Genomic DNA, 57,671 nt, shown 5'->3' on the forward strand with positions numbered 1-57,671 from the left:
CGCGGCGACCGCCCCACCGGGCAGCGCCGCCGTCAGTGCGAGCGCCGCCGCGCCGGTCATCACGTCGCGGCGGCGGGGGGTGAAGCGCGCGCCGCTCATGGCTTGGCCACCGGTGCGCTCATCGAGAAGGGCGCAGCACTGCTCGCCGCCCCCCATTTCAGGTTCGGCGTCGCTCCCATCACGAAGCGCAGCGTACCGCCCTTCTGCAGCGCCTCGCGCGTCAGCCACGGCTTGTCGTGCGGCGTCCCGTTGAAGCTCGCCGACTGGATATAGACATTGCCCGGCCCGTTGTTCGCCGCCTCGATCGTCAGCCTCTTGCCCCCCGGCATCGTCAGTCTGACGGTGCGGAACAGCGGGCTGCCGATCGCATATTGGCCGACCGCGGGCGTGACCGGATAGAAACCAAGCGCGGAGAACACATACCAAGCAGAGGTCTGGCCATTATCCTCATCGCCCGGATAGCCGTCAGGCGTGGGCGCGTAGAGCTTCTTCATCACGTCGCGGACATGATATTGCGTCTTCCACGGCGCCCCCGCCCAGTCATAGAGATAGGGCATGTGCTGGATCGGCTGGTTGCCATGCGCATATTGGCCCATGTCGACGATCTGCATCTCGCGGATCTCGTGGATCGTTTGCCCGTAATAGCTGTCGTCGAAGATCGGCGGTGTGGTGAAGACCGAATCGAGCCGCTTCACGAACGCGTCCTTGCCCCCCATCAGGTCGGCGAGCCCCTGCACGTCCTGCATCACCGACCAGCTGTAATGGAGCGCATTGCCCTCGGTGAACGCGTCGCCCCATTTATACGGGTTGAAGGGGGTCGACCAGCTGCCGTCCTGGTTGCGACCGCGCATCCACCCGCTCTGCGCGTCGTAGAGCTTGCGGTAATTCTGCGCCCGCGCGGCATAGAGCTTGGCATCCTCGGTCTTGCCGAGCGCACTCGCCAGCCGCGAGATCGAGAAGTCGGCGGTCGCATATTCGAGGCTGCGCGCGGCATTCTCGTTGATGCCGACGTCATAGGGCACATAACCCAGCCGGTTGTAATATTCGACGCCCTCACGCCCGACCGCGCCGACCACATTGCCCTTCTTGTCGACCGGGCGCCCCTGCGACGTGGTCGCGTTCTTGACCATCGCCTCGTACAGCGTCTCGACGTCGAACCCGCGCACGCCGTTCAGATACGCGTCGGCGATCAGGTTCGTCGAGTTCGACCCGATCATCACGTCGCGGTGGCCGGGACTTGCCCATTCGGGCAGCCAGCCGGACTCCTTGTAGGTGTTGACCAGCCCCTGTATGATCTCGCTGTCGCGCTCGGGATACATCAGCGCGAAGAACGGGAAGACCGCGCGCCACGTGTCCCAGAAGCCGTTGTCGGTATAGAGAAAGCCCGGATGCACCTTGCCGTCATAGGGGCTGTAATGGACCGTTTGGCCCTTGGCATCGACCTCGTGGAACATGCGCGGGAACTGCAGCATGCGGTACAGCGCGGAATAGAAGGTGCGCCGGTTGTCGATGTCGGGATCGCTCACCTCGATCCGGTCGAACTCGCGTTGCCAGACCGCCTTCGCCTTGGCCTTGGTCTGCTCGAAGCCATCGCCGCCGATCTCGCCGCGCAAATTGCGCTCGGCCTGGTCGAGGCTGATGAACGACGACGCGACCTTGACGCCGACCTGCTCGCCCTTGCGCGTCTTGAAGCTGACGACCGCGCCGACATGATCGCCCTCGCGCACCGGCGTCGCGGCGATCTGGCCGTTATCGTCCCAGGTTCGGCTGACGGTGAAGGCGTGGTCGAATTCGGCGACGAAGTAATTGTGGAAATTGCCCGGCACGCCGCCGTGATTGTTACGGACATAGCCCGTGATCCGGCGCTTGACCGGGTCGATCGACACCATCGATCCGCCCGCATAGCCGTCGAGGATGATGTGCGCGTCGTCGCTTTCGGGGAAGGTGAAGCGGAACTGCGCGGCGCGGTTGGTCGGCGCGACCTCCGCGGTCACGTCGTAATCGGCGAGATAGACCTTGTAGCTATAGGGCCGGCTCTCCTCCGCCTTGTGGCTGTACCACGAGGCGCGTTCGTCCGCCTTGACCTTCAGCGCGCCGGTCGTCGCCATCAGCGCGAACGCGGCATAATCGTTCATCCACGGGCTGGGCTGGTGCGTCTGCTTGATGCCGTTGATCTTGTTGCCGTCATAGGTGTAGCCCCAGCCGCTGCCGGGCTTGCCCGTCACCGGCGTCCAGAAGTTCATCCCCCACGGTACCGCGACCGCGGGATAGGTGTTGCCGTAGGACAGCGTATAGTCGGAATCGGTGCCCATCAGCGGGTTGACGAGGTCGACCGACGGCTGCGCCTCGGCGCTGGCCGCAGCCTGTGCCGACAGCGGCACCGGTGCGACGAGCGCGATCGACGCGACCGCCGCCACCGTGCCGCGCAATGCGGCGATTACCCTGTGTCTCACATCGCTCTCCCAGATGAATGTTGGTCGCGCCCTGAAGCGGTTGGCCCGGCGGTTGACCCGGCACGGATCGGCCGCGGCGCGACGCCGGTATCGGTCATGACGACGGGCTCGATCGTACCGTCGGCGGCAAAGACCATGCGGTCGACCGCGATCTGCCGGTGTTCGCCGCGATCGGTGTCGAGCGGCCGCCGGTGATAGGCGATGTACCAGTCGTCGGTGCCGGGCACGTTGACGACCGAATGATGCCCCGCGCCGCGCGCGATGCGCAGGTCCTGCGACAGGATCTTGCCCTTCGGCGTGAACGGCCCGGTCGGGCTCGGCGCAGTCGCATAGGCGACGCTATAGTCCGGCCCGGTCCACCCGCCCTCCGACCACATCAGATAATAGACGCCGCGACGCTCGATCATGAACGACCCCTCGACATAGCCGGGCGGCGTGATCTCCTTGAACATCGTCCCGTCGGGAAACGGCAGGACGCGCTTCAGGTCCGGGCTCAGCCGGACGACGTTGCAATGCTTCCACCCGCCATAGAAGAGATAGACCTGCCCGTCGCGATCGCGGAACGCGAACGGGTCTATCGGCTGCGCGCCGTTATGGAACGCGCCGACCAGCGGCTTGCCCAGCGCATCCCTGAACGGACCGCCCGGCGTTGTGCTGACCGCGAGCCCGATCCCGCCGAGCTCGGCATCGCTCTGGATGTCGTTCGCGCTGAAGAACATGTAATAGCGCCCGTTCGCCTGGAGCACCGACGGCGCCCAGATCGCATAGGCGGCCCAGCCCGCGTCCTGCACGTCGAACACGCGGCGATGCTTTGTCCAGTGCACCAGGTCCGGTGACGAAAACGCGTCGAAAAAGGTCTGCATGCCATAGGACGGGCGGACCGTCTTGCGCAGTCGGGCCGCCTTTTGCGCGGGCGTGAAGCGGCTCGGCGCGACCGGCTTTCCGGCATGGTCGGAATAGGTCGGGTAGATCCAGTATTGCCCCGCGAATACGCGGATCTCGGGATCGGCATACCAGCCCGGCACGATCGGGTTGGACGCGGTCGCCGCTCCGCACGCGAGCAGGCCCGCCAGCGTCAGCGCCCGGCGCAGGACGCGGGGATATCTATCAAAAAAGCGGTGGCTCCGCGAAGGAGCCACCAGGGGAGAGGAAGGTTTTGGCCCCGCCATCAGAAGTTGAACGACACGCCGACATAGGCGCGGCGCCCGAAGTAATTCCGATAGACGAAGCGATCCTTGGTATCGTTGCCGAGATGCTGGCTCTCTTCCGACTTGGTCAGGTTGATGATCGAGGCGGTGATGTTGAGCCGGTCGGTCAGCGCATAGGCGGCGTTGAGATCGACCTGTTCATACGGGCTGGTATAGACGTTCAGCCCCGACTGAAGCCCGCCGACGACCTCGCCGCGGCGGTTGTACGATGCGCGGACCAGCACCTTGCCATGTTCGTAGAAGACCGAGGCGTTCATCTGCGTCTTCGCGCTCCCGACCAGCGCGGACGAGCCGACCGACTGGCCGTCGAGCGTCACGTCGGCGACCGACGTGTCGTTATAGGTGAAGTTGACCTGCGCACCCAGCCCGAAGGACAAAGTGTGCTGCGCATAGAGCTCGACACCCTGCGACCGCGCGTTCGATCCGTTCGCGACCGTCGAATAGGGCTGGATCAGCACCTGCTCGCCCGCCACCTCGCGCGTGACGTTCAGCACCAGCGGCACGACGAAATCGGACACGTCCTTGCGGAACAGCGTCGCGCCCAGCACCGAGCCGCGATGGAAATACCATTCGATGCCGGCGTCATACTGCCATGCCGAGAACGGGTTGAGTTCCGAATTGCCGCCGCTGCCCGACCAGCCCTCGAATTCGCCGAACTGACCGCGGTCGAACGCATATTGCGGCGAGCGATAGGTCAGCGACCGTTCGGACCCGAGATTGGCGAAGGACGGCCGTGAAATCACCTTGGCGACCGCACCGCGGACGAGCAGGTCCGGGGTGATCTCGTACGAGATGTTGAAGCTCGGCAGCCAGTCCGTGTAGGTCTTGGTCTGGTCGGCCCGCGTGTTGACGATCGTCTCGCGGACACTCAGCGGCAGGACCTGGCAATTGCCGTCCGCGCCCAGCGGGCGGTTCGGATCGAACGACCCGTTCGGCCCGTTGACGCAATAGTCGTTCAGATACTGGAGCCGGTCGGACGTGTTGCCCGATTGACGCGTATTGGCCATGCGCACACCGATATTGCCGCGCAGACCGCCGGTGCCAAAGTTCGCCTGCGCATACCCCGCGAACACGCGCTCACCCAAATCATAGACGAAGTCGCGCTCGTTGACGCGGACCGCGTCGCCATAGGTCGCGTTCAGATAGCTGAGATACTTGTCGAAATTGATCCCCGGCACGACGTTGGCGTTGAACCCGCCGTTGATGTTGCCGATCGGATTTTCATAGAAGAATTCGGGCCGCGCGACCGCGCCGGCCGCGGTATCCTGATAGCGGATCTCGTTGGCCGCATCGGCATACCATTCATTGCGTCCGGTCTCGCGGTGGATGCTCAGGTCACGCCATTTGCCGCCGATCTGCACCGACTTCAGGAACCCGTCGAACCGGCGCGTCAGGTCGAGCTGGAGATACCGCTGCGCCAGATCGCTGTTCGTGAAGCTCGAATTGGTCGATCCGACGTCGATCTGCGCGATGCCGTTGCGGATGTTCTGCTGCAATTCGGGCGAGAAGGTGAAATCGGCGATGCCGTTCGAAATGTCCCAGTTGCTGACCAGATTGCCGTTCTGCTCCTGGCCGGGGATCGTCAGCCGCGGCTTCGAAGCGACGCTGAACCGCGCCGACGGGCCGCCGCTCGACTTGGTCTTCCCGAGTTTCAGCACCGCGTCGAACCGGTCCTGGCTGTACTTCACTTCGGTTTCGAACGTGTTCGAGACCTGCTTTTCGCGGCTGTACGTGCCGCCGATCTGCGGCGTCTCCATCGTGCACGGGGTCGCTCGCGCGAGACAGCCCGTCCCCGCTGCCGGGACCGCGAAATTGGCCGACTGGAAGATCGTCCCGCTCTTGTCGAGCGTCGCGCCGGTGAAGAAGTCGTTATAGCCCCATTCGGGGATCTTCAAATTATTGGCAGTATAGTCGCTGCTATAGCCGAAGCGGAAATAGTTCGAGGTGACCGTGACGTTCTCGAACGGACGGAACTGCGCGGTCGCCTGGATGCCATAGCGTTCGCGTTCCTGGTCGAACACCTGCGCATTGACCGACTGCGGCGCCCAATAGCCCGAATAATGCGTGCCGTCGCGCGCGGTCGTGCCCTGCCCCGGCCAATAGGAGATCGCGTCGTCATTGGCGAAGGGCTTGCCGTTGACGTCGGTCGCGGGCGTCAGGACATTGCCCTGCGCGTCTCGGTCGCTCCACCACAGCCAGCTTTCCGAGCTGCTGCGCAGTTCGCGGTTGGTCCGCTTCTGCCACACGCCGCCGACGAGCAGGCCGAACGTCTCGTCCTCGTTCTTCCACGACAGCTGGCCGCCGAGCTGCGGCTCGAACTTCTCGGTGGTGTCCGAATAGGTGCCCTCGGTCGAGACGAAGCCCGACCAGGCCGGGACGTCGAACGGCTTGCGCGTGTTGAGGATGATCGTGCCGCCGACACCGCCTTCTTCCAGCCGTGCCTCGGGCGACTTGTAGACCTCGGTGCTGGCGATGAAGCTCGATGGCAGCAGGACATAGTTGAACGACCGCTGTGGATCGCCGCTGTCCGCGCCGGCCAGGAAGTTGCCGTTGAGCAGCGTCAGCGTCAGGTCGGACTGGAGCCCGCGGATGCTGACCCGCGCGCCTTCGCCGCCGTCGCGCGTGATGACCACGCCCGGCACGCGCTGCAGCGCGTCGGCGACGTTCTTGTCGGGGAACTTGCCGATATCCTCGGCGGTGATGACGTCGACGAACGCGTTGGCTTCGCGCTTCTGGTTCAGGCTCTTCTCGATCGAGCGGCGATAGCCGGTGACGACGATATCCTGCTCACCCGCAACGGCCGACGCGGTGTCCGCCGTCTGGCCCGAGGGCGCGGTCGCCGTCGATGCGGGCGTTGCCGCGTCGGGCGTTCCGGTCGTGTCGCCGGTCTGCGGTGTCGTGGCGGCTGCGGGCAATGGCGGCGCCGCCTCCTGCGCACGCGCCGTCCCGGCCAGTGCCGCGCTCAGGCTTGCGCCCGCGAGCAGAAACCGCAGCGCGCGGCGGCGATGCGACGGAACGGCATATATTGTCTTGGTTGCGCTCATCAGACTTCCCCTTTTCGGCGTGCGGGACGTCCTTGCCCCCTCACGTCTCCCTGCCGATCGCGTGCCTGCCCCCGTATTCGGGTGGGACGTCCGGTTCATCGGATCGTCACGGTACGTCGTCTTTGCTTGCCTATTTGCCAATTATAAAAGTAAATTGTCAAGTGGATTATGCGGAGCAGATTTATGCCGTTTCGGTCTCAACATTCGCAACATTCGCCGCGGCTCGGAACTTGGCCGAACCGGCACTAATCCTGCCGGGCGGTTCGTCGGCGGCGCGCCGTCTTGCCAAATCGCGCCGCAAACTGAATGCTGTCGTCTTCAACTCGGCCGGTATCAGCACCCGGCCTTGCCGCTCCGGCCCCAGACTCCGGAGCCCCTTCCCCTCCCAGACCGGGTGACCGCCATGCCAATGCTCAAGCGTCTCTGCCTCGCCGGATCGGCGCTCGCCCTGCTCGCCGTGTGCCCCGCCCCCGCCCTCGCCCAGACCGCGCCGCGACCGAGCGACTCGGTCGATCCGCTGATCGGCACCGGTGGCGAGGGGCATACCTTCCCCGGCGCCGTCGCGCCGTTCGGCATGGTGCAGCTCTCGCCGGACACCGACACCTCCTGCGTCCTCCGCGACTGCTATCCGCACGCCGCGGGCTATCGCTACGACGACCCGACGATCGTCGGCTTCAGCCACACCCATTTCTCCGGCGCCGGCCATTCGGATCTCGGCGACGTGCTGGTGATGCCGGTCGCCGGCGACGACGTGCCGATGGACCCGGGAACCCCCGCCGCCCCCGGCTATCGCTCGCGCTTCTCGCACGCCACCGAAACCGCGAAGCCCGGCTATTACGCCGTCACGCTCGCCGATCGCGGCATCCGCGCCGAAATGACGGCCGGCACCAGGGTCGGCGTGCACCGCTACAGCTTTCCCGCGGGCAAGGCCGCGCATCTCGTTCTCGACCTCCGATCGTCACTCTACAATTATCCCGGCAAGATCCTGTGGTCGGGGCTGCACCTGCGCGACGACGGCGTCCTGACCGGCTTTCGCGAAACCCGCGGATGGGCACCCGGGCGCAAACTCTTTTTCGCGATGCGCTTCTCCGCCCCCCTGACGGGCCACGCACTCGTCAACCGCGAGACCGCCATTCCCTATAAGGGTTTCCAGGGGCCGGGCCGCGACAGCGATGCGCTCGCGGAAAAGCTCGGCCAGGCGCTCGAGGCGCGTCTCGATTTCGGCGTCCTGACGAAACCGCTCGAGGTGAAGGTCGGGATCTCAGGCGTCGACGAAGCCGGCGCGCTCGCCAATCTCGACGGTGAAGCGGGCGGCTTCGACGATATCCGTGCGCAGACGCAGGCTGCCTGGGACACCGCGCTCGGCGCCGTCACGTTCGAGGCCGAGGCACCGATGCGCCGCATCTTCGCCACCGCCCTCTACCACAGCCTGCTCGCGCCCAGCATCTGGAGCGACCGCGACGGCCGCTATCGCGGGCCCGACGACCAGATCCACCAGGCGACCGATTTCACGGTCCGATCGACCTTCTCGCTCTGGGACACGTTCCGCGCGGAACACCCGCTGCTCACGCTGATCCAGCCGGAGAGGACGAACACCGACATCGTCCGCTCGCTGCTCGCCAGCCAGTCGCACAGCCCCGACGGCATCCTCCCGGTCTGGCAGTTCGCCGGGCGCGAGACGTGGACGATGATCGGCTATCACGCCGTTCCCGTCATCGCCGATGCCTATATGAAGGGCATTGGCGGCTTCGATGCCAATGCGGCGCTGGACGCGATGGTCGCGAGCGCCGACCATGCCAGCTACGGGGGGCTCGGCGAGTATATCGCGCGGGGCTATGTGCCGATCGACAAGGAACCCGAAGCCGCCTCCAAGACCGTCGAATATGCCTATGACGACTGGACCATCGCGCGGATGGCGCGGAAACTCGGCCGGTCGGACATCGCCGCGCGCTTCGAAAAGCGGGCAGGCAACTGGCGCAACAGCTTCGACGCGTCGTCGGGCTGGCTCCGCGCGCGCAAGACCGACGGCCAGTTCCGCACCCCCTTCGACCCGACCGCGATCAACTACGGCTCCGACTATACGGAGGGCAATGCGTGGCAATATAGCTGGTTCGTACCGCAGGATCAGGCGGGGCTCTTCCGGCTACTGGGCGGTGACGCCAGGACGATCCGGAAGCTCGACGCGATGTTCGATTTCGACCTGTCGAAGATCGACTACAGCCACGCCGAGGATATTGCCGGGCTGATCGGCCAGTATATCCACGGCAACGAGCCGAGCCATCACGTCGCCTATCTCTACAGCTATGCCGGGGCGCCCTGGCGGACGCAGGAGCGGCTGGGGCAGATCGTCGCCAGCCAATATGCCGACACGCCGGCGGGATTGAGCGGCAACGACGATCTCGGACAGATGTCCGCCTGGCTCGTGTTCACCGCGCTAGGCTTCTACCCGGTCGCACCGGGCGCGAACGAGTATGTCATCGGCCGCCCCTTCCTGCCCAAGGCGACACTGATGTTGCCCGGCGGCAAGCAGTTCGTGATCAGCACGGACAACCTCTCGACCGCCAATCGCTACGTCCAGTCCGTCACCCTGAACGGCCGGCCCCTCACCCGCACTTATCTTCGCGACGACGAGATCCGGCAGGGCGGCGACTTGCGGTTCGTGATGAGCGCCCGGCCGAACCGGCAATGGGGGAAGAGCGCATCGTCACGCCCGTTCTCGACCTCGACCGCGGCTTCGAGCCCCCCGACGCGGCGCTAGCGGGGGCGCCGTCGGGACGTGCGTGCGGTGGCGGCGGTCTCGCCCGCTTCCAGCGCACGCCAGCGCGCAAAGCGTTCGGGCGTCAAAATGCCTGCGTCGATCGCCGCGCGCACCGCACAGCCCGGCTCTCCGCCATGCGCGCAGTTCGAAAACCGGCAATCCTGCGCGGCGAGGGTAAAGTCGTCGAACACTTCAGCGATGCCCGCGGCCGCGTCGGACAATTGTAATTCGCGCATGCCCGGCAAATCGAGCAGCCAGCCGCCCTGGTCGAGCCGGTGCATCTGGCGCACCGTGGTCGTATGCCGCCCCGTCCCGTCATGTTCGCGGATCGCCTGGGTGGCGATACTGGCGGATCCGCGCAACGTATTGACGAGCGTGGACTTGCCGACGCCCGACGACCCCAGAAAGGCGACGGTCTTGCCGATACCGCACCAGGCGGCGAGCCGCGCCACAGCGTCAGGTTCGCGGCCGTCGACGGTCTCGACGATCAGCCCGGGCTCGATCGCGCGAACCGCGTCCACATAGGTCTCCGGCGTGTCCGTCAGGTCGATCTTGGTGAGGATCACGACCGCATCGACCCCGACCTCGCGTGCCAGCACCAGATAGCGCTCCAGCCGCGCGACGCTGAAATCCTGGTTGCACGACGCGACGAGGAAGACCGTGTCGACATTCGCGGCGATCATCTGCTCACCGCGCGGATCACCCGGCGCACGGCGCTTGAACAGGTTCTTTCGACCGAGCACACGCAGCGCCTGCGCCCTGTCCGCGCTGGTCAGCAGCCAGTCGCCCACGGTCGGGTGATCGTCCGACGGCGTGGCACCGGCGATATAGGGCGACAGGTCGCCGGCCCAGCCCGCCCCTGTCACGGCGATCTGGCCGCGGTGGACGGCCATGACCCTGGCGGGATGACAATAGGCGGCTTCGGCGGCCGAGATCTGGCTCTCGAAATGTGCGTCCCAGCCAAGCTGTTCCAGGGTCTGATCAGCAGAATCCATAAGGGTGCAGCAGCATCTTTCCTTGCGGGCCGATCGCCGGCCCTTCCGTCTACGATCCGGTCGTATACGCCGATAGGAGGCGGTTACCAGTCGCACCCACGATCAAAAACGCCGCTATTGGCGCCCTTTCGTCGAAGCCGCCGCGCGCACTTTCACGCGAGCCGCGGAAATCCGCACCCGGATTGGGGCCAGGTATCAAACCGCGCGACCCACGAGATGCCCGATCGCGGCCGTCGCGGCCATCGCCGCCGCACCCCAGAACAGGACGCGAAGCGCCGGGCGCCACGGGCTTGCGCCGCCTGTTCGCGCCCCGACGATGCCCAGCAGCGCGAGGAAGACCAGAGTCGCTGCCGTCACCGCTAGCAGCCGGTGTGGCGCAGGCGTCAGGATGGCCACCAGCAGCGGCGGTATCGCGCCGACGACGAAGCTGACAGCGGACGCGAATGCCGCCTGGAGCGGGCGGGCCATGACGATTTCGGAGATGCCAAGTTCGTCACGGGCATGCGCGCCGAGCGCATCATGCGCCATCAATTGCCGCGCGACCTCGCTCGCGATCGTCGCATCGAGACCGCGCGCCACGTCGATCTGCGCGAGCTCGTAATGCTCATGCGCCCAGTCGCTGGCGAGTTCGCCATGCTCGCGCGCCAGATCGGCAGCCTCGCTGTCAGCCTGCGAACTGACCGACACATATTCGCCCGCGGCCATCGACATCGCCCCCGCGACCATCGCCGCCGCGCCGGCTACGAACACGGCGCCGGTCGTTGCGCCCGATGCGGCAACGCCCGCGATTAGGCTCGCGGTCGACACCATCCCGTCATTTGCGCCGAGCACCGCGGCACGAAGCCAGCCGCTCCGCGATACAAGATGACGTTCGCTATGCGCGCTCATGGCAGTATCCTGATGGTTTCGCCGAGTGTCGCCACCGTCATGCCGAGCTTGCGGACGATCAGCCGATTCTGCGCGACCCGGGCATCGGGCGACAGCGTCAGCCACTGATCGACCATCATGCCCCCGCGCATACGAAAGGCCAGATGCAGGCGATTGCCGACCGCCTCGCCCGTCACCGGTCCGGACGCGTCAGTCAGCGTGCCCGTGTAGCGCCCGTGCCCGAGCGGAACGATCCGCCATTGCCGATCGCGCGGCGGCTTGCCCTGCTGCTCGATATGCTGATCCAGGATCAAGGTGCCGTCGGGAGCGACGCGACCGACGCTCGCGACATGCGTCCGGACCGGCGCCCGAAATGCGATCTTGAGCACGCCCGTGCCGTCCAGCCGCCCGGCGAAGAACCGTTCGGCGACAAAGGCCGGTTGCGCGGCGATCGACGCGGTGCTCGGCCCACCCGCGCAGGCGCACGGCAGCAACGCAAGCGGCACTGCAACGAAAGTCGTCAGACGGGGAACCGGGATCATCCTCTGCTTCATCGCCATCCTCGTCGTCGCATGCGCCGCAGGGCTCTCAGTCCGCGTTCGAGCTCTCGCGCCAGGACGTTGCGTTCGGCCGTTCTCGCCGAGCTGGCAATATGTATCTACCCACCCCGCCCGCGGTACGCGCTCCTGATCGTGGATTTGCCTGACGAACCCCACCGACCAAAGCGCTCGTTTAAACTGTGCACATTGCGCGCCTGCCCGTCTATCTAGCATGATGAAGCATAGGCCTCCGGCCGGCGCGATGCCGGGACGCGATCTTTCGGCGGTCATGGAACGCATGCGGCCGGCGCTCATGGCGTTCTTCGTCCGTCGTCTCAGTGATCCCGTGCAGGCGGAAGATCTGATCCAGGATCTTTTCATCCGCATGGCGACGATGAGGGGGCCGGCCACCGACAATCCCGAAGGCTATATTTTCCAAGCAGCCGCCAACCTGTTGCGCGATCAATATCGACGTGATGCGACCAGGTACCGATATCAGCAATCACGAGCGACCGATGCTGACCTTGGCGTCGATCCGATCGACGCCGAGCGGTTGCTGTCCGCGCGGCAGAGCGTCGGGTGCGTCGCGCGCACGCTGGGCGGCCTGCCTGACCGGACTCGCCAAATTTTCATTCTCTACCGGTTGGAGGGCATGCAGCGTAAGGCGCTCGCCGATGCGTTCGGCATTTCCGTGAGCGCGGTCGAGAAGCATATCGCCAATGCAATGCGTGCGCTGCTTGCCGCCATGGGAGACTCGTAATGACCGCGCCGCAATCCGATGCGGACACCGTCATCGACTGGTGCCTGCGGTTGTCCGACGGGCCCTTGTCCCCGAAGGAGCGCACCGACCTGCACGCGTGGTTGGCCGATGACCCCCGCCGAGGCGAGCATCTGGGCGCAGCGCTTGCCGCCTGGGACGCGGTTGAGGAAAATGCCGACGCTCCCGAGATGCTCGCGCTACGCCGCGAAGCGCTCGGTGCCGTACATCGCGCGGGGCAGCGTCGCTGGCTCCGGACGCCGATGGTGTCCCGACCTGTGGCTTGGGCGATCGCGGCTGTGCTGCTGCTTGCGCTGTCGCTGGGCTCGCTGGCGTGGCGCCACGGCGGCCGCGACGAATATCGCACCGCGATTGGCGAACGGCGCGTCATCGCGCTGGCCGATGGCTCGCGTCTGTCGCTCGACGCCGACAGCATGGTCACGGTCGCTTTCAGCCCGCAACGCCGCGACATCGTCCTTGAGAAGGGCCGCGCGCGCTTCAAGGTCGCAAAGGATCCGCTGCGCCCGTTCGCCGTACGCAGCGGGCGAAACGTGGTGATCGCGACCGGGACCGAGTTTTCGGTTGAAAGGCTCAGCCGCGAAGTCCGGGTCGCGCTGTTCGAGGGTCGGGTCGCGGTGTTGCGTGATACCCCCCAAGGGCAGATGAACGAGGTCGTCCGGCTGGGTGGGCACCGGCTGACCGCAGAGCGCGCGCTGACCCCGGGGCATGAGATCGGCCTGCCGGTATCGGGGTTCGTCGGATCCGTGAGCTCATCGATCGGAAACGACGGCTGGGGCGCGGAGCAGGTGAGTTTTACGTCGGAGACACTCGTCGCCGCCGCCGAACGCATGAACCGCTATGCCCAGCGCCGCCGGATCATCGTTGATCCGGGTGCCGCGGACATTCGCGTCAGCGGGGTCTTCAACAATGGCGACGTCGATGCCTTTGCCGAGGCAATTGCCACAACCTTCCCGGTTGATGCCGCTGTTAACGGCGAGACGATCCGCTTGAGCCGCAGTCGCTGAAACCAAGATAAAACGAAATTATAAGATAATTTTCGTAATGAAGTGAGTGTTCGACACCCTCGCACGTCACAAAAGTATAACAGAGGAAGAGGGGCGATCGATGATGTTAAGGGACCGACGAATTCTCGGCGTAAGCTGCGTGGCAATCGCGACGGTCATGGCGGTCTCTCCGGCACAGGCGCAGCGGGTGGTTCGCGTCGACATCAAGGCCCAGCCACTCGGCCCGGCGCTGCGGTTGCTCGGCCGCCAGATGCACGTGCAGATGGTGTTCGACGAAACCCTCCTCGCCGACCGCGTATCCCCGACGATCAGCGGATCGATGACGCCGGACGTGGCGATCGACCGGCTCTTGCAAGGCAGTGGTCTCGTCACGTCGCGAACGGGACAGGGCGTCTATGTGATCGCACGCCCCGCCGCGCTGACGCGCGTGGCGATGACGGGGTCTCAGTCACAGGTTTTGCCGCAACGCCCGGCGAACCAGCCCGACACGGAACAGGACGACACGACGGGTCCGACGCCGCCTGGTGGCGACATCGTCGTGACGGGCTCGCGCATCCGGTCGAAAAACCTCGTCGAAACCGCACCGGTGACCAGCGTCAGCCAGGCGGACATCAAGCTGCAGGCAGCCTTCAGTGTCCAGGAGGTGCTGAACCGCGTTCCGGCAATCAAGAACAACGACACCAATTTATCGAACGGCAACGGGCGCCAGCAGTTCGATTTCCACGGGCTCGGGACCAACCGGACGCTAACCCTGATCGACGGTCAGCGGATCGGTGTCACCGAGGGCATCGATGCGTCCGTCGTACCGGTCGGATTGATCGAGCGCGTCGATCTGCTGACCGGCGGCGCCTCTGCCGTCTATGGCTCGGACGCTATCGGCGGCGTGGTGAACTTCATCCTCCGCAAGGATTTCGAGGGCGTCAACGCGAACGTCAATTACGGCTTCTACAACGCCGACAACCGCGACAACATCGCGGCGCAGGCCGCGCGTGACGCAGGCTTCGCCGTGCCCAGCGGCATGGCTAATGATGGCGGCCGGTTCGACGCCAATATCAGCATGGGCAAAAATTTCGCCGGCGGTCGCGGCAACATCTCGCTGTTCGGGGCCTATAGCCAGGTCGAGCCTGTCCTTGCGTCGTCGCGGTCGTTTTCCGTCTGCCCGATCACCTTGTCGGGGCAGTCGGTCGTCTGCGCCTCACCATCCTCGGCAACGCCGGCTGGCTATTTCCAGGCGCTGTCCGGGCCGGCGCAGAATGGCTCCGTCCTCACGAACGCGGCGGGTGGCGATCGCGAGTTCGTCCCGTTCACGGGGGCCAACGGCTACAACTACAACGACAGCTTCTATTTCCAGCGCGAGAACAAGCGATACAACGGCGCCGTCTTCCTCAACTACGAGGTTTCCCCCGCGCTGCAGCTCTACGCAAACGGGCTCTATCTAAGGTCCGAGTCGCGGAGCCAGTCGGATCCGGCCACGATCCAGCCCGGCTCGATCCCCTATGACATCAACTGCGACAACCCGCTTCTATCGCAGCAGCAGGCAGGCGCGTTGTGCGGTACTGCCGCGGGGACGGCGACGAACGTCCGCACCGATGTCCGCTACCGTTTTACTGACGCGCAGTCGACGCTGTCTTCCAACGAGATCTATCGCGCGGTGGCGGGGTTTCGCGGCGATCTGGGCAGCGCATGGCATTACGACGTAGGCGGCGTCTATTCGACCACGCTCTACCGCCAGCAACAACTCGGCCGCATCGACCCCGCCAAGGTCGCCACCGCACTGCAGGTGGTCGACGTCAACGGCACGCCGACCTGCGCCGCAGTGGTCAGCGGATCCGACCCGAGCTGCGTCCCGCTCGACATTTTCTCGACCAACGGGCCCAGCGCCGCGGCCGTCGACTATCTGTCGTTCGCGCAGGGCGGCGGCGTGTTCCGCGAGCGGTATGAACAATGGGTGGGAAATGCCAACGTCACCGGCGACCTCGGCGAATATGGCATCAGAAGCCCGTTTTCGACCAAAGGCATCAACATCGCGGTTGGCGGGGAATATCGGTCGAGCGGCTATCGTTCCCGCCCCGACGCCGCCTATCAGGCTGCGTTCGGGTCGACGCCCTCGACATTGTCCAACAACGCGGTCGACCTCTACGGTGAGGTCAACGTGCCGCTGGTCAGCGATCGCCCCCTGATCCGCGACCTGAGTATCGGCGCCGCGATCCGTGGATCGAAATATTCCGGGGTCGAACGGGTGCGGTCGACGTACAAGATCGACGGCAGCTGGCGGCCGATCGAGGATCTGCTCTTCCGGGCGAGCTACAACAAGGCAACCCGCGCACCGAGCATCTACGAACTCTCGTCGAACGCCAACGCCAGTTACGGCGTGCTCGACACGAACACGCTGGGCGATCCGTGCGCAGGGACGAGCCCCGTTGCGAGCCGCGAGGTCTGCGCGAGCACCGGCGTGACCGCCGCCCAATATGGCGCGATCCAGCAATGTCCGGACTTCCTGTGCACTGTCCGCAACGGTTCCGAAGGTCTGGTGACGCCCGAAGTCGCCCACACCTACACCTACGGCCTCGTCCTGACGCCCCGCATGTTGCGCGGTTTTTCCGCGACCGCCGATTATTACAGCATCGAGATCCAGAACGGCATCGGCTATTACCGCGCGATCGACTTCCTGCAGACCTGCGCGAACACCGGCTATGATTTCTTCTGCGGACAGCTCAAGCGCAACGCTGACGGGACGCTGTTCAGCAACGCCGGAGCAGCAACGGGCTATATCAACCAGGGATACAGCAACCTTGGCCGAACGAATGCCCGCGGGTTCAACTTCTCTGCCAATTACGACACGCGGATGGGCAACTGGGCGCGGTTCTCCACCAGCTATGTCGCGACGCTGCAGACCGCCAAGGGCGGTGATCTCGGCCTCCCCGACACCGACTTCAACGTGGTCGGGCTGTTCGGGCCCTATGCCGGGCAGGGCTATCGCCGGTATCAGCACAATTTCCGGTTTACGCTCAGCTCGCCCGAAGCTGCGCAGACTCAGGCGCTGGTCTCGGTCAACTGGAGGCATAATTCGGGGCTGAAGAACTCGCGCCTTGATGGAAATCCGATCTTCGGCGAGGACGATCCGAGCGTGCCGGACGCATATAAGTATCTGCCCGCCTATGACGTGTTCGACCTGAGCGGGAGCGTCACCGTATCGCGGGCGTTGACGCTGCGACTGGTCGTCAACAACGTGCTCAACAGGGCGGCGCCGGTTCGTCCCAGCCCCCCGCTCGAGGCGGCGGAGCGCGTCAACACCTCGCCTTCGGTCTATGATGCGCTCGGCCGGTCTATCAACATCGGGGCGACCCTGGATTTCTAGGGCCGTAGCCAGGCATGACGGCGCCACCGGACGCGCCGCCATGCGGGAAGGGAAAGCATGACGGGTCAACCACCGGGCGTCGCCGACGCATTCGCCAGCGTATCACGTCGCCGCGTCATGGCAGCAGGGACCGGATCCATGTTCGCCGGGCTCTTCACAGGGCTGGGCGCCGCCGAAGCCAGCGCCCCCGGCGCGGACGAGCGCCACCGGATCACGGCGACCGAGCCCGCGAGCGAGTGGCTGCTCGGGCATCCCGTCGGTAACGGCCGGCTCGCCGCGATGATGGGCGGCGGGGTCGTACGCGACATGCTATCGCTCAATCACGATTCATTGTGGAGCGGCCAGCCCGACGTCAGCCCCGGGCATGCGGTCGGCGATCGAGACCATGCCGATCCTCGCAACCGGGATGCGCTCGCTGCGGTGCGCCGCGCCGTGTTCGCCGATGATCCGATCAGTGCCGATCAACTGAGCCATGCGCTCCAGGGGCCGTTCAGTGCGAGCTATGCACCGATGGCGGATCTCCACCTCGAGATGGACCATCGCGAAGCCCCGCAGGACTATCGCCGGACGCTCGACCTCGATCGCGCGGTTGCATCTGTCACGTATCGCTCTGGCGGGACAGGCTTCGGCCGCGACCTGTTCGCCTCGCACCCCGATGGCGTGATCCTGCTGCGCCTCACCGCGGATCGACGCGGCATGATCGATTGCCGCCTGATGCTGACGAGCAAGCTGCGCGCGACGGCGACGTCCACCGCGCAACCGGGCAGCAACCAGATCACCCTGCTCGGCAAGGCGCCGACGCAGAGCGAGCCCGATTACCGCGATGTCCCCGACCCCATTCGGTATTCGGATAGCCCCGGTCGGGGCATGGCGTTCGCGACGATCCTGTCGGTCGAAACCGATGGCGGCGCAATCACCGCGTCGGAGGGCGCGCTGCACATCCGCGGCGCCACAACCGCGATCGTCCGGATCGCAGCCGCCACAGGGTTTCGCCGCTTCGACCTGGCGCCCGACACACCCATCGCCGCGGTCCGCGCTTCGGCCGAACGCGACCTCGCGGCTGCCAGACATCATGACTATACGACACTAGTAAAGCGTCACGTCAGCGATCATCAGGCGCTCTACCGCCGCGCCTCGCTCGAACTCAACGGCACGATCGGGGACGGGGATACACCGCGTGCCGAACGCCTGTTCCAGCTCGGCCGCTATCTCCTCATCGCCAGTTCCCGTGCCGATACGATGCCCGCCAATCTCCAGGGTGTATGGAATGCCGCGGTGCGCCCGCCTTGGAGCTCGAACTACACCACCAACATCAATCTCCAGATGAACTATTGGGCCGCCGAGACCTGCAATCTCGCAGACTGCCATTTTCCGCTGATCGATCACATCGAGCGGCTCGCGGTCACCGGCGCGCGCACCGCGCGGCAATTCTACGGAATGCCGGGCTGGTGTGTGCATCATAACAGCGATTTGTGGGCGATGAGCAACCCCGTCGGCGCGGGCGTCGGCGATCCGAATTGGGCGAACTGGCCAATGGCGGGCCCATGGCTAGTACAGCACGTCTGGGATCATTACCGCTTCAGCGGCGATCGCGACTTCCTCAAGACGCGCGGCTTTGCATTGATGCGGGGCTGCGCCGAATTCTGTGCAGCCTGGCTGGTTCGCGATCCGCGAAGCGGCCATCTCACGACCGCCCCGTCGATCTCGCCGGAGAACCTGTTTCTGACCGCGGCCGGCAAGTCCGCCGCGATCTCGGCAGGCTGCACGATGGACCTCGCGCTGATCCGCGAACTGTTCACGAACTGCATCGCAGCCATGGCGGTAATCGGCGATGTCGACGGGCTCACGGTGCGCCTCGCCGGGCTGCTAAAGCAACTCGAGCCCTATCGCACCGGCCGATATGGCCAACTTCAGGAATGGGCGACCGACTTCGCCGAGCAGGACCCGGGCCACCGACACATCTCGCATCTCTATCCGCTCTATCCCGGCGATGCGATCGACCCCGTCCGGACGCCCGCGCTCGCCCGGGCTGCGCGCGCGTCGATCGCGCGCCGCGAGGCGCATGGCGGTGCCAGCACGGGCTGGAGCCGTGCCTGGGCGACCGCGGTCTGGGCCCGGCTGGGTGACGGCGCGCAGGCCGGGCGATCGCTTTCCGCGTTCATCGCCAACAGCGTCGCAGCGAACCTGCTCGACACGCATCCGGCAAAGCCACGGCCCGTATTCCAGATCGATGGCAATCTGGGCATCACCGCGGCGATCGCGGAGATGCTGCTACAGAGCCGCGAAACCGAGATCGCGCTGCTGCCTGCGGTCCCCTCGCAATGGACCAACGGTCGCGTCGTCGGGCTCCGCGCGCGGGGCGGTCACGAGGTTGCGATCGCGTGGAGCGATGGCCATGTCGACGCGACGGTAATTGCCGGCGACACGCGCCTTTCGGTCCGATTGCCGTCAGGGTTCGAACCGCTCAAGATTGTTCAGCGGGGGACGATCGTCCGGTTCGAGCAGGATGCACAGTCTATCACGTTCGAGACTGTGAAGGGCCGACGCTACGACGTCGCGCTACGCAGAACCGCTCCGGGCGCCGCCAGCAGCACGCCACGCGAGAGCGATGCCACATGACCCGAAACGTTCCAGGAGTCCCCATGTCGATCATCACCCGCCGCGCTATGCTTGCCTCGGGGCTCGCCTCCGGCCTGGCATCGACAGCGTCGTCTAGCGGCTGGGCGCGCAAGCCATCGCCCGGAACTTCACCCGCGCCCTGGGGAGCAACCCCCTCCCCGCGCCAGCTGGCCTGGCACGCACGCGAGCAATACGCCTTCGTCCATTTTTCGATCAACACCTTCACCGATCGCGAATGGGGCTATGGCGATGAAGACCCCAGATTGTTCGCCCCAACCGACTTCTCGGCGGATCAGATCGTCGGAGCGGCCAAGGCCGGCGGTCTGCGCGGGATCGTCCTGACCGCCAAGCATCATGACGGATTCTGTCTGTGGCCGACGATGCTGACCGAGCATTGCGTCAGGAACAGCCCGTTTCGTGACGGCAAGGGCGATGTGGTCCGCGAATTCGAGCAAGCGGCCAGGCGTGCCGGCCTCGACTTTGGCCTTTATCTGTCGCCCTGGGACCGCAATCACGCCGAATATGGCCGCCCTGGCTATCTCGACTATTATCGCAAACAGATCGTCGAACTCTGTACGCGCTACGGCCAGCTGTTTGAATTCTGGTTCGACGGCGCCAACGGCGGCGACGGCTATTATGGCGGCGCCCGCGAGACACGGAAGATCGACTCCGAGACCTATTATGACTGGCCGTCAATCTTCGCCTTGGTGCATCAGCATCAGCCCATGGCCTGCACCTTCGAACCGCTGGGGTCCGACGTGCGGTGGGTCGGCAATGAGGATGGTGTCGCCGGCGATCCGTGCTGGCCGACCATGGCTAACCGCAAACCGAGCCAGGCGGACGGCAACGCCGGTCTTCGCAACGGCGCCTTATGGTGGCCCGCCGAAACCAACACCTCGATCCGCCCGGGCTGGTTCTACCACGCCGACGAGGATGCGAAGGTCAAGGATCCCAAGCGGATGCTGCAATTGTTCGACGAATCGATCGCACGCGGCACCAATCTGATCCTGAATCTGCCACCCGACCGGCGCGGCCGTCTCGCCGATCCCGACGTCGCCATTCTGCAGTCATTCGGTACCGCGCAGCGTGCGACGTTCGCGGACAATCGTGCGACTGGCGCGATCGCGTCGGCCGATCACATTCGCGGGCCGGGCTTTGCGGCGGCCAATGTGCTCGATCAGAATCCTGAAAGCTATTGGTCGACCCCCGACGCCGTGCATACGCCGAGCCTTGTCCTCGACCTTCCGCCCGGCCGCAGCTTCGATCTCGTCCGGATCCGAGAGTTCCTGCCGCTTGGCGTCCGCGTCGACCGCTTTGCGATCGACGTCGATCGCGGCAAGGGGTGGTCGGAGATCGCATCGGGCACGTGCATCGCCGCCCAGCGCGTCGTCCGCCTGCCCGCGCCCGTCGTCGCACGACGGCTGCGACTGCGGATCGTCGCCGCACAGGCGTGTCCGGCGATCAGCGAGATCGCGCTGTTCCGCCAGATCGCGCCGATCGCGGTCGCGCTGCCCGCCGCGCGTAGCCGCGATGTGCTGCAGCCCTCCGAGATATCGATCGTCTCGGCATCGGGACAGACTGCCGGCGCCGTGCTCGACAATGATTCGAACACAGTCTGGCAGGTTCCCGTTGCGTCGACGGCGGATCGGCCGACCGTCACATTCAAATTGACCACGCCTCAGCACTTGGCTGGCTTCATCCTGACGCCCTCGCGCGCGGTGATGACGGATACCGCGCCACCGAAACGGTTCCTTGTCGAGACAAGCCTCGACGGGAAGACATGGGTCAAGGCGGCTGCCGACGAGTTCTCGAACATCGCCAACGCGCTCTCGCCGCAGCGCATCGTGTTCGATACGAAGGTTAACGCTGTCTACGTCCGCATGACCTTCATCGGTCTTGCATCCCCCAGGAGGCATATGGCCATCGCCGGCATCGACCTTTTTAGGTAGAGGGCGGCAGGCGCGATACGTATCCCGCCTGCCGCCGACGGTTATCTGCGGATGAACGCGAGGATGTCGGCGTTGATGACGTCGGCGTGTCATGCGGATAGCCTGGATAGGTCTTGAGCCTGCCTCCCATCGGGTACCAGTTCCGGCAAGGGGTGCGACCTGATCATCTTAGCCCTGATTACCGGCACAGGCTGGTCGGCGATGCGCGCGACCGGGCGTTGCGAGACTATTGGAAGAGCGAATCCAACTTTGTCGATGTCGATTCGACCGCCAGCAGCTTCGATCCGAAGACGGGCGAGCGACGCCTTTCGATGACGGGTAAGGCGCGCATGGACTGAACTTCAGGCTGGATCCAACCGACGGGATGACGATCGGCTATTGTGCTGATTTGACCCGCGACGCCGCGCCCGACGGTGCCGCGCCGTACGCCGTCCCCTAGCCACAGCATACGCGCACGGTGGAAACGATCCTGTTGCCGCAAGAACGATATCGCCAGGACAGTCGCGGGCACCGAATATCGCCGCCGTGTCACGTTAAAGGGCAGCGTGTTCACCGCGAAGCGCACCCGTCGACGAGTTCGCAGCCTATGGCGTATCGCCCTGAGATGGGTCGCATCGCCGTTGCTTATGATCGCCCACCCACGCGTAGATCACAGTATCAGGACCGGTAGGACGCTCGACGCTGGAAGTGGCGGTCTTGTTCAGGACAGCAAATCTGTGTCCCCTGCCCTCAACAAGAGGCACAATTCCCGAGCTGGTCGGGGCAGTTTCAGTGCTCGTTGGAACGCCGGTCTTCGGCAGGCGTATAATAGCGCGCGATATCCGCTTCGGTGAGGGCATGACCGCTCGACTCTTCAACAAGCGCGGCGATTTCGCCATTGGTCTTCCCGGCGTTGCGCAGCTGCTCGATCTCGTCGCTTACCATGTTGATGAAGGCGGGGACCGGGAACCGTTCCTCACCCAGGCCCAGCGCATCACGCATGTGTTTTTGCGCACGCAAGGCTTCGGGAAGCGTGAACGCGATATCATCAGCCATCGAACGTGCCTTTCATGAACTAGATTTGGTCGGGGGGCATTGGGCCCCCCGACACCGAAACGCTTATGCGGTGACCGCTTCCGCTTTGACGTTCACGCTCGACGTTGCCATCGCGGTCAACTTGTCGTCGGTCGCATATTCCTCATCGAGCGTTTCTTTCAGGATCGCAGCGATATCGGCGCGGCCGAGCTGGTTCGCCCAAGCGATCAGCGTGCCATAGCGCGTGATCTCGTAATGCTCGACGGCCTGTGCCGACGCGATCAGCGCGGCATCCAGAACGGCTTTGTCCTCGATCTCGCCGGCGACTTCGTTGGCTTCCTTGATGATGCCGTCGATCGCCGGGCAGGTCACGGCTTTCGCCTTCTCGCCAAGCAGGTCGAAGATCCGCTCGAGGCGCGTGATCTGCCCTTCCGTCTCACGCAGATGGGTTTCGAAACCCTGCTTAAGGGCTGGCGCCGTTGCCTTGGCCACCATCTTTGGCAGCGCCTTGGTGATCTGGTTTTCCGCGTAATACACATCCTGCAATTGGTGCAGGAACAGGTCGTCGAACGTCACGATGTCTTTGGAAAACAGGCCCATGATAGTATCCTCGCTAAGCAAATGGCTGCGAAGCAGACTGCTCCGGCACCGCCGCAACGCGCCGGCTCCGGGGTAAGTTTCGTTCGGGTCAGCGCAGCCTCCACGCCAGTCCGATCGGTGGCGGCCTGTTGATCCTCGACGCCGATCCGGTTGTCGCTCGGCTGATCATGCCGGCAGTCAAGTCGGGCATAGGAACGATCGGAAGAGCCCCCATCTAGCGTCTTATGACCAATAGCATTCTTCATCTCGGGCTCATGGAGGACGGGGAGATCGAGCTCGATCTGGCCGCCCTTGAACTCGCCGCCCTCGATCATCCCGGTATCGATCTAGACGACTATATCGACGAGCTCACTGGCATAGAATTGGCCCTGCGCGCTGCTGACGACAACGCAGCAGGCAGCGTCGCTCAGGCCCAGACGCTGCGCAGCGTCATGGTCGAGGATTTCGGATTCTCCGGCGACCGCACGCACTACGACGATCCTCAGAACGCGGACCTGATCGCTGTCATCGATCGACGGCTCGGTCTGCCGGTCAGTCTGTCGATCCTCTATGTGGCAATGGCCCGACGGCTTGGATGGTCGGCGATGCCGCTCAATACCCCCGGCCACGTCCTGGTCCGCCTTGGCGACGCACCGGAGGCGCTGATCATCGATCCCTTCAATGACGGTCGCATCGTCGCCCCCGAACAGGTGGAAGCCTTGTTGGAGCAGATGACGGGCCAGACACGGTTTTCCGACGGGATGCTGCCCCTGTCGAACCGATCGGCGCTTGTTCGACTGCTGCTCAACCAGGCGGCCCGTGCCGAGCAGGCAGGCAATCCCGCGCGCGCGCTAGTCCTGTACGACCGCATGACGATCGTGGCGCCCACGCACGCCCATGGTTGGTGGGAGCGAGCCAGACTTCAGCTGGTCGCAGAAGATGTTGCCGGCGCCCGCAACAGTCTTAGCGCGATGCTCGAGATTTCCCGGGACGACGATTTGCGCCTGCAGGTATCGGCAGCGCTCGATGCCCTTCCCCGGCCGACGCCCTCGTGAACGTCGCGGTGGACCGGCTCTACCCCAAGCGCTCCTTGGGAAGGCCTCTGCCCGCGAGAAGATCGTCGAGCTCTGGGATACTATTAGCTCGCCGGCTTCGTGATCCCTGGTAGCTTCGCCGCGCGGAGCTTGCTCAGCAGATCGCGTGATTCCACGGGGGCCGCCTGTTTGAACAGGCTGAACAGCGCGCCATCGTCCAAACCGCTGATGTCAAACCCGATCGACAAGGCAATAGGCTGACGAAGACGAGCACCGGGCTGCGCCTCGAGGACAAGCACGAACCACTGCATGCCAACGGGGGGGTGTCCGATATTTTCGGCGAACTCCCCTGCAACCGCTTGGCGTATCCGGATGCGTCGATCTGGATTATTGTTGAACCAGGCCGCGTCCCCGTGCGTGGCCACCTCTGCGATGCGGTCGTCAATCGAGCGGGGTGTACTGATCATCATGAGGTCCTGACATACGCCATTGCGGGGCGGCCTGTAGCGGGCCCGGTCGCATTGGCAAATGGCGCGATGCGCACACAGGTTCGGCTCAGGCGCCGCGATACTTGCCTTCGATGCTACCCAATGCCGAGACGGGGCGCCCCCTTAGGAACGCCCCGTCTCTTCGAGCCAGCAAATCAGAGAGGATTACGCCGACGCGACCTTGGCACGCGTCGATGTGTGACCGCCGGAGCGATACAGCACATCGGCTGCGTCCTCGGGAGCGACCCCTGCCCCGGCGGTATCGACCGACACGAACACGCCACCTTCGTTGATGCGCCCCTCATAATAGCTGGCATCGACCCGGCTGACGCCATGGTCCGTCATGACTTTTTCCAGCCCCCCGACGGCGCCACCGAGCGCCGCACCGACGACGGCTGCACCGGGGATCGCTGCCGACGCGATCGCGCCCGCTGCAACGAGAGGGCCGACGCCGGGTATTGCGAGCGCCGCGATACCGAGCAGGGTCCCGATACCAGCGCCGGCTGCGACCTTGCCGACAAACTCCTGCGTGTCGCCGTTGCCGTCTGTGGTCGTGTTCTTGCCATTGTGCTGCGCCACGACCGAAATCGCGCTGTCGCTAATGCCCGCAGCGCGCAGCTCTGAAACGGCGCGCTCTGCATCGGCGTGATTGTCGAAAACGGCTGATACGAGGGTCGTGCTCATGATGATTCCTGTCGACAGTTCGGTTGCTCACGGATCTAGAAGCCGTGTCGAAGGATGATCGTTCCGGATATTGAGGGTTAGCGAAGCGGTAACCATGAATAGCAGCGTCGCGACACAGGACGCTGTGAGCGGGATAGACCATGCCCGTAGGCAGCTGCGACTTAAGTGTCGCTTTTTCCCTTTCGCCATTGTCGCATCGCGGCGTCATATCGTTGACGCTCGGCTTCGACTGCAGCCTCTGCCGCGCCGACGTCTGCGCGGTGTTGCTCTTCAAGCTCACGTCGATCGCGGGCCAGCTTTGCCTCCCGGTCCGCCAACCCCTTCATCCTGCCGTCGTAGTCGGCCGTCACCGTTTCAAGCGCAGCTTCCGCCGCCTCGAGCTTCGCGCTGCTCGGCTTCGGTTTCGGTGCAGACTTCGGTTTTTGCGGCTGTTTGGACGTTTCGGGGCGCGCCGAAACATCTCCCCGCGCTGTCCGCAGTTCGAGGGCCGGCATGGCCTTGATCTGCTCCGCAGTCGTGCCGCGAGAATGCTTCACGACCAGGCCTGGCGAGGCCAAAGGCTCAGCGGTCAGCGCGGGGTCTGTGACGAGCTCTGCTATGCCTCGCGCGAACAGGTCGCGCTCGCTGCCCCAGGCCTCGAGGGCAGCCTTCTGGCTCGTTGCGGCGACATAGGCATCATTGAAGCCAGCGGCCGTCCTGTAAACCTTCAGCTTTTGCGCACGAGCCATGCGATTTGATACCGCGCTATGTGCTGAAATAGAAGTTGGCGCCGGTCGCCCTTCCGGTACCGACGCCAAAGCCCACCTCCGGGCTTACCGGACATTGAATCTCGCTCGGCTGTTTGTGGCATCGTCGGTCCGATCACGACCTGCCTAGATATATTAACGAGAAGCGCCGCCATGGCTACGCATTCCATCGATGCTGAAGTTAGCAGGTAACTGTGTCGGCTTGCGTCGAGAAGCGGCTGGAACTGCGATAAAGACCATTTTTTTTGGCTCAAGCTGTAGGCGACGCTTGCGATCATCGAGCGTTCTATTGTTGAGACGCAAATCGCACTCCCTGCGATGGACGCGAGATGTTCGCCGATCGGCTGAGGATAGAATCGGGGCGATAAATCACGATGTCGATCACGCGAGACCGCTAGCAATTCAGCCGACCCGCTGTACCCGCCCTTGACCTAACGGTGCCCGGCGACCGACAACCGGCGAATGATCAAGCCTCTCGTCGCAACCGTCGCGCTGTTCGCGCTCGCTACCGGAACCGCAGCGCAGACCGTGCCGACGCAGCAGGTCGGCAGCGCCACGCTCTCTGGCGTGCCCAATATCCCCGTCGAGGTGCGCGAGGCGGTGCAGCGCTATCATAATAGTCGGGCGGCGCAGTTCGAGGATTGGCTGCCGGACGGCTCGATGCTGATCGCCACGCGCTTTGGCGCGACGCAGCAATTGCATCACGTCGCAACCCCCGGTGGCGCACGCACACAGATCACGTTCGGCGCCGAGCCGATTGCCGCCGCGACGACGATCCCCCGCAGCGATCGTTTCGTGATGACGCGCGACACGGGCGGTGACGAGTGGTTTCAACTCTATACGCGCGGCCTCACCGGTGTAGCCACGCCGGTGACCGAAGCCGGCACCCGCAACCAGTCGCCGGTTTTCAGCAAGGATGGCGCGCTGATGGCATGGGCGCGGGCGACCAAGGGAAGCGCCGCTTATGCAATCCTGGGGGTCGACCCAAAGGCGGGCGGCAACCCGCGCTCGCTTTACCAGTCCGACGGCGCGGTGGCGCCCGCCGATATCGCGCCCGACGCTGCGCGGCTGATATTTGTGCGCAGCCTTTCCAACCGTGAGGACCAGCTGTTCGAGCTGGATCTTAAGACCGGCAAGGCGGACCGCATCGCGCCGAAGGCTGACGCTGCCGTCTATGCCGACCCCCGCTATCTGCCGGGCGGACGGAAGCTGATCGCCATCTCCGATTCCGGCAGCGACACGCGCCGACTGGTCGAGATCGATATCGCCACCGGCGCGCAGACGGTCCTGACGCCGGACCTTAAATGGGATGTCGAGAGCTTCGATCTGACGGATGACGGGCGCGTGCTCGCCTATTCCGTGAACGAGGACGGCTTCTCGCGCGTGGTGGTGCAGGATCGGGTCACCCGCCGCGCGCTACCACAACCGGTGCTGCCGCGCGGCGTCCTGACCGCGCTCAGATTTTCGCCCGACGGCAGGAATCTGGCGATTGGCCTGACCTCGGCCACTTCCGCCGGTGACGTCTGGAGCTGGGGCGTGACCGGAGGCGGCCTGACACGCTGGACCAAGTCGGAGCTGGGCGAACTCGATCCCGCCACGCTTGCCGAGCCCGAGCTCGTACGCTTCAAGTCCTTCGACGGCCTGTCTGTCCCGGCGTTCGTCTATCGACCCAAGGGCTTGCCGGCAGGCACGCGGACGCCGGTGATCATCGACATCCATGGGGGGCCGGAAGCGCAGACGCGCCCGATCTTAAACTATGGCGCGCAATATTTTGCCGATGCGTTGAAGGCGACGGTGATCCTTCCCAACGTCCGCGGCAGCGACGGCTATGGCAAGCGCTACCTCAACCTCGACAATGGCGTGAAGCGCGAGGACTCAGTAAAGGATATCGGCGCCCTGCTCGACTGGATCAGCACACAGCCGGGCCTCGATGCAGGCCGTGTCGCGGTCTATGGTCAGTCCTATGGCGGCTATATGAGCCTTGCCGTCATGACGCATTATTCGGACCGGCTGGTCGGCGGGGTCGAGCGCTACGGCATCAGCAACTGGAACACGTTCCTCCAGAACACCGAGGCCTATCGTCGCGACAATCGCCGCGCAGAATATGGCGACGAGCGCGATCCGGCGATGCGCGCGGTACTAACGCGGGTGTCGCCGTTCACGAATGTTGCGCGGATCACCAAGCCAATGTTGGTGATGCAGGGTGCCAACGACCCCCGTGTACCCCAATCGGAATCGGACCAGATCGTGGCGCGCCTGCGCGCAAACGGCAACGAAACTTGGTATGTGGTGTTCGCCGACGAAGGGCACGGCTTTTTGAAAAAGCCGAACAACGATCTGCGGCGCGAGGTGGAAACCGTGTTCTTGAGGCGTCTGTTTGAGCGGTAGCGTTGGGGGGATAGGCCTGGGCGTAATTTGCCGCGCGCCTTTGCGATGTTGACGCACAGGCAGACTTTGATGCCGCTGCTTCAGCTGCTTGCGCTCAGACATCGGTTTAGGTTGGCGCGCCGTGCCCCTCCGTCGCTTGCGGTACGAACACCGAGAACGCCAGCGTGCCGCCTGCGATCATAAGGATGCCCCGGAACGTCAGGGGCCGGCCGTGCGCTCGCCCTGCCCGGCTCATCACTGCGCTTGCCGCCGCCCCCTGGCCCACGAGCATCTGCTGAATCTGTTGCAGCGTCTCAGCGTGTCCGCGGGCGAGGCTGGCATTGGGCACGGTGCCCAACACCGCCGCCCCAAGCGTGCTGCCAGATTTCGGGGAAACAAGTTGGAGTCCGTCGTGGCCCCACGCTCTGCGAAACCCACGCTGCCCTGGATCAGCTTGAGGCGCTGAAGATCCGCGGCGGCCGGTTTCTCCGCCGCAATCTTTACATAACGCCGCGTTGGCATCCCCAAGGGCGGGTGCGCAAATCAGACGGCCTGCTCTGTTTCGCATGGTGCCGGCCAAGTCTCGCTATTGGCGATGGGGCTCAACACCAGAAGTTTGGAGCGGGCTTCACAACCGATTGAAAATACACCAGTCCTTATGATCTGTTAACCGTCGCCTCCTACATTTTGCGCATGAACCGAATAGCCCACCGTGTAACCGAGCTCACACGTTTTGCAGCGCTACCGATCGCCACAGGCGTTGGTTACTATCTGGCGGCCTTCGCGTCCCTCTACCTCACCCGCGGTGCTGACGGGATCGCGATGCTGTGGCCGCCCAGCGGCATTCTGTTCGCAGCCTTACTGGTCGAACCTCGGAATCGCATCGTGTGGCACATAGGCGCCGCTGCAATAGCCAGTCTCGCTGCCAACCTCGGCGGCGGGAATGGCGTCCTGCTTTCGATCGGTTTTACGCTCGCTAACGTGTCCGAGTCCGGATTTGCGGCATGGCTTTTACGAAACCGAACGCGGCGTCGTGATTCATTCACCGATCCAAAGGGCTTGGTCTGGTTCTGCATCGCCGCAGCGGCCGCGGCAGCGTTGAGCGCGACGATCGCCGCCTGCGCGACGACGGCTGTCGGGATCAGCTTCTGGCTTTCGTGGTTCACGACTGATCTGCTGGGGATCTTGATCGTTGCCCCGCTCATCCTGATTGCGGGCCGAGCCTTCTATCGCAAAAGGTTTCGCGATGGCCTGGCAGCAGCCCCGCAAGCCGTCGCGATATTTCTGCTCGTGGCCAGCGTGTCGATAATCGCTTTCTCTCAGGTCAACTACTCGCTGCTTTTCCTGCCGATGCTTGCAGTCCTTCTGGCAGCGTTGCGAATGGGTCCGTTTGGCGCCGCCGGAAGTGTGTTGCTCGTTGCCACGGCCAGCTCACTCGCCCATATTTTCGGCTCTGATCCGCAGGCGATAGCCGACGGTCAGGCGTACGCACGTAGCATCTTTCTACAATTCTATTTGCTGGCCCTGTTCGCGGCCGCCCTGCCGATTGCCGCCTTGCTTGCGACTAGACAACAGCTGATCGATAGCAACGCGAACAAGCTGCGGTTGCTCGAGCTGGCCGAGGGTGCGGCTCATGTCGGTCATTGGCATCTCGATTTGTTGACGCAACTCATAACATGGTCGGACGAAGTCTTTCGCATTCATGGTGTGGAGACCCGCGTTCCGCCGTCACTCGACACCGCGATAGACGCCTATCACCCTGACGATAGGGATGCGGTTTCGGCACATATCGGGCGCTCCCTCGAACACTGCGTGGGTTTTGAATTCACCGCTCGCATCGTCCGCCCCGACGGGGAGGTACGCCATGTGTTTTCGAAGGGTGAGATTGACCGAAACGGCGTCAATGAGTCGGTTGGCCTGTTCGGCATTATCCAGGACATAACGACCCAGGTTGCGCACGAAGCCGAGATGGAACGGGCCCGCATTCGTGCTGAGACTGCCGCCCGCAACGCGATAATTCTGGCCGAGACGGACCAGCTTACCGGAATTGCAAACCGGCGCCGCACCAGCTTCGTGCTTGAGCAGACGTTGCTGCTCGCCCGCGAAACCGGGCACCCAATGTCCGTCGCGATGTTCGATATTGATCACTTCAAGCGCATCAATGACACCTATGGACATCACACAGGCGACGAGGTGCTGAAGAGGGTGGCAGCAGGCGCTGCCGCGGAACTGCGCAGCGGCGATACCATTGGCCGCTTCGGCGGTGAAGAATTCGTGATCGTGTTACCGGACGCCGCAGCGGATGCGGCAAGCAAGGTCGCCGAACGGGTGCGTCATGCGATCGGCACGGACAACTGTACGCCAGGCGTCACGGTGAGCATTGGCGTGGCAGAAATGGCGCCTGGGGAGAGTTGCGATGCGCTGCTGAGACGCGCCGATGACGCGCTGTATGTTGCGAAGAACGAGGGTCGCAACAGGATGCGGCTGGCCGCCTAGCGAAAGTCGTCCGTAGACGCAGCCGTACTTTCAATGTCTGTCTCAATTGCGCATTCGCGAATGGCCTGTCGGCGACAAGAAACGGGAGAGATGGCGCTTAACGAATGGCCGTTATGGGTTGCCCGTATAGCCACTCTGAACGTCCGGTATTGGGCGCTAGCTACCGGTCCGCTTTGCAGCTGGTAAAATCCAATAGATGACACTCAGATCAGCCTACCCGCTTCCCACAATCGCTGCTAATTCATGTTCCAAGTTTGACCGCTTCTCGGTTTTCATGGCGCATGCTGGTAGGTGCCTGCTCACCGTCGTCGCGAGCAGCCGGACCAGTTCCGGCTGCATAAATGCAAAACTGTTCATTACGTCAAACAAATCGCGCGCTTGTCTGCCAGAGCCACCCGGATTTGAAGCTGGAGCTTGCTCCGATGCGCCTTCCTCATAACGAAGATCAGGTCGACCCGGCTGACCATTTCAGCCTTGAGCGAGTTCTCAGCGTCATGGTTAGGACGCGCGTCGGGTCCGAACGCGGTGGCGGCTCTCCCACCGATCGGTCCTGCGACTTCTAGAAACGGCTTAAGCTTGCGTCTCTCCCGATCGGAACGCCTGGCCCGTCCGTCAGAAGCGCAGCCAAGGCACCCTCAAGGTAGGTAAGCGCGGCGTCATCCAGCGCCTAGGCGATGAGTTCGGCCCCGTCCTCGTCGAGGCAGAGATCGGGGGGTCTGATCGGATCTCGCAATCATGCTGATGAAGGTAGTTAAGACCTCTATCTTGGTCGACCTCCCGACGACTACGGCAGCGGTGCGCCAGACCCGGACATTCGCAGTGGTTCCCGCTTACCAGCTCCGGTCGTTCGTTCATCCCGAACGCAAGCGCTCGGAGCCGCCGCCATTCGTCACGCAAGTGCGCGGATCAACTGGCCATCCGTGCCCTTCGCGATGTCTGCCCGCGTGATCGGGATTGCTATGTCCGGCTTCACACCCCGGTCGGGTTGCGGGGTCGTCGGAAACCGGCCGATCAGCGGCAGGTCGGCTTCCAGCCCGGTCGCAGGCAGTCGCACGAAGTAGAAGCAGCCACCGTTGATCCCGCGCCGGTTGCCGCCGGTCGTCTCACCGATCAGCGTTGCAAGGCGATTACGGCGGACGAAATCGGCGAACTGGAACGTCGCCGAACTGTTTTGCGGGCCGATCAGAACGCGCACGTCGCCCTCATAGCGTGTACCGCGCGGTCTGATCGGGTCCACCCGGTCGCCTTGCGCATCGAGCCGGAGGAACCGGTCGCTGATCCTGGTCGCATTCTCTCCCAGATGATCGAAACTGCGGTCCCACGTGTCGAGCACAGGCCGCAGGTCGTCGGGCACGGTGCGGTAGCGGACGAGCCTCTGGACCTCCTCGAACGGCGTCTCGCGTTCTACCAGCCGTTCGGCAAGCGCGTTACCGCAGTCGAGCCCCCCCTCGTTCGCGCGCAGATCGACGACCAGTCGCGGCACCCGCTCGGCGACCAGCCGGTCGACCGCCTGATCGAGCCAGCCGCGCCAATCCCACTTGCTATCGTAGAGACCCCAGCTCGGCATCGACAGAAGCGCGGCGTCGCCACGCCGCTCGATCGTCCAGACCGGCGTGTCGCCGCTCGCATCGACGCCGGCGTGCGCGGTGGTACGGCGCTGCGCCAGCGAGACGCCAGCAACGGTCGCGGCACGTCGCCGTCCGGAGGGGTCCTCCACCGTCAGCTGATAGCGGTCCTGCCCGAACAGCATCGAGAAGAAGATGTCGAAGGTCTCGTAGCGGTCGTCTCCTTGGACCGAGAGAAGGCGGCGACGCTTGGCATCGTTGTGCCCATCCGCACGCGCGAGCGGCATGAGCGCGGCGAGAATGGCGCTCGCGGATCGGCCGTTGACCGCCAGGATGCGGCTTCCCGGCGAGATCCCCGTGGCGAATGGATCGGCCGTGACGACCATCGCGTCGCCGATCCAGAGGAAGTCGAACGGCAACCGATCCGCTGCTCCGAACAACGCGACGGCGATCTCGCGTCGCTGGTTGTAGAAATTGGCATAGCTATGGCCGCAGCGCACGGTCGCGAGAAAGCGCGACAGCGTGAGGTAGAACGCCCGTAGCGTCATGGGGATGGCCGCCGCCTGGTCCAGCGCTGTGAAGCGGGCATCGATCTCCCGGGGCGTATTGTAACGGTGGATGCCGGGGTGGAGCTCGGCATATGCCCTGCGCAGTAACGCGACGTCCTCGCGCATCGCCGCGGCGCGGAGGAGCGTCGGACTGGATGAGGTCCGGGCGAGCAGCGGCGAGGCTGCAAAGGTGGCGCCGAGGCCGCCGAGCACGGTGCGGCGGGACGGTGGCGATGCGGTCATGTCGGCTCCGACGTTATGGATACCCCCTTCAAGCATGGCCGAGCGCGTACGCGTCGCCTCATCATCGCCCATGCCATGCGATTTATCGTTTGTGAGACGCCCGATACGCACTCGGTGAGCGACCATAGCGCCGCTGGAAGGCGCGGTTGAAGCTTGCCTTCGACGAGAACCCGGCGTCGAGCGCGATCGCCAAGACTGGCCGGGAATCATCCGCCGCCAGTGCCGCGGCCACGTCCTCGCAGCGAAGACCGTTGACGAAGTCCGAAAAGCCGACGCCCAGCCCCTCATTGAGTGCGCGCGACACATAGGTCTCGTTGGTCGCGAGCAGGCTCGCCAGCCGCCGCAGCGTCAGCGCGTCGTCGCGATACCACCCGTTATCGCGGATCCGCGTCGCCCATTCCTCCCCTTGCGCCTGCCAGTTTCGAACGGCGGGTGATCGCACCTCCGGATGCTCCAGTGTGTCGAGCGCCGGAAACGGCAACGCGAGATACCGCCATCCTGCGATCCCGAGATACAATGCGAACCCCGCGATCGCGGCGTAGAGCGGCATCAGCCCCCTATAGCCGAGCGGCTTCACCGCATCGACCAGCAGCCAGCCCGCCCAGGCGATCGCCAGCAACGGATAGGCGACGGCGGTGCGGCTGAGCCACGCCGTCGCGAACCGCGCGTCGTCGCTGCGCTTTTGCGACAGAGCGTCGCGGTAGCCGTGCAACAGCCGGATCGTCCACGCGCCATAGACGACGAAGCTGATCGCGAGCAGCGATGCGACGATCGCATTGCCGGTCGTGAAAGCAAGATCCGCCCAGTAATGCTTCAGCGGCGTCGGCAGGAGGAAGGCGGCAGCCTGATAGGCGAACTGGATCGCGCCCGGCAGCAGGTGTCGCCATGCCGCGGGCGACCAGCGGCCGGTGACGAGAGCATAAGCGTGAAGATAGAGGAGCGGCGGGACCAGCAGCGCGTTCGAGAAAGGCGCGAAGGTCAGCCACCACCAGCGATCGTAAAAGCCGGCAAACCCGATCAGCCAGGGCACGAAGACGCCGGTCATGACGATCAGCAGCGCGGCGAGCGCGCGCGCCGCCAGCCGGTTGTGGAACGACGCCGACAAGCCGACCGCCAGCGGAAGCAGAATTGCCGCTGCCACCGTGAGGACAGCCGTGCGCCAGCCAAAGACCAGATCCATGACGGTCAGCGTAGCTTAGCCGACACCCAAAGCTAGAGATCCCATTTCGGAAGGAGGCCAGTCGCCTCACCTGCGCACATCCGAGCACCCCCTCAGCGCTTGCACAGCTTAAAACTTGCGGCTCACGGCCGCTCGAAAGACGGGATGGCAAAGACCCAGAACCACTCGTGCAGCAGTGTCTTTGAGCAGGCCGAAAGCGGACGTCCGTTCACCTCTGCCGCTCGTGAGCGAATATCAGGACGCAGTGCGCGTGGCGGCAAATCCCGCGGGCCCCACTCCGGAGCAAAGGTAGTGCGAACAGCTTTACAGTATTCGGGTTGGTGCTGGCGTGCACCGCCATCGACGCGCATGTCTCGCTTGGCGGCGGTGCGCCCCTCCTCGTCGCCCGTTGCAAGACGGGGTGGGTCATGAGCACCCCCCGCCGCATCCCCCGCCGCACCCGCCATCGCTGCTACCGTGCCCGTCCGAGCCGCAAGCGTCACCGTCGAAATTCAGATCGAAACGACGACCCGCTGTGCCGGCCTTTAGTCGCGCACCTTGGATCCATGTGACGATCGCGACGGCAAGGAGGAAAACGGCAACCAGCGCCGCCATATCTTGAACGATCAGGACAACCAGGCCGGCGCAAGTGAACCCGACCAACGTCGTCTCTTCCGCGCCCAGAAGTACCTTTCTGGTCCGGTCGATCCGCTGGAAATTTCCCGAGAATCGTTCCGAGGGATCGGGCCAAACATCTGCGGGCGGCGCAGCACCAAAGGTGTCCCGGTATAAATTGAGCGTATGCGCGTAGCGGTCACGATAGTGCTCGCATTGCTCGGGGCCACCCGATGTCGGTTCGTGATGGATATCGCGCGCGACGATGTCGCGGCAGAGGCCGTGCCAATAATCGCGGGTATAGGCCATATGCAGATGCCACGCCTGATCAACCGCGTCCGACGGCGTAAGCTGCTCGTCGCTGATCGCGACCAGCGCGAGGAAGCGACGATATTCCGTCGCGACCCGGTCTGCAAACGACCCGGTCCATCCGTTCTCTGCGGCCAGCCTCCCTTCGAAGCTGAGGGCTGCAACGGGCTGGCCGATGCTCAGGGTCTCGATCCTCCCAATGAGAATCCTTCGCGCCATATGCGCGGGGCTGTTCGGTTCCATATCCCACTACATTAGTATGGTATTGTTGCAGGATCGTGACGCCGATGGCAATCGATCGATCCGGAACTCGCCGCCCGCACCTCGATCGTTGCGTGATGCTCCGAGGTAGACAATGTCCGACCGCCACTCGGCCTCGACACTGCCGTTGCAGGCTGAGCGATCGCAAGCGCGGCGCCGATATCGTGCATCAACATGGTCCATCTCAGCCTGTAGTCGGCGACGCTCGGGTTTCTCGCCGGGGCGGCCCGCCTGTTGCGAGCGGGCGATCCATTATTCCTGCACGGCCCCTTACACCGTGAAGGTCAGCCGACCGGGCCGTCCAACGACGCGTTCGACGCTTCCCTGAAGACACGCAACCCGCTCTAGGGCTTACGCGACGGCGTGACGGTGATCGTAGCAGCTGACGGGTCCACGCCGGCTCGTGTTGTCCAAATGCCGGCCAATAACCCTTGGGTCGTTCTGCAACGCAATTCGCTACAGACCTGGCCCATGGCAGTCCGAGGGGCTGCCGCCACGCACGACCTTTCTTCCACCTACGACCCACAAGCTGACGTTGCAGGGCATTCCCCCCGCCGAGCTGCGGACACTCATTCAATGAGGTTTCCGGCTAAGCCACTGCATGCCGCCATTTAGGCGGTTGTCGGCACTGGCGTACATGGAGTGGGGGCGACCTTGTCGGTGCGCGCTGTGCGCCGAGGCCTTCAAATTACGGAACGCGTGTCCGAGACTTCACGCCTCCGCGTGACGGACGATGGCCTCGCAAACTTCATGCGTTGCGAGAATAGCGGCGGCATCGACCGGCCTTCGCTCACGCGCCGCAAGCAGGAAGTCGTCGCACATCGCTTCAAAGCCGCGTTGCTGTCCTACCGAGACCCAATCGCCTCGTCGATGTAAGCGCTGTGTCCCGCTCGCGTCGACGCGATCAGCAAGGTTCAGCACGGTATGACGGGCCCCACCGCCAATGAGGTCGAGGCGTTCCTCGTCGAGCCCGCTGTTACGATGCATTGTGCCGATGGCGGTAAACCCGTCGCCTGCGAGCGTGAGGGTGATCGTGTGGAGCATGCCGTCTACGATATGGGTTTCGATGTTGCGTCGGCAAACCGGTCCTGGGGCCAGGAACAGCAGCGTATCGACGACATGGATGAAGTCATCGAAGACGACCTTCCGCGGTTCGCTGGGTTGCCGGTAGCGGTGCTTTTCGAGGATGATGAGGTTCGCGTCGACGCCTCGCAATGCGACATAGTCTGGCGCAAACCGCCGGTTAAAGCCGACCATGAGCGGAACGTCACGGTCCGTGGCCAAGGCGACGAGCGCTTCGACATCGCCGAGATTATCGGCGAGCGGCTTGTCGACGAAGGTCGGGACGCCTCTCTCAACAAGGTGCCTGACAAGTTCGCCGTGTGCCTGCGTCGACGCGTGAACGAAGGCGGCGTCGAACGACATGGTGGAAAGCGCATCTGCAGCGCTGGTGTGCCGATGCGCGATACGAAACGAGCGGCCGAGCTCGTCGAGGACGCTCGCATCGCGCGTCGCCAGGTGAATGTCGAGATCAGCTCGCGTCGACAGAACCGGAAGATATGCTTTGCGCGCGATGTCACCCAGCCCGATGAGAAGCACGCGCATATCTATTCCCCGGTCCGGCACGATCGCCGCGTCTGCCGGGCCGCAATAGCTTCACCATTGCGCTCTCCGCAACCAATCGGCGGGGATGACTGCGGCGCCAACTGGGGCAAAGATGTCGCGGTGCGCCGCAAAAATGCTTCGCCGTCGATCGTGTCTCTTGCCGCACGTTGCAGTGATGTTACCGGTCGGGGACGGATCCGGGCCACACGGATCGACGCAGGAGGATGTTCGAAGCCCAAGGGGAACCATCCATGATTCGCTTGCCCGTTCGTACGTCTGCCATCGCCCGGCTGCTGGCCGCCAGCGCGCCGTTATTCGTCTGTGCCACACCCGCGGTCGCGCAGGACCAGGCGCCGACAGGGCAAGCCGTCGGCGATCCGTCCGGCGAACAGGGCGTTGGCGACATCGTCGTCACGGCAACCCGCCGTCGGGAATCGTCGAAGGATGTGCCGCTCGCGGTCACCGCGATCAGCGGCGAGAAGCTCGACGTGCTCAACTCGAGCGGCCTCGACATCCGGTTCCTTGCCGGTCGCACGCCGAGCCTTCAGGTGGAATCGTCGTTCGGCCGCACCTTCCCGCGCTTCTACATCCGCGGGCTCGGCAATACCGATTTCGATCCGAACGCCGCACAGCCGGTGTCGGTGGTGTATGACGATGTCGCGCTTGAAAATCCGATGCTGAAATCCTTCCCGGTATTCGATCTGCAAAGCGTCGAAGTGCTGCGCGGGCCGCAGGGCACGCTGTTCGGGCGCAACACGCCAGCGGGCGTCGTGAAGATCAATTCCGCCAAGCCGGATCCGGACAAGGCCTCGGGCTATGCGACCGGATCCTGGGCGACCTACAACACGATCAACGGCGAGGCGGCGCTGAACCTGCCGATCGGCAACGGCTTCGCATTCCGTGCATCGGGCCTGATCCAGTCGCGCGACGATTGGGTCACCAACGATTCCACGACGGGCAATGCCGATCGCAAGCTCGAAGGGTACCGCGATGTCGCCGGCCGCTTCCAGCTCGGCTATACCAGCAGCGACTTCAACGCCTTGCTGAACGTCCACGTCCGCGACCTCACGGGCTCGCCGCGCATCTTCCGCGCCGGGCTGTTCAAACCCGGCACCAACGACTTCAACACCGGCTTCGACCCCAAGCATGTCACGCTCGACGGCTATACCAGCCAGAGCCTGACGCAATGGGGCACCAACCTGCGGCTCGACTATCACCTCGACGGCATCGGCACCTTCTATTCGGTCACCGGCTATGAACAGGCCAAGGTCGAGAGCACCGGCGACGTCGACGGCGGCAACAGCTACCCGTTCACGGGCGGCACGATCGGCGCGATCGGCGTCGGGCTGTTCCCGTCGAACACCGGTGGCCTAACCAAGCCCAAGGAGTTCAGCCAGGAACTGCGCTACGCCAGCGAGGACATGAACGGCATCCGCTTGCAGGGCGGGCTGTATTATTTCTACCAGACGCTGCGCTATCATCAATATGACTATGCGTTCGGCGGTACCGGATCGCGTGCGACCGACCTGACGCAGGACATCTTCCACGACAATCGCAACGAGAATTACGGTGCGTTTGCATCGATCGAGGCGAAGCCGACCGAGCTGCTGACCTTGCGCGCGGGCGTCCGCTATTCGCACGACTATCGCAACGACCTCGTGACCGCACCGATCCCCGGGACCGGGATCAGCGACACGCTGCCCGCGCGTGCGGTCGTCCGTGGCTCGAACGTGACCTGGGACGCAAGCGCAACCTATGAGCTGACGCCCGCGATCAACGTGTATTCGCGGCTTGCGACCGGCTATCAGGGGCCGGCGATCCAGGACCGCGTGACGTTCGGCAGCGTCCAGAGCACCGCTCCGAAACAAACGACCTTTTCGGGCGAGAGCGGCTTCAAGGGGACGCTGCTCGACCGGAAAGTGAACTTCTCGCTCGACGCCTATTGGTACAGCACCAAGGACCTGCAGATCACTGCGGTCGGCGGCAGCAGCAACTCGGCCCGGCTGATCAGCGCGGACAAGGCGATCGGCTATGGCGTCGAGGGCGAGTTCGAGGCGCGGCCGGTACCCGAATTGTCGCTGACCGCGAGCGGCAGCTACAATTTCACCGAGATCCGCGATCGCTCGATCGGCGTGGGGGTCTGCGCGACCTGCACCGTGCTCGATCCGATCGTGAACGGGTTTGCGATGATCGACGGCAACGATCTCCCCCAGGCGCCACGCTGGATCGCAAACTGGACCGCGCGCTACGGGATCCCGCTCGCCAATGGCGGCGAGGTCTATGCCTATACCGACTGGGTCTATCGCAGCCGCATCAACTTCTTCCTGTACGAAGCGGTAGAGTTCACCGGCAAGTCGTCGCTCGAAGGCGGGCTCAAGGTCAGCTATAAATCGCCGCAAGGGTATGAGGTCGGCGCGTTCGTGCGCAACATCACGAACCAGTATCGCAGCATCAGCGCGATCGATTTCAACAATCTGACGGGCATGATCAACGAGCCGCGGATCATCGGCGGCCAGTTCAAGGTCGCGTTTTAAGATAAGACGCCGAACTGGGCACCTTGCGCGCAATCTTGGTGCGAAAGTGAGCGTCGCGAACCCGAACTCCTCGAAAAGGGCCGTCGCAAGCGCGGCGGCCTGATCCAGCGCTGCCGTCGAGCCGCCGGCAACGGCCGCCAGTCGGACGGAGATGGCTTCGAGCACGTCATCACAGGTAGCACGGTCGGTGCCAGCGTGGTCGAAGAGCGCCGATGCAAGCGCGGCTTCGTCAGGAAGGGTATCATTCTCATCGACCAGGCCAACATGCATCAGATCTTGCGGGTGCCCAATTGCCATCGAAGTGGGTGAGCACTGCTCTATCATTCGGATCGACTATTTCGACGATGCGTGATGCTCTTGGTCATGGCCGACCGAACGCTCTTTTTCGTCTGGATGACCCTGACCAAGAGCTGGAACTGCGTTTTGCGGCGCACTCCCTTTGCGTCTGTAGTCTTGCGAAGGGGCGGTTGGGCGCTACCAATGCCGTCAGGACAGATTGGGGAGGACCAACATGACCACCAGCTTCGACCGCCGCGCCCTCTTGGTTGGCGGCCTTGCAGCCTCAGCTGCTACCGTGGTGCCGCTTGGCCAGGCCTTTGCCCAGCGCCGCGGCCGAGTCTCGGCGAACGACAAGGTCCAGGTGGGTCTGATAGGTTGCAAGGGCATGGGCTGGTCGGATCTATCGGCAATGTGCAAGCGGGCCGACGTGGCGCCCGTAGCCCTTTGCGACGTCGACGCTACGGTCCTCGCGGCACGCGGTGCCGAATTGAAGAAGGTCTCAGGCCGCACGCCGAAGCTCTACGACGACTATCGTCGGATGCTGGACGACAAGTCGATAGACGCGGTTATCATCGCCACGCCCGACCATTGGCACGCGCTTCAGCTGGTCGATACCATGTCCGCGGGCAAGGACGTTTATTGCGAAAAGCCGCTCGGAAACTCCATTGCCGAATGCCGTGCCATGGTCGCCGCCAAACAGCGTCACAATCGTGTGGTTCAGGTTGGTCAGTGGCAACGCAGCAACCAGCACTGGGCAGACGCGATCGCGCATGTTCAGTCCGGCGGCATCGGTCGGGTCCGAAAGGTCAAGGCTTGGGCGTACATGGGATGGATGAAGCGCGTCGTTCCCCAACCGGATCAGGCCCCACCCGCCGGCGTCGATTATGATAGCTGGCTGGGCCCCGCACCGCTGCGCCCCTTCAATCCCAATCGCTTCCACTTCAGCTGGCGCTGGTACTGGGACTATGCGGGTGGCCTGATGACCGACTGGGGCGTCCATCTGATGGACATCGCGCTGTTGGGCATGAAGGCAGAGGCGCCTCGTTCGGTCAGTTCGCTTGGCGGTGCCTATGGCTATCCGGGCTCTGCGATGGAAACTCCGGACACGCAGAACGCCATCTACGATTTTGGCGACTATTCCGTGGAATGGGAGCATGCGGTCGGCATCAGTCAGGGCCCCTATGGCGGCCGCGACCACGGCGTCGCCTTCGTCGGCGAGACCGGCACCCTTGTCGTCGATCGTGGCCAGTGGCGCGTCACTCCAGAGACAAGCGATGGCAAAGCCATGACTCGGGAGATCCCGGTCACGAAAGCCAAGGACGAGGGGCTCGACCGGCACACAGCCGACTTCATTGCCTGCGTTAAAGATCGCGCGCGCACGCCAGCGTGTACGATTGAGGCGGCGTCCAACACCGCGATCGTCTGCCAAATGGGAAACATCGCGTTGCGCACAGGCCGCAAGGTGAATTGGGATGCTGCATCAGGTCAGTTCAGGGATGACGCAGAAGCGAACGGACTAATCACGCCCCATTATCGTACACCCTATCGGCTGCCAGCTGCATAAGCCGGCTGGCCGCCTATGCCGACGGGGGGACCGCTGCGCCGCGCGCTCGACAGCGGCTCTTGCCAATCGCCGCCATGGACTGACCAAGTGTCGGCCGTTCGGTTGCCAGTCTCAGGTCCTCAACTCTGATCGCACTTACACATTAGCTGAACAGCTTCCTTCGGTGATTAGGCGCTGTCAGCATTTATCCAGATATCATAGCGCTGAATCAGTTAACGTCCCCCAGCTGACCCATTGGACGCAGGAATGCCGCGCGGTCGGCGCAGGTCAATCATCAGCGGGCAGACATCGCGGATTGACGACGGTTGCGGCTTGCGCTCGACTGGCCCGGACGGCTTTGCGAGGACATGATGGCATATCCAATTGATAGACGTTCGTTGCTCGCAGGTGCCGCTATGGGCGGCGTGGCGCTCGCAACTGTCGAGGCTGAGGCTCAGCCCCGCGACGCGGCAGCAACCTTGGGAATCTACGAACTGCGGACCTATCGGCTGGTAAACGGCCCCATGAAGGACCGTCTGGACGCTTATCTCAGGAACGCCTTTATACCAGCAGCACGACGCGCGGGTTGCGGGCCGGTGGGTGTATTTACGGTCGCGATCGGATCCGCAAGTCCAAGCGTCCATGTTCTCGTCCCCTATCCCTCGATCGAGGATTTCGTGGCGTTGCCCGGCAGGCTCATCGCCGATCCAAGCTACACCACGGCTGCCGGGTCGTTTTTGAAGGCGACGCCCGACGCGCCGCCATACGCGGCCCTCGAGGTGAAGCTGATGCGCGCGTTCCCTCACTTTCCTCGTCTCGAATTGACCGACGCCTCGAGCAGCAACACGCCCCGCATATTCGAACTCAGGACGTATTTCAGCCATAGCGACGCGGCAGGAATGACGAAGATCGGGATGTTCGACACGGGCGGTGAGATCGAGATATTCCGTCGAACTGGCCTAACGCCGGTCTTTTTCGCCCAGGACCTCACCGGAGCTCGCCTGCCGAGCCTGACCTACCTGCTGATCTTTCCCGACCTTGCGACCCGTGAACGAAACTGGCGTGCCTTCGGGTCGGATCCGGCTTGGCGCCGGCTTATCTCGACGCCGGGCCTTACCGACCGCGAAATCACCACCGGAATAGACAACCAGATCCTAAGTCCGGCGTCGTTTTCGCAGATTTGACCGACAAGCGGGCGTTCGCGCCCTATGTGCTCCCCGAACTTCGGTCGTCCGTTCGTTTAGATTCCCGGCCTCTTTTCGGGCGGCATTGCGGCAGAGCTGTTCATCTCGGCAATGCCACCCTGAACCGACCACCGCCCGCCTCGGCTGCGATGCAGCGCACCTCACCTCCGTGTTGCCGTGCAATCTGACGGACCAAGCTGAGACCGAGGCCATGTCCGCCATCACCCTCGTTCGCGCCGCGTGCTCTGTAGAACGGCGCGAAGATGGCCTCACGCTCGCTCGGCGGGACGCCTGCGCCACCATCGTGGACTTCAAGCGCGATCTCATTTGCGCAGGCGGTCAGCGTGACGAGGATCGGCGTTCCGCCGCCATGGCGTTGCGCGTTTTCGAGGAGATTGCGGATCATCCGCCGCAGAAGGACTGCGTCGCCGGACATCTTCACGCGCACGCCCGCGAACCGCGCGGTCGCGCGCGCACATTCTTCGGCAACGAGCGCGGTCAGATCCACGACCGTTCGCGAATTCACATGCACTGACGTCCCGTCGAGGCGGCTCGCCAACAGCACTTCCTCGACCAGCTGGTCGAGCTCCATCACATTGCGCGCTAACTCCGCGCGTACTGCGACGGACGGTGCCTCGGACAGCAACTCGATCGCCATGCGGATACGCGCAAGCGGCGATCGCAGTTCGTGGGAGGCATTGGCCAGCAGGATCCGCTGCGCGCTCATCAACGCTTCGATCCGCCCGGCCGATTGGTTGAAGCTCATTGCCAGCCGCGCAATTTCGTCGCGCCCCTCGACGGCAACCCGGCTCGACAGATCGCCTGTCCCCCAGGCATCGACGCTGGCCTGGAGCCGCTCGAGCCGGCGGGTGAGCCGGCGAACGACGGGGAATGCAGCGACCGCCACGACCACCGCAATCGCCAGCAGCAGCACCAGCATGGCGAGATGGCCACGGAAGCCCTGCATGGCCGCCGGCGCCGCGCCGTAGCGCAGGTGCGCCAGTCCAAAGAGAGTTGCCGCCGCGGTTAGGCTCGCCAGCAATGCGAGATAGATCCGCCAATACAGGCGCTGCATCAGGCGGGGTCGGCCGCTGTCTCCGTCCAGCACGTCAGGCTCAGCCATCCTGCACCCTTGCGAACACGTAACCTGACCCGCGCACGGTGATGATGCGCCGAGGCTGCCTGGGATCATCTTCGATGGCGGCACGCAGGCGTCCGATATGAACGTCAATCGATCGGTCGAACGGCTCGTGGCTTCCGCCCTTCAACGCGTCGATCAGCTGGTCGCGCGACAGCACGCGACCGGCGCGCTCGGCGAGCACCACGAGCAGATCGAACTGATAGGCGGTCAGCGGGCAACCCTGCCCGCCCAGCTGTGCCACGCGCGCATCGCGGTCGATCTCCAGCCGCCCGAACCGCAGTCGCGGCAGGCTGTCCGCCGCCGCCAGGGCCGGTCGGCGCAGCACGGCGCGTAGCCTGGCCAGCAACTCGCGGGGCTCGAACGGTTTGGGAAGATAGTCGTCAGCGCCTAGCTCCAGGCCGATTACGCGGTCGAACGGGTCACCCTTTGCCGTGAGCATCACGATCGGCACCGCGCCGGCGGGCGACGGCAGTGCGCGGATGCGACGGCAGATGTCGAGCCCGTCGCTGTCGGGGAGCATCAGGTCGAGCAGCACGGCCGCGAACCCCGCATGCTCGTGGTCGCGCAACGCGGCTAGGCCCTCCTCGCCGGTCGTGGCGTGCGCGATGAGATAGCCGTGCTGGGCCAGATAGGTCTTCACCATCGCCGCCAGGCGGCAATCGTCTTCAATCATCAGGATATGCTGAATGATGGCCTTAGCCTTCGGAAGATGATGCAGGGATGTCCAGCAGACCATACAGGCTTCGCTCAATGCACAAAGCCTGTAGGCCAGGTCCGACGATCGCGTGCCGTCAGCGACCTGTGTCGACCACGAGTGCTGCGATCTCGACCGCTTCTGCCGCATGGGCGGCAGCAATCTGGTCAAGTTGAGCCGAAGCACGGGCTATGGCAGTTCGAGTACAGCGCATCTCGCTCAGGTTCATCGCCAATGGCAAAACACCCTGGGTGGCGCATACCCGACGCGCTGCTCCATGGATGCGCCTCTGAAGGGTTGCCCGGCCGGCTTCGCCGCGTAGATCGAGATCGGCAACGCTGACGCGTTCTATCAGGGTCTGGCTTGACGGCGACGTCAGCGGCGGGGCGTCGCCTGAGACGGCCAGTATGCATATGCCAACCAAAAAGGGGCTCACAGCCCTGCTCCCTTGTGATGGACCGCTTTGAGATGAGCAGCCAATCGGACGCGCTGTGATGGTGTCAGCACCTCGGCCGCGTCGGCCAGCCCTTGGACGATCCGCCGCGAGGCACGGTCCGCCTGCTGCACCTGCTCGACACGCAATGCCTCCAACCCGGCGCGATCGATCGACGGCTGCAACAGCAGGATGTATGTACGTTGGTGCGCGGTCAGGAACTCTGCGTGAAAGGCATCCAGATCGGTATGGACCGAATTGGCGATTAGCTTCAGCTGGGCCCTTTGCTTGGGTGTGCCGTCAGGCAGAAGTTGCGTTAGCATTTTGTTGAAGTGCGCGTCGTTGATCGCAGGATCCGCTGTTGCCGAATGGCCAGGCGGCCCGTGTAGGGGCGGTACCGCCGAGGCTAGGCCAGCACCGGCGATCGCTGCGGTCCCGGCCACGACGGCCAGCAGCCCGGCAACCGTCCGGCGTCGTTGAAAATATCGGTTCATTGCACAGCGCTCCATCCAATTCAGCCGACGAACTATTCGTTGGCCGCTCTGCAATGGCAGAGCGCCTTGGCTTCAAGATGTGTACCGAGTAAAGTTTTGCAAACGTCGGCCAATTGGTGGCGACACACCTTTATCTAACTCACTGACCGCCCTGTAGCTCTTCTGTGGGCTCGACCCATATGCGACGATATCGTCGCGGCATTCCTTGCAGGGTATGAGGTGGAGACGCAGCGCCTGGAGACCGAGACGGTCAGCATCCGCCCGGATCGTGAAGTCGGACTCGCGAATCTCGACCGGCAGATCGGCCTTGCGAAGATGGAGAAGATGGTCCGCTTCACGGTCGTGCTCCGCCCTCACGCGGCCCAGCTCGTCGACCGGTATTCGGAACGGGAGGATGCCGGCGTGCCGATCGATCCGACAATCGATCTGTCGAGCATCGCTACGGCGTCGCATCGACCACGGTGAACGAATGCCAAATTTGGGCAGGCACGTTCCAGCGCTCCGGCTTTGACCAGACCTGATTCCACCATCTTAGCTATGGGGCGAGTTGGTCTTAATATTCGCACTACGCGCTGGCATAATAACCACGACAGCCCCGGAGCTTTCGCTTCGGGGCTGTCGTGGTTGGTTGCGGGGACAGGATTTGACCGCTGCAGAACTCGTTGTCGCCTGAGCGGGGGGACTGTCGTCCGCTCCTAGTTGCTTAGGGCAAAAGCACCACGTCCAGCGTCTATGTCTGCATTTGAAGGTGCCGCCTTTGAGGGCGGCGCCTTCACCCAAAAGGGTAGAGTTGTCGACATCGTGTGTTCGGACCGATCGTTGCTCGCCTTGATATGAGGGCTGGCCCCACAAAGCGGTGATCTTCGCCGCGATTATAAGCTCGATTCCGCGCTGCGCGCGCGGCGGTCAGTTGCTCTTTACTTAGCCCGCATGGCGCCGACCAAGATCTGGAAGGCACCGAATGCCAATAGCAACTTGACCAGCCGGAGTGCGCGGTCGACGCAGTCTGGATGACGGATCCGAAGGCAGCCACTCTTTCCCTGCTCGAGCGCCGCGCACCCGGGGCGACGATATGCCCAAGCGAGGTGGCCCGTTCAATGGCACAGGATTGGCGCAGCGCAATGCCTGCAGTCCACGAAGCGATAGACGAGCTAGTCAGCGACGGGCTGGTACAGCTTAGCTGGAAGGGAAAGCCGCTTGCAAAGCGCTCAGGGCCGTACAGAATCCGCAATCTTGGCGGCGATTGAAGCTAGGGCTTAATTCGCATGTTTTGCCCATTCCAGTATCAGACGTCCGCACAACAACGTCATATTCAGCAGCTGCGGCTGCGGCGACCCACAGGCAGACTTTCATGCCGCTCCTTCTGCTGCCCGCAATCAGACATCGGTTTAGGTTGGCGCGCTGTGCTCCTTGGTCGCTTGCGGCACGAACACCGAGTGCGCGAGCGTGACGCCTACGATTATCAGGACGCCCCAGAACGTCAGGTGCAGGCCGCGCGCTAGCCCTGCCCACTTCGCCACTGTGCTTGCCGCCGACCCCTGCCCCACGAGCATCTACTGAACCTGTTGCAGCGGCCCAGCGGGTCCGCGTTCTAGGCTGGTAAGCACAGTGCCCAGCACCGCCGCCCCAAGCGTGCTGCCAGATCGCAGGCAACAAGGTGGAGGCCGTCGTGGCGCCACGCTCTGCCAAACCCACGCTGCCCTGGATCAGTGTAAGGATAAGGCACCACAACCCATCGTTGGCAGGTCGCACAAAATTTAGCTTTGCCGTCTCATTATGCGATAGCGCTGCGAGAATTCCGGAGCGCAATATGAAAACGATCTTACTCAGCTTGTCTCTGGCAGCAGTGGCCGCACCGACAATCGCGAAGACGGATGATGTGAAGGCCAGCGCCGCGCGCCAAGCGGAGGAGCGGTTGCATACCGATTGGGCATGGCTCGGCCGCTACATGGAGGCCAATACGGCCTTGCCTGCCGGCATGGCGGGCCCACGCGTCGTCTTCATCGGCGATTCAATCACGCAGGGCTGGTTCGACATGGCCCCTACCTTCTTTACCGACAACAACCGCATCGGACGCGGGATCGGCGGGCAGACAACGCCGCAGATGGTGTTGCGCTTTCGCCAGGACGTGATCGATCTGAAACCCGCAGTCGTACAGATCATGGCCGGCACCAACGACATCGCCGGTAATACCGGGCCGATGACGCCCGACCAGTCGAAGGCCAATATCATGACGATGGCGGAACTCGCGCGCGCGCACGGGATCCGCGTGATCCTCGCCTCGATCCCGCCCGCCGCGAATTTTCCGTGGCGGCCCGGCCTCGAAACCGCCGACAAGATCGTGGCGATGAATAGCTGGTTGAAGGGATATGCTGCGCAGACCGGCGCTACCTATGCCGATTATTGGACGGCACTACACGACGGCAAGGGGTTCCGCGCGAGCCTGACCTATGACGGCGTCCATCCGAACAAGGCGGGATATGCCGTCATGGGACCGGTTGCCGAAGCGGCGATCCGCGCGTCGCTCGCCAAGCCGGCGCCAAAGGCGCTCGCCCAGTGATCGTCCTCGCGCTGGCGCTCGCAGCCGTCACCGCCGGCCCGGTGGTGCGCGCCGACGATGGTCCGGTCCGCGGCGAGGCGCTTGCGAACGGCGGTGCAGTGTTCCGCGGCATCCGCTTCGCCAAACCGCCGACCGGACCGCTGCGGTGGCGCGCGCCCGAACGGCCGACGCGTTGGACTGAACCTGTCGAGGCAATTGCGACCCATGCGGCCTGTCCGCAACCCGTCTATGGCGACTGGAACCGGGACGCGGCGATCAATAGCTCGGAGGATTGCCTGTTCCTCGACGTACGCACGCCGACGTCGAGCGCGACCGCGGCGCTGCCGGTGCTGGTATGGATCCACGGCGGTGGCAATCGCGCGGGCGCCGGGGGCGGCACCGTCGAATCGCGGATCACCGAAGCGGGCGTCGTGCTGGTGAGTGTCCAGTACCGCCTCGGCGCGCTAGGCTTCCTGTCGCATCCCGCCCTCAGCCGTGAACAGGGCGGGCATTCGGGCAATTACGCGCTGATGGACCAGCAGGCGGCGCTCGCCTGGGTCCAGCGCAACATCGCGCGCTTCGGGGGCGATCCAAAGCGCGTCACGATTGCGGGGGAATCCGCCGGCGCGCAGGACGTCGCGCTACACCAGCTGGCCCCGGCTTCGCGCGGATTGTTCGCGCAGGCGATCCAAGAAAGCGGAACGCCCGGTTTCGGCGTCGCGCCGCGCACGCTCGCGCAGAACGAACGCCTGGGTGAACGTCTCATAAGGGCCGCCGGACTGCCGGATACGGCCCCGACCGCCCAGCTCCGCAACCTGTCCGTCGACAAAATCCTGGAGGCGCAAGACGCAGTCGATGTTCCCGATCTGGACGATGACAGCTTCATCTGGTTGCAGGCGGTAATCGACGGTCGCGTCCTGACCGACACGCCCGCCAAGCTGCTGGCGAGCGGCCGGTTCGCACGGACGCCGCTCGTCATCGGCGTCAACGCGAAGGAACTGCCCCTACATGGCGGTCGCGCGGCGGCGGAGGCGACGGTTCGACGCGAATTCGGTGCGGGCGCCGACCGGGCGCTCGATCTCTACGGTTTCCAGCGAGGCGGCACGCCGGTCGATGATCTGCGCCTGGGTGACGTCACCGCGCAGATCGCCGATGACGTGACCTTTCGCTGTCCGACGATCGCCGTCTCCAAGGCATTCGCACGCATCGGTGTACCGGTGTGGCAGTATCAGTTCGACTACGCGCCGGCTGGCGGCACGGTCAGCCATGCAAGCGAGATCGGCTATGTGTTCAACCCGCCGCAACCCGGCCAGCCGCCGCTGCAACGCTATTGGGTCAACTTCGTCAGAACCGGTAATCCCAACAGCGCCGGGTTGCCCCTATGGGCGCGCTATTCGGTCGACACGCGCGCTTACATGGCGTTCGAACAGACCGGCCCGGCTGCGCGGCGAGACCTGCGCGGGCCAATCTGCACGCTGCGCGACACTCCCTAACGCGCCGGCATCATCAGGCGATCAGGAGGGCCGCCCGGCTCGGCAGGCTGCGCGAGCCCCGGACTGCGCGCAGCCAGGCCGAGGAACGCGTCGTGCGGCTGCGCGAGCGCAACAGCCTGTGCAATCGACTCCTTCATCCGGGCAAATGCCGATTCAAGGTCCGGAACCGAGAAATGGTCGGCACCGGGATCATGCGCGGCCGCGTCGATCCCGAAGCCTGCATACATCGACAGCCAGCTCGGATCCTGGAACGATTCCCACTCATACCGGACCAGATGGCCGCGCGCCTTGAACAACCGGAGCTTGTGCGCCAGCGCCTCGGGAAGCGCCGTGTCGCGGCAGCGATCCCACATCGGCTCTCCACGCCTGACATTGGCAAAATAATGGAGCAGCAGGAAATCGCGGATCCGCTCATATTCCAGCCCGGTCGTGCGATTATATTCCTCCGCCAGCGCGGGATCAAACCCGCAATCGGGCAGCAAGGCGAGAAGCTTTTCGATACCCGTCTGTATCAGCGTGATGCTGGTCGATTCGAGCGGTTCCATGAAGCCCGCGGCGAGACCAAGTGCGACACAGTTCCCCTGCCAGAAGGCCGTACGCCGCCCAGTGCGAAAGCGGATCATGTTTGGCTCGCCTAGCGCTTCGCCCTCGAGCCTCCCCTTCAGCGTAGCGACCGCCTCGTCGTCAGAGATGTGACGGCTCGAATAGACATACCCGTTGCCGACGCGGTGCTGGAGCGGGATGCGCCACTGCCAACCGGCTTCGAGCGCGGTGCTGCGTGTATACGGGGTCAGCGGCCCCGATCGCGTGCATGGCATCGCCACTGCCCGGTCGCACGGCAGCAGGTTCGTCCAGTCTTCATACGGCACGCCCAGGGCGCCGCCGAGCAGCAGCGACCGGAACCCCGAGCAGTCGATGAATAGATCGCCGTCGATCGCCTTGCCGCAACTGGTGTCCACCCCGCTGATGAACCCCGTGCGACCGTCGACGCGCACATCGGTGATAGTGGCATCGATGTGTTCGACGCCCCATGCGATCGCCTTCTGCGCCAGGAACCGTGCGAATAGCCCGGCATCGAAGTGCACCGCCCAGTCGAAAAACAGCAGATCATGAACCGGCCGGTCGGTCGGCGGCATGAACAGGTTGCGCTCCGCCAGCGCGGTCGCGAGACAGAAATCGGCCAGCGGCGAAGCGTGACCGGCAGCGTTCATCTTGCGCCAGTAATGATGGAACGCCACGCCGCGCGATCGCATGCCGTACAGGCCGAACGGGTGGAAGAAGCGCTCGCCTTCGCGCTTCCAGTCGACGAACTCGATGCCGAGTTTGACCGTGCCCTGCGTCGCCGCCATCACCTCCTGCTCGGTGACGCCGATTTCGCGGAAGAAATCGCGGATGCCCGGCACGGTCGCCTCGCCGACGCCGACCGTGCCGATCGCGCTGGAGTCGACGACCGTGATCTTGACCGGCTGGCGGTCGAGCCGCCGGGCGAGCAACGTTGCCGCCATCCACCCCGCCGTGCCGCCCCCGACGATGACGATCGAGCGCAGCGGCCCGCGGGCGGATGCCGGACCCGGTGTTCTGCCCGTCATGACCAACTCCCCGTCAACGCAGTCCGGCGTACAGGTGCCCGCCACCCCGATGAAAGCCGGCGGGCATTTGCGTCACACATTACGCCTCAGAACTTGAAGCGTGCACCCGCCATGAACCGGCGCTCGTAAATGTTGTTGTAGGCCTTCTCGTCCGGGAAGGTCAGATAGTATTTCTCGTATTCTCCGGTCAGGTTCGACCCTTGCGCATACAGCGTCAGGTTTGGCGTGAAGTCGTAGCTGATCGACGCGTCAACATAATTGGTTGGTTGCTGATAGAGTTCGAGACCCTGGATACCGCCGAAATTCTGCTGCACCGCGCGCTTAGAGCGATAATTCCACGCGACACGCGCCTGGAAATGATCGTCCTGGTAGAAGCCCGCCAGATTGGTCTGGATCTTCGAATTATCCTGGAACGGGATCGCATCGCCCTTCAGATCGACCGCGCCGGAGTCGGACGGCGAATAGGTGATGTTCGCGTCGATACCGAAGTTGGTCAGGATCGACGGCATGAAGCCTAGGTCGCTGAACGACTGTTTCCAGCCTGCCTCGACGCCCTTCAGCGTCCCGCCATCGCCCTGCACCGGCGTGCTGATCGAGACCGTCCGGTTGCGGACGACGCCGTCATTGTCGGGCAGGTCGGTGCGGACGATGTTGCCCGACTGGATGAAGCTCGCAACGTCGATGTAGAAGGCGCCGACGCTGATCAGGCTGCTCGCGCCGATATAATATTCGAGCGATCCCTCGACGTTGGTGGCGCGCCACGGATCGAGCTGCGGGTTGCCGTTGGAACTGCCGCCGGTGACGCGGAACACGGGCGAACCGGGGTTGCTCGTGTCGATCGCATAGGTCGGGTTAAGGCCGCCGCCCCATTGGTTGAGGTCGAGCAACGTCATCGTCTTCGAATAGGCAAGCCGCAGCTTCACATTCTCGACGAGGTTGAACGCGAGATTGAAGGCGGGCAGGAAGTCGGTGAAGCTGCGCTTGGTCTCGACGGTGCCGTTGCTCAGATTGGCCAGGCCATAGGGCTGTGGCGAACCGGTGACGAACTGCGTGATGTCGAGCTTGGTGTTGATGACCTTGAGGCCCGCATTGCCCGACACCGGGATGCCGAACACGTCGCCCTTGACGTTGAGCTGCGCGTAGCCCGAAATCTGCTTCACGCCGACGTTGAACGACGCGCCGGGGTTCTGCACTTCCACGTTGCCGGGATAAAAGCTGTTCTGGAACGCCAGCGCGTTGTCCATCACCTTGGGATCCAGCACGTAGATCGGCGGCAGGCCAGCGCCCGGCAGGTTGTACTGCTTGACCTGCCCGTTGAAGATCGGATCGCTCGCCTTGCGGACCTGCCCTGCGGTGTAGGGAGCGAAGCTGGCGGTCCCGAACGTGCCCGTACCGGCACGGCACGAGGCATCGTTCAGGGGGACGTCGAATGCCTTCCATTTGACCAGGCAGCCACCCGCCTGCGACGCCTGCCCGGCATAGAGCGGTGCCGCGCGATCAAATTCGAAATCGTCGACCGTGCGCTCGCTATACCGGCCACCCAGGGCCAGGCTGACATTGTCGTTCGCCTCGTAGGAGACGTCACCGCGGATCAGCTTGAGGTCGCCCTTGCGCCGGTAATTGCCCTCCGACGAGGTCGTCTTCATCGTGTAGCTGTCGATATTGCCGAGCGCGTTCGTCAGCTGCGATGGCAGCGTGAACACGGGCTGGTTGCCGGTGAAATCGACCGTCGCTGGTAGCGACGCCGCGCCCGCCAAGGTGTTGACGACATAGCCGCCGGGATTGAACGCGACGTCTCCCGTCGGATAATGACCGATCCCGCCCGGCTGCCACTGCGCGCCGTTGGACGGGCTGAACTGCAGATAGCTCTGGTCGTAGTTCGAATAGGCCTTGCCGTAGATACCGCGCAGGCTTGCCTTGAAGCGACCGCCATTGTCGTACTTGAGTTCCACATTGTAGTTCTGCGACTGCGACTTGAAGCGATCATTCTGCGCGTACGAGTCGAAGTTGCCGAGATCGTAATTATAGACTTGTGTGGTGTTCAGGTCATAGTCGCGAGTCACGCCGCCGTTGCTGAGCGAAACAACCGAACCCGTGTTACGCGACTGCCCCGGGACGAATTCGGCCGCCTGCCAGTTGACGTTCTGCATCTGGATGCCGGCAGTCCGGTCGTTCTCGTTCTGGCGGGTGAAGAACGCGTCGGCGTTCAAGGTCAGCGCATCGCTGATCTCCCACTGCGCCGAGGCATTGATACCGATCCGCTCGCGCTGGTTCACCTTGTCCCAGGCGGTGAAACCCTGTGGGACGATGAACGCGTCGTTCGAGTCACCGTCGCCGTTCACGTCGCGGCCGGTACCGACGATCGTGCCCTTGGGACGATTGGCGGGCGAAAAGCCGCTGCTCAGGTTGACGTCGCCAGTCGGGTTGGCGGCAGTGTTGAACTGCTCGTTGTGGAGCGCTGCGCCATAGCCTTCCTGGATGCCGTTGTGCGAGTTCGACAGATGCAGGTTCGAATAGGCCCCGGACACGAGGAAGCCGACCTTCTCACCACGGAAGCCGAACAAGCCGTTCAGGTTTGGATCGAATTCCTTGGTCTTGTCGCCGTACGCGCCCTCGGCGGCAGCCGCGAAGGTGAAGCCCTTCTTCAGGTCGAACGGACGGCGCGTGCGCAGATTGACGGTGCCGGTGATGCCCGCGTTGAGCAGGTCCGCCGTGCTCGACTTGATGACGTCGGCGCCGGCGAACAGCTGCGACGGGATGTCGTTGAAATTCGGTTGGATCGTTGTGATCGACTGCGCGCCGAGATAGGCCTCGCCGTTGAGCAGCGTCGTCACCTGTGGCAGGCCGCGAATGTTGATTGCGGCCCCCTCACCCGCGTCGCGGCGGATCTGCACGCCAGGGATACGCTGGAGCGAATCCGAGATGGTCACGTCGGGCAGCTTGCCGATGTCTTCGGCGGAGATCGAATCGGTGACCGACGCGGCATCGCGCTTCAGGTTGACCGCACGCCGCTGCGCGCCGCGAATGCCGGTAACGACGATGTCCTCGCTTTCTGCGGCGGCATCACTCGTCGGGGTGGTCGGGGTTTGCGTTTCGCTCGCCTGATCGGCCGCAGCCGCGGACGGCGATGCAGCCTGATCTGTGGGCGCGCTTTGCAACACCCCCTGCGTCGTCGATGTTTGCTGCGCGAGCGCAGTACTGCTGCTGACCAACGCCGTCACCGACGCGGCGACCATCAATATGTTCTTGGATTTTGCGCGCAACATTCCGACCCTCTCCCTCACAATCAACACCGCCAGCGATTGGCGAACGCTTTAGCCTGCGAGAATGAAGTTGATCGGCGCCGCGGCGCCCTACCCCTCTCCCACGTGCCAGCCGCAACTTACCGTTGTCTTGGCACCCGTGTTCTACCGCGCCGCAAAGCGCCGTCAATTGGATAATCAATTTGCGTTTATTTTTCGAACTGGCATTGTCGATCGGGATGGCCGTGCAGCGGTCACGAGCGTGGGGGGAGGATATCGTGGGGGAGAGTGGTACCATTGCCAACATCGGCGGGCTGGTATGCGAAGATGCTGCACCGGCGCTGGGTATCGATTTCGGCGGTACGAAGATCGAAGCCGTGCTGCTCTCGAAAAACGGCGCGGCTGCGTGGCGGCAACGCATTCCCAATCCCGGCAGCTACGACAGCGCGCTGACCGCGATATCAAACCTGGTCGCCGCGGCGGACGACGCCGGGGGCGCGCGCTGCACGGTCGGGATCGGTGCACCGGGCTCGCCGTCACCGCGAACCGGGATCATGCGCAACAGCAACTCTACCTATCTCAATGGTCGCCCCTTTCGCGAGGACCTCGCCCGGGCGCTCGGTCGCCCCGTACGGCTGGTCAACGATGCCAATTGCCTCGCTCTGTCGGAGGCGATCGATGGTGCCGCTGAGGGTGCACAGAGCGTCTTTGCGCTGGTGATCGGTACCGGAGTCGGTGGTGGCGTTGTGCTGTCCGGCGCCGCGATTGATGGTGCACACGGGATCGCTGGCGAGATCGGCCATCTGCCCCTGCCCTGGCCCGGCGGACGCGAGGCCGATCCTCCGCCATGCTGGTGCGGGCTGTCGGGCTGCATCGAGAGCTGGGTTTCGGGTACCGGCTTTGCGCGGGCCGCGGCCACCGAACACGGGCTGGCGCTCAGCGCGCCCGACATCGTTGCCGCGGCGCGCTCCGGCGACCCCGCGGCCCGCGCCGCGCTGGATGCCTATGTCGATCGCCTCGGTCGTGTGCTCGCGCTCGTCGTCAACCTGCTCGACCCCGAGGTGATCGTCCTTGGCGGCGGCATGTCGAACGTCACCGAAATCTACGCTGGCCTGCCCGATGTCGTGCGCCACCACACGTTTTCCGACCTGTGGGACGGCCGTATCGTGCCCGCACGCTGGGGCGACGCCTCCGGCGTTCGCGGTGCCGCAAGATTGTGGACAAAGGATCCGCAGGTCGGTCACTGACCCGGCATACCGCGGCTCAAAATTGACCGGCAGCACTGCCAAGCCGGCACCTCAGGAGGGACTATTAATGCGACTGGCGACACTGACCACCCTGTTACTGCTAGGAACGGCCCTGTCGGGCGCGGTCGCAGCGCAAACCGCGCCAGCCGCCGCGCCAGCAGCGATCGGCAACGCCGGCCCCTATAACGTCGACATCCTCGCCGGCGGGATCGGCGTCGAGCGCGACCTGACCGGCGCGCAGGCAGGGGTCGCCGCCGATGCGCCCTGGACTCTGTCGACCTGGGTCCGGCCCGGTGCGACGCGCATGACCGGCACCCTGCTGGCCGTCGGCGATCCGCTAGGGGCCTGCCGCTGTCTCTCGCTCGTCGATGGCCGCGTCACCGGCGCCGACGGCAGCGTCCGCGTCACCGGCGGAAGCATGCTCGCCGCCGGTCGCTGGACGCATGTCGCCGCCGTGTCGGACGGTCGCACGCTGACGCTCTATGTCGACGGCCGGCCGGTCGCGTCGCGCGCCGGCCGCTCGGTCGCCGTCACGCCCCGTCTGGCACTGGCACCCGTTACCGGCACCGGCCGCGCGAAGCAGCATTTCGGCGGATCGCTGGCCAACGCGACGTTCGACGCGCGCGCGCGGAGCGCCGCGGCACTGGCCGACGAAGCCCGCGCGCAGCCAGACTTCGCGCTCGTCCAGTTCTGGCAGGTCGGCGTCGGCTGGCCGCTCCAGAAACAAGCCAATATCGGTTTGACGCAGCAACAGGATCCGTGGACGCTGCCAAAGGCACGCGGCGACGCCACCACGCCGCCGGTCTTAAATATGCCCTTGCCGCCAACGGGGTTGGCGCCGGCACGCGACGGCCGCTGGCTGGTGAACGGCTGGCAGCTCGCCGCCGCGCCGGACGTGCGCGACGATGGTGCGACGCTGTCACGTCCGGGCGTGCCCAGCGGCACCTGGCGTGCCGCAACCGTGCCGGGCACCGTGCTGACCACGCTGGTCGATCGCGGAGTCTATCCCGACCCCTATTACGGGTTGAATAACCTCAAGATTCCCGAAAGCCTCGCCCGGCAGGATTACTGGTACCGCACCAGCTTCACAGTCCCGCCCGAAGCCGCCGGAAAGCGGCTTACGCTCGTCTTCGGCGGCATCAACTATGCCGCGGACGTCTGGGCAAACGGCCGCAAGCTCGGCAGCACACGCGGCGCATTCATCCGCGGCCAATTCGATCTCATCCCCGTCGCCGGTGACAATGTCGTCGCGGTGCGCGTGTCGCCGCCGCCCCATCCCGGCATTCCGCACGAACAGTCGATCAGCGCCGGCGTCGGCGAGAATGGCGGGCAGCTCGCCATCGACGGTCCGACCTTCGTCGCCACCGAAGGGTGGGACTGGATTCCCGGCATCCGCGACCGCAACACCGGGCTGTGGCGTCCGGTCGAACTGCTGGCGCATGGCGACGTCCGCCTGCTCGACCCACAGGTCGTCACCGACCTGCCGCTGCCACGGACCGACCGTGCCGATGTTTACATCACCGTCCCCGTTCGCAACGACGGCACCACGCCGCGCAGCGTCACCGTTCGCGCGGCGTTTGGCGACGTGCATGTCGAGAAGACGGTGACCGTATCGCCCGGCGAGACGAAGGTCGCCTTCTCGCCCAAGGACTTCGCCCAGCTGCGCGTCGCAAATCCGAAACTCTGGTGGCCGAACGGCTATGGCGAGCAGGCGCTGTACCAATTGTCGCTCGAGGCGCTGGCTGATGGCCGGCTGTCGGACACGCGTACCGACCGGTTCGGGATCCGTGAGGTGAGCTACGACCTGTCGCTGTTCGATACCGCGGGCGCGCTCCGGCGGGTCAATCTGCAGTTCACCGATGGCAGCCTGCGCGGCGAACGTCTTATCGACGTCCGTCACGAAGCGATCAAGCAGTCGCCGAACGGGTGGACCGAGTCGCTGACCGTCGCCGGCCAAACCTCACCGGCGGTGAC

At 64.3% G+C, this 57,671-nt stretch carries 38 protein-coding genes and 2 pseudogenes (1 of these 40 running past the window's edge); 19 read left to right on the forward strand and 21 right to left on the reverse strand.

What is annotated here, in order from left to right; translation table 11 throughout:
• Positions 1–95 precede the first annotated feature (95 nt).
• Genes sphsw_RS02300 through sphsw_RS02310 form a run of 3 tightly spaced genes read right to left on the reverse strand, consistent with a single transcriptional unit; the run spans position 96 to position 6,705 of the window.
• Positions 96–2,453, reverse strand: coding sequence for a GH92 family glycosyl hydrolase (locus sphsw_RS02300; protein WP_052380800.1), 2,358 nt, complete (start codon positions 2,451–2,453; stop codon positions 96–98).
• Complete coding sequence (locus sphsw_RS02305) at positions 2,450–3,592, reverse strand: glycoside hydrolase family 43 protein (protein ID WP_235188256.1); 1,143 nt, start codon at positions 3,590–3,592, stop codon at positions 2,450–2,452. The genes sphsw_RS02300 and sphsw_RS02305 overlap by 4 nt, the downstream gene beginning before the upstream one ends.
• 29 nt (positions 3,593–3,621) lie before the next feature.
• Positions 3,622–6,705: a TonB-dependent receptor gene (locus sphsw_RS02310; protein ID WP_081874071.1), complete on the reverse strand. Its 3,084-nt coding sequence runs from the start codon at positions 6,703–6,705 to the stop codon at positions 3,622–3,624.
• 409 nt (positions 6,706–7,114) lie between these two features.
• Here sphsw_RS02310 and sphsw_RS02315 point away from each other — a divergent pair, with 409 nt between their 5' ends.
• The gene (locus sphsw_RS02315; protein WP_152555358.1) at positions 7,115–9,463 is read left to right on the forward strand and encodes a GH92 family glycosyl hydrolase; all 2,349 of its coding nucleotides are present in this window, start codon (positions 7,115–7,117) and stop codon (positions 9,461–9,463) included.
• On the opposite strand, the gene rsgA is transcribed toward sphsw_RS02315, so the two are convergent.
• From rsgA to sphsw_RS19600, 3 genes are all read right to left on the reverse strand, one after another.
• On the reverse strand, positions 9,460–10,458 hold the full coding sequence (gene rsgA / locus sphsw_RS02320) for a ribosome small subunit-dependent GTPase A (protein ID WP_031439192.1): 999 nt from the start codon (positions 10,456–10,458) through the stop codon (positions 9,460–9,462). The two genes, sphsw_RS02315 and rsgA, sit on opposite strands and share 4 nt — an antisense overlap.
• A 195-nt stretch (positions 10,459–10,653) precedes the next feature.
• Entirely contained in the window at positions 10,654–11,346 is a 693-nt protein-coding gene (locus sphsw_RS02325; RefSeq protein WP_031439193.1) for a VIT1/CCC1 transporter family protein, read from the reverse strand.
• Positions 11,343–11,879, reverse strand: a complete 537-nt coding sequence (locus tag sphsw_RS19600; protein WP_052149385.1) for a DUF3833 family protein — start codon at positions 11,877–11,879, stop codon at positions 11,343–11,345. The genes sphsw_RS02325 and sphsw_RS19600 overlap by 4 nt, the downstream gene beginning before the upstream one ends.
• Positions 11,880–12,126: 247 nt before the next feature.
• Between sphsw_RS19600 and sphsw_RS02335 the strand changes: the two genes are divergently transcribed.
• The 5 genes from sphsw_RS02335 (at position 12,127) to sphsw_RS02355 (ending at position 21,572) form a co-directional block, all read left to right on the forward strand.
• The gene (locus sphsw_RS02335) at positions 12,127–12,624 is read left to right on the forward strand and encodes an RNA polymerase sigma factor (protein ID WP_031439195.1); all 498 of its coding nucleotides are present in this window, start codon (positions 12,127–12,129) and stop codon (positions 12,622–12,624) included.
• Positions 12,624–13,646, forward strand: a complete 1,023-nt coding sequence (locus tag sphsw_RS02340; RefSeq protein ID WP_042466348.1) for a FecR family protein — start codon at positions 12,624–12,626, stop codon at positions 13,644–13,646. Before sphsw_RS02335 ends, sphsw_RS02340 begins: the two co-directional genes overlap by 1 nt.
• Before the next feature lie 139 nt (positions 13,647–13,785).
• Positions 13,786–17,004 carry a TonB-dependent receptor gene (locus tag sphsw_RS02345; RefSeq protein WP_031439197.1) on the forward strand — a complete coding sequence of 1,073 codons (3,219 nt, stop codon included), beginning with the start codon at positions 13,786–13,788 and terminating at the stop codon, positions 17,002–17,004.
• Between the two features lie 138 nt (positions 17,005–17,142).
• Positions 17,143–19,623, forward strand: a complete 2,481-nt coding sequence (locus tag sphsw_RS02350) for a glycoside hydrolase family 95 protein (RefSeq protein ID WP_052380802.1) — start codon at positions 17,143–17,145, stop codon at positions 19,621–19,623.
• Between the two features lie 23 nt (positions 19,624–19,646).
• The gene (locus sphsw_RS02355) at positions 19,647–21,572 is read left to right on the forward strand and encodes an alpha-L-fucosidase (RefSeq protein WP_081874075.1); all 1,926 of its coding nucleotides are present in this window, start codon (positions 19,647–19,649) and stop codon (positions 21,570–21,572) included.
• A 768-nt stretch (positions 21,573–22,340) separates the two neighbouring features.
• On the opposite strand, the gene sphsw_RS02360 is transcribed toward sphsw_RS02355, so the two are convergent.
• Both sphsw_RS02360 and sphsw_RS02365 read right to left on the reverse strand, forming a co-directional pair.
• Entirely contained in the window at positions 22,341–22,607 is a 267-nt protein-coding gene (locus sphsw_RS02360) for a hypothetical protein (RefSeq protein ID WP_031439200.1), read from the reverse strand.
• 63 nt (positions 22,608–22,670) lie between these two features.
• On the reverse strand, positions 22,671–23,186 hold the full coding sequence (locus sphsw_RS02365) for a YciE/YciF ferroxidase family protein (RefSeq protein WP_031393879.1): 516 nt from the start codon (positions 23,184–23,186) through the stop codon (positions 22,671–22,673).
• A gap of 224 nt (positions 23,187–23,410) precedes the next feature.
• Here sphsw_RS02365 and sphsw_RS02370 point away from each other — a divergent pair, with 224 nt between their 5' ends.
• Positions 23,411–24,220 (forward strand): SirB1 family protein, encoded by an 810-nt coding sequence (locus sphsw_RS02370; RefSeq protein WP_031439201.1) that lies wholly within the window; start codon positions 23,411–23,413, stop codon positions 24,218–24,220.
• Positions 24,221–24,303: 83 nt separating this feature from the next.
• On the opposite strand, the gene sphsw_RS18210 is transcribed toward sphsw_RS02370, so the two are convergent.
• The 3 genes from sphsw_RS18210 to sphsw_RS02385 form a co-directional block, all read right to left on the reverse strand.
• Positions 24,304–24,666 (reverse strand): hypothetical protein, encoded by a 363-nt coding sequence (locus sphsw_RS18210; RefSeq protein WP_152555355.1) that lies wholly within the window; start codon positions 24,664–24,666, stop codon positions 24,304–24,306.
• A gap of 186 nt (positions 24,667–24,852) precedes the next feature.
• Entirely contained in the window at positions 24,853–25,371 is a 519-nt protein-coding gene (locus sphsw_RS02380; RefSeq protein ID WP_052149332.1) for a general stress protein, read from the reverse strand.
• A gap of 161 nt (positions 25,372–25,532) precedes the next feature.
• A complete protein-coding gene (locus tag sphsw_RS02385; protein WP_031439203.1) occupies positions 25,533–26,099 on the reverse strand; it encodes a hypothetical protein in 567 nt (188 codons plus the stop codon).
• A 480-nt stretch (positions 26,100–26,579) separates the two neighbouring features.
• Between sphsw_RS02385 and sphsw_RS02390 the strand changes: the two genes are divergently transcribed.
• Positions 26,580–28,505, forward strand: coding sequence for a S9 family peptidase (locus sphsw_RS02390; protein ID WP_031439204.1), 1,926 nt, complete (start codon positions 26,580–26,582; stop codon positions 28,503–28,505).
• A 672-nt stretch (positions 28,506–29,177) separates the two neighbouring features.
• Positions 29,178–30,980: a sensor domain-containing diguanylate cyclase gene (locus tag sphsw_RS02400; protein ID WP_031439206.1), complete on the forward strand. Its 1,803-nt coding sequence runs from the start codon at positions 29,178–29,180 to the stop codon at positions 30,978–30,980.
• Positions 30,981–31,869: 889 nt separating this feature from the next.
• Here the strand turns inward: sphsw_RS02400 and sphsw_RS02410 are convergent.
• The 3 genes from sphsw_RS02410 to sphsw_RS18215 form a co-directional block, all read right to left on the reverse strand.
• Positions 31,870–33,336: a S41 family peptidase gene (locus sphsw_RS02410; protein ID WP_042466362.1), complete on the reverse strand. Its 1,467-nt coding sequence runs from the start codon at positions 33,334–33,336 to the stop codon at positions 31,870–31,872.
• Positions 33,337–33,418: 82 nt separating this feature from the next.
• Entirely contained in the window at positions 33,419–34,516 is a 1,098-nt protein-coding gene (locus sphsw_RS02415) for a helix-turn-helix domain-containing protein (protein ID WP_200874002.1), read from the reverse strand.
• 405 nt (positions 34,517–34,921) lie between these two features.
• Entirely contained in the window at positions 34,922–35,662 is a 741-nt protein-coding gene (locus sphsw_RS18215) for a glycine-rich domain-containing protein (protein WP_052380804.1), read from the reverse strand.
• 228 nt (positions 35,663–35,890) lie between these two features.
• Here sphsw_RS18215 and sphsw_RS20835 point away from each other — a divergent pair.
• Positions 35,891–36,028, forward strand: a pseudogene (locus sphsw_RS20835) (DUF938 domain-containing protein); the annotation flags it as partial.
• A 363-nt stretch (positions 36,029–36,391) separates the two neighbouring features.
• On the opposite strand, the gene sphsw_RS02425 reads toward sphsw_RS20835, so the two are convergent.
• Positions 36,392–37,285, reverse strand: coding sequence for a Gfo/Idh/MocA family protein (locus sphsw_RS02425; RefSeq protein WP_031439210.1), 894 nt, complete (start codon positions 37,283–37,285; stop codon positions 36,392–36,394).
• Positions 37,286–37,536: 251 nt separating this feature from the next.
• Between sphsw_RS02425 and sphsw_RS02430 the strand changes: the two genes are divergently transcribed.
• The 3 genes from sphsw_RS02430 (at position 37,537) to sphsw_RS02440 (ending at position 42,825) form a co-directional block, all read left to right on the forward strand.
• Complete coding sequence (locus tag sphsw_RS02430) at positions 37,537–39,819, forward strand: TonB-dependent receptor (RefSeq protein WP_235188257.1); 2,283 nt, start codon at positions 37,537–37,539, stop codon at positions 39,817–39,819.
• A 511-nt stretch (positions 39,820–40,330) separates the two neighbouring features.
• On the forward strand, positions 40,331–41,662 hold the full coding sequence (locus tag sphsw_RS02435) for a Gfo/Idh/MocA family protein (protein WP_031439212.1): 1,332 nt from the start codon (positions 40,331–40,333) through the stop codon (positions 41,660–41,662).
• Between the two features lie 350 nt (positions 41,663–42,012).
• Positions 42,013–42,825 (forward strand): NIPSNAP family protein, encoded by an 813-nt coding sequence (locus tag sphsw_RS02440; protein WP_160172591.1) that lies wholly within the window; start codon positions 42,013–42,015, stop codon positions 42,823–42,825.
• A 100-nt stretch (positions 42,826–42,925) separates the two neighbouring features.
• On the opposite strand, the gene sphsw_RS02445 is transcribed toward sphsw_RS02440, so the two are convergent.
• The 4 genes from sphsw_RS02445 to sphsw_RS18565 are packed head-to-tail and all read right to left on the reverse strand — an operon-like array spanning position 42,926 to position 45,587.
• Positions 42,926–43,948 (reverse strand): sensor histidine kinase, encoded by a 1,023-nt coding sequence (locus sphsw_RS02445; RefSeq protein WP_052380806.1) that lies wholly within the window; start codon positions 43,946–43,948, stop codon positions 42,926–42,928.
• Positions 43,941–44,810, reverse strand: a complete 870-nt coding sequence (locus sphsw_RS02450) for a winged helix-turn-helix domain-containing protein (RefSeq protein ID WP_213014498.1) — start codon at positions 44,808–44,810, stop codon at positions 43,941–43,943. Before sphsw_RS02450 ends, sphsw_RS02445 begins: the two co-directional genes overlap by 8 nt.
• The gene (locus sphsw_RS20840) at positions 44,758–45,096 is read right to left on the reverse strand and encodes a UrcA family protein (RefSeq protein WP_160172592.1); all 339 of its coding nucleotides are present in this window, start codon (positions 45,094–45,096) and stop codon (positions 44,758–44,760) included. Before sphsw_RS20840 ends, sphsw_RS02450 begins: the two co-directional genes overlap by 53 nt.
• Positions 45,093–45,587 carry a periplasmic heavy metal sensor gene (locus tag sphsw_RS18565; RefSeq protein WP_052149105.1) on the reverse strand — a complete coding sequence of 165 codons (495 nt, stop codon included), beginning with the start codon at positions 45,585–45,587 and terminating at the stop codon, positions 45,093–45,095. The genes sphsw_RS20840 and sphsw_RS18565 overlap by 4 nt, the downstream gene beginning before the upstream one ends.
• 315 nt (positions 45,588–45,902) lie before the next feature.
• On the opposite strand from sphsw_RS18565, the pseudogene sphsw_RS20845 reads away from it, so the two are divergent.
• From sphsw_RS20845 to sphsw_RS02470, 4 genes and pseudogenes are all read left to right on the forward strand, one after another.
• A pseudogene (locus tag sphsw_RS20845) lies at positions 45,903–46,052 on the forward strand (arsenical resistance protein ArsH); the annotation flags it as partial.
• A gap of 545 nt (positions 46,053–46,597) precedes the next feature.
• Positions 46,598–46,834, forward strand: a complete 237-nt coding sequence (locus sphsw_RS18570; protein ID WP_081874081.1) for a DUF3253 domain-containing protein — start codon at positions 46,598–46,600, stop codon at positions 46,832–46,834.
• Positions 46,835–47,256: 422 nt separating this feature from the next.
• Complete coding sequence (locus sphsw_RS02465) at positions 47,257–48,147, forward strand: SGNH/GDSL hydrolase family protein (RefSeq protein ID WP_235188258.1); 891 nt, start codon at positions 47,257–47,259, stop codon at positions 48,145–48,147.
• Positions 48,144–49,619: a carboxylesterase/lipase family protein gene (locus sphsw_RS02470; protein ID WP_031439219.1), complete on the forward strand. Its 1,476-nt coding sequence runs from the start codon at positions 48,144–48,146 to the stop codon at positions 49,617–49,619. Before sphsw_RS02465 ends, sphsw_RS02470 begins: the two co-directional genes overlap by 4 nt.
• Here sphsw_RS02470 and sphsw_RS02475 read toward each other — a convergent pair.
• Both sphsw_RS02475 and sphsw_RS18575 read right to left on the reverse strand, forming a co-directional pair.
• On the reverse strand, positions 49,616–51,208 hold the full coding sequence (locus sphsw_RS02475; protein WP_042466351.1) for a tryptophan halogenase family protein: 1,593 nt from the start codon (positions 51,206–51,208) through the stop codon (positions 49,616–49,618). The two genes, sphsw_RS02470 and sphsw_RS02475, sit on opposite strands and share 4 nt — an antisense overlap.
• An 86-nt stretch (positions 51,209–51,294) precedes the next feature.
• The gene (locus sphsw_RS18575) at positions 51,295–54,474 is read right to left on the reverse strand and encodes a TonB-dependent receptor (protein WP_042466352.1); all 3,180 of its coding nucleotides are present in this window, start codon (positions 54,472–54,474) and stop codon (positions 51,295–51,297) included.
• 179 nt (positions 54,475–54,653) lie between these two features.
• Here sphsw_RS18575 and sphsw_RS02485 point away from each other — a divergent pair, with 179 nt between their 5' ends.
• On the forward strand, positions 54,654–55,697 hold the full coding sequence (locus tag sphsw_RS02485; RefSeq protein WP_235188259.1) for an ROK family protein: 1,044 nt from the start codon (positions 54,654–54,656) through the stop codon (positions 55,695–55,697).
• A 67-nt stretch (positions 55,698–55,764) separates the two neighbouring features.
• On the forward strand, positions 55,765–57,671 hold the 5' portion of the coding sequence (locus sphsw_RS02490) for a glycoside hydrolase family 2 (RefSeq protein WP_031439223.1). Its footprint extends 1,546 nt past the window's final position; the window shows 1,907 of its 3,453 coding nt (coding positions 1–1,907); its start codon is at positions 55,765–55,767; its stop codon lies beyond the right edge, outside the window.

Source organism: Sphingomonas sp. FUKUSWIS1, from assembly GCF_000733135.1.
Lineage (GTDB): Bacteria > Pseudomonadota > Alphaproteobacteria > Sphingomonadales > Sphingomonadaceae > Sphingomonas > Sphingomonas aerolata.

Excerpts from the sequence above, each read along its gene's own strand:
- sphsw_RS02310 (WP_081874071.1), bottom strand. The coding sequence starts at position 6,705 with ATGAGCGCAACCAAGACAATATATGCCGTTCCGTCGCATCGCCGCCGC.
- sphsw_RS02315 (WP_152555358.1), top strand. The coding sequence starts at position 7,115 with ATGCTCAAGCGTCTCTGCCTCGCCGGATCGGCGCTCGCCCTGCTCGCC.
- rsgA (WP_031439192.1), bottom strand. The coding sequence starts at position 10,458 with ATGGATTCTGCTGATCAGACCCTGGAACAGCTTGGCTGGGACGCACAT.
- sphsw_RS02325 (WP_031439193.1), bottom strand. The coding sequence starts at position 11,346 with ATGAGCGCGCATAGCGAACGTCATCTTGTATCGCGGAGCGGCTGGCTT.
- sphsw_RS19600 (WP_052149385.1), bottom strand. The coding sequence starts at position 11,879 with ATGAAGCAGAGGATGATCCCGGTTCCCCGTCTGACGACTTTCGTTGCA.
- sphsw_RS02335 (WP_031439195.1), top strand. The coding sequence starts at position 12,127 with ATGCCGGGACGCGATCTTTCGGCGGTCATGGAACGCATGCGGCCGGCG.
- sphsw_RS02340 (WP_042466348.1), top strand. The coding sequence starts at position 12,624 with ATGACCGCGCCGCAATCCGATGCGGACACCGTCATCGACTGGTGCCTG.
- sphsw_RS02350 (WP_052380802.1), top strand. The coding sequence starts at position 17,143 with ATGTTCGCCGGGCTCTTCACAGGGCTGGGCGCCGCCGAAGCCAGCGCC.
- sphsw_RS02355 (WP_081874075.1), top strand. The coding sequence starts at position 19,647 with ATGTCGATCATCACCCGCCGCGCTATGCTTGCCTCGGGGCTCGCCTCC.
- sphsw_RS02360 (WP_031439200.1), bottom strand. The coding sequence starts at position 22,607 with ATGGCTGATGATATCGCGTTCACGCTTCCCGAAGCCTTGCGTGCGCAA.
- sphsw_RS02365 (WP_031393879.1), bottom strand. The coding sequence starts at position 23,186 with ATGGGCCTGTTTTCCAAAGACATCGTGACGTTCGACGACCTGTTCCTG.
- sphsw_RS02370 (WP_031439201.1), top strand. The coding sequence starts at position 23,411 with ATGACCAATAGCATTCTTCATCTCGGGCTCATGGAGGACGGGGAGATC.
- sphsw_RS18210 (WP_152555355.1), bottom strand. The coding sequence starts at position 24,666 with ATGATCAGTACACCCCGCTCGATTGACGACCGCATCGCAGAGGTGGCC.
- sphsw_RS02380 (WP_052149332.1), bottom strand. The coding sequence starts at position 25,371 with ATGAGCACGACCCTCGTATCAGCCGTTTTCGACAATCACGCCGATGCA.
- sphsw_RS02385 (WP_031439203.1), bottom strand. The coding sequence starts at position 26,099 with ATGGCTCGTGCGCAAAAGCTGAAGGTTTACAGGACGGCCGCTGGCTTC.
- sphsw_RS02390 (WP_031439204.1), top strand. The coding sequence starts at position 26,580 with ATGATCAAGCCTCTCGTCGCAACCGTCGCGCTGTTCGCGCTCGCTACC.
- sphsw_RS02400 (WP_031439206.1), top strand. The coding sequence starts at position 29,178 with ATGAACCGAATAGCCCACCGTGTAACCGAGCTCACACGTTTTGCAGCG.
- sphsw_RS02410 (WP_042466362.1), bottom strand. The coding sequence starts at position 33,336 with ATGACCGCATCGCCACCGTCCCGCCGCACCGTGCTCGGCGGCCTCGGC.
- sphsw_RS02415 (WP_200874002.1), bottom strand. The coding sequence starts at position 34,516 with ATGGATCTGGTCTTTGGCTGGCGCACGGCTGTCCTCACGGTGGCAGCG.
- sphsw_RS18215 (WP_052380804.1), bottom strand. The coding sequence starts at position 35,662 with ATGGAACCGAACAGCCCCGCGCATATGGCGCGAAGGATTCTCATTGGG.
- sphsw_RS02425 (WP_031439210.1), bottom strand. The coding sequence starts at position 37,285 with ATGCGCGTGCTTCTCATCGGGCTGGGTGACATCGCGCGCAAAGCATAT.
- sphsw_RS02430 (WP_235188257.1), top strand. The coding sequence starts at position 37,537 with ATGATTCGCTTGCCCGTTCGTACGTCTGCCATCGCCCGGCTGCTGGCC.
- sphsw_RS02435 (WP_031439212.1), top strand. The coding sequence starts at position 40,331 with ATGACCACCAGCTTCGACCGCCGCGCCCTCTTGGTTGGCGGCCTTGCA.
- sphsw_RS02440 (WP_160172591.1), top strand. The coding sequence starts at position 42,013 with ATGGCATATCCAATTGATAGACGTTCGTTGCTCGCAGGTGCCGCTATG.
- sphsw_RS02445 (WP_052380806.1), bottom strand. The coding sequence starts at position 43,948 with ATGGCTGAGCCTGACGTGCTGGACGGAGACAGCGGCCGACCCCGCCTG.
- sphsw_RS02450 (WP_213014498.1), bottom strand. The coding sequence starts at position 44,810 with ATGCGGCAGAAGCGGTCGAGATCGCAGCACTCGTGGTCGACACAGGTC.
- sphsw_RS18565 (WP_052149105.1), bottom strand. The coding sequence starts at position 45,587 with ATGAACCGATATTTTCAACGACGCCGGACGGTTGCCGGGCTGCTGGCC.
- sphsw_RS18570 (WP_081874081.1), top strand. The coding sequence starts at position 46,598 with ATGACGGATCCGAAGGCAGCCACTCTTTCCCTGCTCGAGCGCCGCGCA.
- sphsw_RS02475 (WP_042466351.1), bottom strand. The coding sequence starts at position 51,208 with ATGACGGGCAGAACACCGGGTCCGGCATCCGCCCGCGGGCCGCTGCGC.
- sphsw_RS18575 (WP_042466352.1), bottom strand. The coding sequence starts at position 54,474 with ATGTTGCGCGCAAAATCCAAGAACATATTGATGGTCGCCGCGTCGGTG.